Source organism: Roseateles sp. P1_C1_2, assembly GCF_056406535.1.
This window is the reverse complement of sequence record NZ_JBFUAB010000017.1, coordinates 1-57,671: the sequence shown is the minus strand read 5'-3', so window position 1 is coordinate 57,671 and position 57,671 is coordinate 1. Positions and strand designations below refer to the sequence as shown.

The 57,671-nt window shown below is 66.9% G+C and carries 42 protein-coding genes and 1 pseudogene (1 of these 43 running past the window's edge); 12 read left to right on the top strand and 31 right to left on the bottom strand.

Annotated features, from left to right (window positions below; all coding sequences use genetic code 11):
* From AC1D2H_RS17740 to AC1D2H_RS17725, 4 genes are all read left to right on the top strand, one after another.
* On the top strand, window positions 1-268 hold the 3' portion of the coding sequence (locus tag AC1D2H_RS17740) for a tryptophan halogenase family protein (protein ID WP_478011886.1). The gene continues 1,262 nt to the left of window position 1, outside the view; the window shows 268 of its 1,530 coding nt (coding positions 1,263-1,530); its start codon lies off the left edge, out of view; the stop codon is at window positions 266-268.
* A gap of 262 nt (window positions 269-530) precedes the next feature.
* Entirely contained in the window at window positions 531-1,250 is a 720-nt protein-coding gene (locus AC1D2H_RS17735; protein ID WP_477936903.1) for a SapC family protein, read from the top strand.
* Window positions 1,251-1,255: 5 nt separating this feature from the next.
* Window positions 1,256-2,263 (top strand): cupin-like domain-containing protein, encoded by a 1,008-nt coding sequence (locus AC1D2H_RS17730; RefSeq protein ID WP_477936905.1) that lies wholly within the window; start codon window positions 1,256-1,258, stop codon window positions 2,261-2,263.
* Complete coding sequence (locus AC1D2H_RS17725; protein WP_478011885.1) at window positions 2,260-3,804, top strand: tryptophan halogenase family protein; 1,545 nt, start codon at window positions 2,260-2,262, stop codon at window positions 3,802-3,804. Before AC1D2H_RS17730 ends, AC1D2H_RS17725 begins: the two co-directional genes overlap by 4 nt.
* A 693-nt stretch (window positions 3,805-4,497) precedes the next feature.
* Here the strand turns inward: AC1D2H_RS17725 and AC1D2H_RS17720 are convergent.
* Window positions 4,498-5,078, bottom strand: a pseudogene (locus AC1D2H_RS17720) (IS66 family transposase); the annotation flags it as partial.
* Here AC1D2H_RS17720 and AC1D2H_RS17715 point away from each other — a divergent pair.
* Window positions 5,056-5,298, top strand: coding sequence for an IS66 family transposase (locus AC1D2H_RS17715; protein ID WP_477936909.1), 243 nt, complete (start codon window positions 5,056-5,058; stop codon window positions 5,296-5,298). The pseudogene AC1D2H_RS17720 and the gene AC1D2H_RS17715 overlap by 23 nt on opposite strands.
* Window positions 5,299-5,745: 447 nt before the next feature.
* Here the strand turns inward: AC1D2H_RS17715 and AC1D2H_RS17710 are convergent, their stop codons facing one another.
* Window positions 5,746-9,945 (bottom strand): RHS repeat-associated core domain-containing protein, encoded by a 4,200-nt coding sequence (locus AC1D2H_RS17710; protein ID WP_478011884.1) that lies wholly within the window; start codon window positions 9,943-9,945, stop codon window positions 5,746-5,748.
* Between the two features lie 914 nt (window positions 9,946-10,859).
* Here AC1D2H_RS17710 and fusA point away from each other — a divergent pair.
* On the top strand, window positions 10,860-12,872 hold the full coding sequence (fusA, locus tag AC1D2H_RS17705; RefSeq protein ID WP_478011883.1) for an elongation factor G: 2,013 nt from the start codon (window positions 10,860-10,862) through the stop codon (window positions 12,870-12,872).
* Between the two features lie 55 nt (window positions 12,873-12,927).
* On the opposite strand, the gene rsgA is transcribed toward fusA, so the two are convergent.
* From rsgA to AC1D2H_RS17665, 8 genes are all read right to left on the bottom strand, one after another.
* A complete protein-coding gene (gene rsgA, locus AC1D2H_RS17700) occupies window positions 12,928-13,992 on the bottom strand; it encodes a ribosome small subunit-dependent GTPase A (RefSeq protein WP_478011882.1) in 1,065 nt (354 codons plus the stop codon).
* Window positions 13,993-14,276: 284 nt separating this feature from the next.
* The gene (locus tag AC1D2H_RS17695) at window positions 14,277-15,143 is read right to left on the bottom strand and encodes a spherulation-specific family 4 protein (protein WP_477936917.1); all 867 of its coding nucleotides are present in this window, start codon (window positions 15,141-15,143) and stop codon (window positions 14,277-14,279) included.
* A 14-nt stretch (window positions 15,144-15,157) separates the two neighbouring features.
* Window positions 15,158-16,030, bottom strand: coding sequence for a spherulation-specific family 4 protein (locus AC1D2H_RS17690; RefSeq protein ID WP_478011881.1), 873 nt, complete (start codon window positions 16,028-16,030; stop codon window positions 15,158-15,160).
* Window positions 16,031-16,053: 23 nt separating this feature from the next.
* Window positions 16,054-18,009 carry a DUF4832 domain-containing protein gene (locus tag AC1D2H_RS17685; protein WP_478011880.1) on the bottom strand — a complete coding sequence of 652 codons (1,956 nt, stop codon included), beginning with the start codon at window positions 18,007-18,009 and terminating at the stop codon, window positions 16,054-16,056.
* Window positions 18,010-18,133: 124 nt separating this feature from the next.
* Window positions 18,134-20,014 carry an NPCBM/NEW2 domain-containing protein gene (locus AC1D2H_RS17680; RefSeq protein ID WP_478011879.1) on the bottom strand — a complete coding sequence of 627 codons (1,881 nt, stop codon included), beginning with the start codon at window positions 20,012-20,014 and terminating at the stop codon, window positions 18,134-18,136.
* Window positions 20,011-22,683 (bottom strand): alpha-galactosidase, encoded by a 2,673-nt coding sequence (locus AC1D2H_RS17675; RefSeq protein ID WP_478011878.1) that lies wholly within the window; start codon window positions 22,681-22,683, stop codon window positions 20,011-20,013. Before AC1D2H_RS17675 ends, AC1D2H_RS17680 begins: the two co-directional genes overlap by 4 nt.
* On the bottom strand, window positions 22,680-23,774 hold the full coding sequence (locus tag AC1D2H_RS17670; RefSeq protein WP_477936979.1) for an amidohydrolase family protein: 1,095 nt from the start codon (window positions 23,772-23,774) through the stop codon (window positions 22,680-22,682). Before AC1D2H_RS17670 ends, AC1D2H_RS17675 begins: the two co-directional genes overlap by 4 nt.
* Window positions 23,774-26,596, bottom strand: coding sequence for a TonB-dependent receptor (locus AC1D2H_RS17665; RefSeq protein ID WP_478011877.1), 2,823 nt, complete (start codon window positions 26,594-26,596; stop codon window positions 23,774-23,776). Before AC1D2H_RS17665 ends, AC1D2H_RS17670 begins: the two co-directional genes overlap by 1 nt.
* A 379-nt stretch (window positions 26,597-26,975) precedes the next feature.
* Between AC1D2H_RS17665 and AC1D2H_RS17660 the strand changes: the two genes are divergently transcribed.
* From AC1D2H_RS17660 to AC1D2H_RS17635, 6 genes are read left to right on the top strand one after another with little or no spacing between them, the layout of a single operon-like run.
* Entirely contained in the window at window positions 26,976-27,890 is a 915-nt protein-coding gene (locus tag AC1D2H_RS17660; RefSeq protein ID WP_477936975.1) for an EamA family transporter, read from the top strand.
* Window positions 27,887-29,170 carry a D-tagatose-bisphosphate aldolase, class II, non-catalytic subunit gene (locus AC1D2H_RS17655; protein ID WP_478011876.1) on the top strand — a complete coding sequence of 428 codons (1,284 nt, stop codon included), beginning with the start codon at window positions 27,887-27,889 and terminating at the stop codon, window positions 29,168-29,170. Before AC1D2H_RS17660 ends, AC1D2H_RS17655 begins: the two co-directional genes overlap by 4 nt.
* A gap of 1 nt (window position 29,171) precedes the next feature.
* On the top strand, window positions 29,172-30,350 hold the full coding sequence (locus tag AC1D2H_RS17650; protein WP_477936972.1) for an SIS domain-containing protein: 1,179 nt from the start codon (window positions 29,172-29,174) through the stop codon (window positions 30,348-30,350).
* Window positions 30,347-31,303: an N-acetylglucosamine kinase gene (locus AC1D2H_RS17645; protein ID WP_478011875.1), complete on the top strand. Its 957-nt coding sequence runs from the start codon at window positions 30,347-30,349 to the stop codon at window positions 31,301-31,303. The genes AC1D2H_RS17650 and AC1D2H_RS17645 overlap by 4 nt, the downstream gene beginning before the upstream one ends.
* Before the next feature lie 44 nt (window positions 31,304-31,347).
* Window positions 31,348-32,154 carry a DeoR/GlpR family DNA-binding transcription regulator gene (locus tag AC1D2H_RS17640; protein ID WP_477936968.1) on the top strand — a complete coding sequence of 269 codons (807 nt, stop codon included), beginning with the start codon at window positions 31,348-31,350 and terminating at the stop codon, window positions 32,152-32,154.
* 41 nt (window positions 32,155-32,195) lie between these two features.
* A complete protein-coding gene (locus tag AC1D2H_RS17635; protein WP_477936966.1) occupies window positions 32,196-32,714 on the top strand; it encodes a hypothetical protein in 519 nt (172 codons plus the stop codon).
* Between the two features lie 34 nt (window positions 32,715-32,748).
* Here the strand turns inward: AC1D2H_RS17635 and AC1D2H_RS17630 are convergent, their stop codons facing one another.
* The 21 genes from AC1D2H_RS17630 to yicI all read right to left on the bottom strand — a co-directional run.
* Window positions 32,749-33,162 carry a RidA family protein gene (locus tag AC1D2H_RS17630; RefSeq protein ID WP_477936964.1) on the bottom strand — a complete coding sequence of 138 codons (414 nt, stop codon included), beginning with the start codon at window positions 33,160-33,162 and terminating at the stop codon, window positions 32,749-32,751.
* Window positions 33,159-33,596, bottom strand: a complete 438-nt coding sequence (locus AC1D2H_RS17625) for an acyl-CoA thioesterase (RefSeq protein ID WP_477936962.1) — start codon at window positions 33,594-33,596, stop codon at window positions 33,159-33,161. The genes AC1D2H_RS17630 and AC1D2H_RS17625 overlap by 4 nt, the downstream gene beginning before the upstream one ends.
* A gap of 2 nt (window positions 33,597-33,598) precedes the next feature.
* Window positions 33,599-34,300, bottom strand: coding sequence for an ABC transporter ATP-binding protein (locus AC1D2H_RS17620; protein WP_477936985.1), 702 nt, complete (start codon window positions 34,298-34,300; stop codon window positions 33,599-33,601).
* Window positions 34,301-34,305: 5 nt separating this feature from the next.
* On the bottom strand, window positions 34,306-35,091 hold the full coding sequence (locus tag AC1D2H_RS17615; protein ID WP_478011874.1) for an ABC transporter ATP-binding protein: 786 nt from the start codon (window positions 35,089-35,091) through the stop codon (window positions 34,306-34,308).
* The gene (locus tag AC1D2H_RS17610) at window positions 35,051-36,001 is read right to left on the bottom strand and encodes a branched-chain amino acid ABC transporter permease (protein ID WP_478011873.1); all 951 of its coding nucleotides are present in this window, start codon (window positions 35,999-36,001) and stop codon (window positions 35,051-35,053) included. The genes AC1D2H_RS17615 and AC1D2H_RS17610 overlap by 41 nt, the downstream gene beginning before the upstream one ends.
* Window positions 35,994-36,914, bottom strand: coding sequence for a branched-chain amino acid ABC transporter permease (locus AC1D2H_RS17605; protein WP_478011872.1), 921 nt, complete (start codon window positions 36,912-36,914; stop codon window positions 35,994-35,996). Before AC1D2H_RS17605 ends, AC1D2H_RS17610 begins: the two co-directional genes overlap by 8 nt.
* Before the next feature lie 17 nt (window positions 36,915-36,931).
* On the bottom strand, window positions 36,932-37,306 hold the full coding sequence (locus tag AC1D2H_RS17600; protein ID WP_477936954.1) for a hypothetical protein: 375 nt from the start codon (window positions 37,304-37,306) through the stop codon (window positions 36,932-36,934).
* Between the two features lie 218 nt (window positions 37,307-37,524).
* Window positions 37,525-38,691, bottom strand: coding sequence for an ABC transporter substrate-binding protein (locus tag AC1D2H_RS17595; RefSeq protein ID WP_477936952.1), 1,167 nt, complete (start codon window positions 38,689-38,691; stop codon window positions 37,525-37,527).
* A gap of 23 nt (window positions 38,692-38,714) precedes the next feature.
* The gene (locus AC1D2H_RS17590) at window positions 38,715-40,319 is read right to left on the bottom strand and encodes an AMP-binding protein (RefSeq protein WP_478011871.1); all 1,605 of its coding nucleotides are present in this window, start codon (window positions 40,317-40,319) and stop codon (window positions 38,715-38,717) included.
* A gap of 7 nt (window positions 40,320-40,326) precedes the next feature.
* Window positions 40,327-41,463, bottom strand: coding sequence for an acyl-CoA dehydrogenase family protein (locus AC1D2H_RS17585; protein WP_477936948.1), 1,137 nt, complete (start codon window positions 41,461-41,463; stop codon window positions 40,327-40,329).
* A gap of 1 nt (window position 41,464) precedes the next feature.
* On the bottom strand, window positions 41,465-42,304 hold the full coding sequence (locus tag AC1D2H_RS17580) for an enoyl-CoA hydratase family protein (RefSeq protein WP_477936946.1): 840 nt from the start codon (window positions 42,302-42,304) through the stop codon (window positions 41,465-41,467).
* On the bottom strand, window positions 42,301-42,753 hold the full coding sequence (locus AC1D2H_RS17575; protein WP_477936983.1) for a MarR family winged helix-turn-helix transcriptional regulator: 453 nt from the start codon (window positions 42,751-42,753) through the stop codon (window positions 42,301-42,303). The genes AC1D2H_RS17580 and AC1D2H_RS17575 overlap by 4 nt, the downstream gene beginning before the upstream one ends.
* A gap of 29 nt (window positions 42,754-42,782) precedes the next feature.
* Window positions 42,783-43,517 carry an SDR family NAD(P)-dependent oxidoreductase gene (locus AC1D2H_RS17570; RefSeq protein ID WP_477936944.1) on the bottom strand — a complete coding sequence of 245 codons (735 nt, stop codon included), beginning with the start codon at window positions 43,515-43,517 and terminating at the stop codon, window positions 42,783-42,785.
* Entirely contained in the window at window positions 43,514-45,847 is a 2,334-nt protein-coding gene (locus AC1D2H_RS17565) for a bifunctional salicylyl-CoA 5-hydroxylase/oxidoreductase (protein WP_478011870.1), read from the bottom strand. The genes AC1D2H_RS17570 and AC1D2H_RS17565 overlap by 4 nt, the downstream gene beginning before the upstream one ends.
* A gap of 126 nt (window positions 45,848-45,973) precedes the next feature.
* Complete coding sequence (locus tag AC1D2H_RS17560) at window positions 45,974-47,137, bottom strand: alpha/beta hydrolase family protein (protein WP_477936940.1); 1,164 nt, start codon at window positions 47,135-47,137, stop codon at window positions 45,974-45,976.
* 22 nt (window positions 47,138-47,159) lie between these two features.
* Window positions 47,160-47,900: a polysaccharide deacetylase family protein gene (locus AC1D2H_RS17555; RefSeq protein WP_477936938.1), complete on the bottom strand. Its 741-nt coding sequence runs from the start codon at window positions 47,898-47,900 to the stop codon at window positions 47,160-47,162.
* Entirely contained in the window at window positions 47,900-49,216 is a 1,317-nt protein-coding gene (locus tag AC1D2H_RS17550; RefSeq protein ID WP_477936936.1) for an MFS transporter, read from the bottom strand. Before AC1D2H_RS17550 ends, AC1D2H_RS17555 begins: the two co-directional genes overlap by 1 nt.
* Window positions 49,217-49,243: 27 nt before the next feature.
* Window positions 49,244-50,947 (bottom strand): glycoside hydrolase family 9 protein, encoded by a 1,704-nt coding sequence (locus tag AC1D2H_RS17545; RefSeq protein WP_478011869.1) that lies wholly within the window; start codon window positions 50,945-50,947, stop codon window positions 49,244-49,246.
* Entirely contained in the window at window positions 50,944-52,965 is a 2,022-nt protein-coding gene (locus tag AC1D2H_RS17540; protein WP_478011868.1) for a glycoside hydrolase family 2 protein, read from the bottom strand. The genes AC1D2H_RS17545 and AC1D2H_RS17540 overlap by 4 nt, the downstream gene beginning before the upstream one ends.
* On the bottom strand, window positions 52,962-55,748 hold the full coding sequence (gene galA / locus AC1D2H_RS17535) for a beta-galactosidase GalA (protein ID WP_478011867.1): 2,787 nt from the start codon (window positions 55,746-55,748) through the stop codon (window positions 52,962-52,964). The genes AC1D2H_RS17540 and galA overlap by 4 nt, the downstream gene beginning before the upstream one ends.
* A gap of 91 nt (window positions 55,749-55,839) precedes the next feature.
* On the bottom strand, window positions 55,840-57,671 hold a 1,832-nt coding region (yicI, locus tag AC1D2H_RS17530; protein ID WP_478011866.1), incomplete at its 5' end, for an alpha-xylosidase.

The following is a 57,671-nucleotide window of genomic DNA, read 5'->3' as shown; positions in this document are numbered from 1 at the left end:
CGAGCGCCTGCGCGAACTGCTGCCGCAATGGCGGCTGCGCGCGCCGGCCCGCCACGATTTCGGCCGCAACGAGGAGGTCTTCCCCTCGGCCAGTTACCAATACGTGCTCTACGGCATGGGTTTCCGCCCTGACGTGCAAGCCCCCTCCGCCACCAAACTACAGGCTGCCCAGGCCGCCTTCGACGAAGCCGCCCGCCAAGCCCGCCGCCTCGTGCCCGGCCTGCCTGGCCACCGCAGCCTGATCGACCACATCCACAGGGGCCTATGAAGACTACAAGGATCGGATGCGTTGCCACGCAAAAGCCCGCGAGCAAGGCGCGAAGTCGAAGCTGGGGAGATCCCCAGCGAGGCTTCGCAACGCCGCGCGCGGGTTTTTGCGTGACAACCCTTCGGGAGAGGGTCTGCGCGGGCGCATGGCGTCGTTGCGCGCCTGGCCCGGGCAACCAACCCGGGCTTCAGCGCGTCGCCTAGCCCTGCACCCGCGCAGACCCTCTCGCACCGATTCTTGCAGTCTTCACAGGCCCCACGCCATGACCCGCCCCACCCTGCTCGACAACGTCAACCACCGCCATCTGCGCATCCACACCCAGCGCTCCGCCGCCCTGGGCGACGCCCGCCAGTCGGCCCTGGCCCTGCCGGCCGAGTTCCGCCATCTGCAGGCCCACTACCCCATCGTCTTCCAGCTGGTGGAGGGTGATGCCGCCAATGCCGGTTTTCAGCCTGTGGTCCTGCTCGGCCTCGAGGAAGACCAGAACCTCTACCTGACCGCCACCGGCTGGGATGCGCCCATCCTGCCCATGGCCCTGCAGCGCGATCCCTTCATGATCGGCCGCGCTCCTGACGACACGCTGCAGCTGCACATCGACATGGACAGCCCGCGCATCGTGCGTCCCGAAGAGGGCGAGGTCGGCACCGCCCTCTTCATGCCCCATGGCGGCTTCAGCGACCACCTCGACCATGTCGTTCAGCTGATGGAGCATCTGCACGCCCAGGCCCAGCACCTGCCGGCCTTCATCGAGGCGCTGACCCGCCACCAGCTGCTGGAGCCCTTCGTCATCGACATCGAGAGGCCGGGCGACGAACCGGGTCGACTGACGGGCCTCTTCACCATCCACGAGGAGCGCCTGGCCGCCCTGCCCGGCGCCGCTCTGGAGGCCCTGGCGCGCGAAGGCCATCTGCTGCCCATCCATATGCAGATCGCCTCGTTGCAGCAGCTGCAAGGCCTCGTCGAGCGACAAAGCAAACTCTAGATCCCATGCGAGCAGTACCCGCCTGGACCGGGCCGTTCGACCCGGACAACCTGCCCGCCGAGCTGCTGGCCGGCGACCGGCCCTATGTCGTGCGCGGCGGCTTCGCGCACTGGCCGGTGGTGCAGGCGGCACGCCAGTCCGACGAGGCCCTGGCCCGCTATCTGATGGGCCTGTACAACGGCGTGCGCATCGGCCTCTTCCAGTTGGCGCCCGAAGCCCGCGGCCGGGTCTTCTATGCCGACGAGACGCTGACCGGCTTCAATTTCAGCCGCTACGCCGCCACGCTGGACCAGGTGCTGACCGGCCTGCTCGGCGTGCGCGCCACGCCCGAGCCGCCAGCCCTCTACGTCGGCTCCACGACGGTGGACGCCGTGCTGCCCGGCTTCCTGGACGCCAACGTCATGGGCCTGGGCGCGCGTGACGCCCTGGTCAGCCTGTGGCTGGGCAACCGCACCCGCATCGCCGCCCACTACGACCTGCCGGACAACTTCGCCGTCGTCGCCGCGGGCCGGCGCCGCTTCACCGTCTTCCCGCCCGAGCAGATCGCCAACCTCTACATGGGCCCGCTGGACCCGACGCCCGCCGGCCAGCCCGTCAGCCTGGTCGACTTCGAGAAGCCCGACCTCGAGCGCTTCCCGCGTTTCGCCCGCGCGCTGGACGCCGGCGAGACGGCCGAGCTCGAACCCGGCGACGCCATCTTCATCCCCAGCATGTGGTTCCACCACATCGAGGGGCTGGCGCCGGTCAACCTCCTCATCAACGCCTGGTGGCGCCAGACGCCCGACTACGTCGACTCGCCGCTGTCCACCCTGCACCTGGCGCTGATGACGCTGCGCGACCTGCCCGAGAAGGAGCGTCGCATCTGGCAGCGCCACTTCCAGCATTTCGTCTTCGACGCCGACGCCAACACCTGGGCCCACATCCCCGAGGCCGCCCGCGGCCTGCTCGGCCCCATCGACGACACCGTCTCGCGCAAGGCCCGCGCGCAACTCCTGACCCAACTCAAACGATGAACACTTCCAACAAGCCTCCGCGCCGCGTCGTCATCGCCGGTGGCGGCACTGCCGGCTGGATGATGGGCGCCCTGATGGGCAAGCTGCTCGGCAAGCAGCTCGACATCAAGCTCGTCGAGTCCGAGGAGATCGGCACCGTCGGCGTCGGCGAAGCCACCATTCCCGCGCTGCACACGTATCACAACCTGCTCGGCATCAACGAGGCCGAGTTCATGGCCGCGACCAACGCGACCTTCAAGCTCGGCATCAAGTTCGAGGGCTGGAAGGACATCGGCCAGGACTACTTCCACTCCTTCGGCACCACCGGCAACGACCACTGGAGCGCCGGCTTCCAGCACTTCTGGCTCAAGGGCCAGGCCGCCGGCATCGCCAGGGAGTACACGGACTACAACCCCGAGACGGTCGCCGCCTACGCCGACCGCTTCGCCCATGTACCGCGCAACGGCCTGAACTACGCCTACCACCTGGACGCCGGCCGCTATGCCAAATACCTCCGCGTGATCAGCGAGGCCAACGGCGTCAAGCGCATCGAAGGCAAGATCGCCGCGGTGCTGATGGACGGCCCCGAGGGCCGCGATGGCGACATCACCGCCTTGCAGATGCAGGACGGCACGCGCATCGACGGCGATCTCTTCATCGACTGCACGGGCTTCCGCGCCATGCTGATCGGCGAGGCCCTGGGCGTCGGCTACGAAGACTGGTCCTACTGGCTGCCCTGCGACCGCGCAGTCGCCGCGCAGACCGCCTCGGTCCGCGAGGCCTGGCCCTACACCCGCTCCATCTGCCACCCCTTCGGCTGGCAGTGGCGCATCCCGCTGCAGCACCGTGTTGGCAACGGCCTCGTCTACAGCAGCAAGGAGATGAGCGACGCGGATGCGCCCGAGGTGCTGAAGAAGAACGTCGAGGGCGAGCTGCTGATCCAGCCGCGCGTGCTGAAGTTCCTGCCCGGCCAGCGCCACAAGGTCTGGGAGCGCAACTGCATCGCCGTCGGCCTGGCCAGCGGCTTCATCGAGCCGCTGGAATCCACCAGCATCCACCTCATCCAGCGCTCGGCCATCCGGCTGATGCAGCTCTTCCCGACCCAGGGCATCAACCCGGCCGACGTGGCCGAGTTCAACCTGCAGTGCGAGCGCGAGCTGGCCCACATCCGCGACTTCATCATCCTGCACTACACCGTGACCAACCGGACCGACTCCGCGCTGTGGAACCACGTGCGCACCATGGACCTGCCCGCCACGCTCAAGCACCGCATCGAGCTCTTCACCGAAAGCGCCCGCGTCTTCCGCGCCAGCGATGAGCTGTTCGCCGAGAACTCCTGGATCCAGGTCATGATGGGCCAGGGCATCACGCCGCAGAGCTACCACCCGGTCGCCGACCTGATGGGCCCGGCCGAGCTGAACCAGTTCCTCGGTGACATCCAGCTCAAGGTCTCGCGCATCGTGGCCGGCCTGCCCAGCCACCAAGCCTATATCGAACAGTTGTGCGCGCCCTACCGCAACGCCTCGACGGCGCAACTGGCGGCCACGCCGCTGCGGGCTTGAGGGCTGGTGCGGCTTGGGGGGCAGGCTGGCTTTTGCCGCAACGCTTGCGCTCGTCGAGCTTTGGGCATGTCGATTTCGATGGGCACAAGCGCTGTGTCCGCGTACATGAGTGCTGCAGAAGGTGGCGCTCGACCGCGGATGTTTCGCGTGCGCACTGGGAGGCGCAGACATACGCACCTTGTGCATGATGGTGACCGAATGGAACGGTCCTGCCCGCATGGCACGCCGGCATCGAATGTCGCGCGAAGGAGGAAGTGGCCCCGCCGATGAAGCGAGAACGTGAAGTGCCGAGGACCATCATCGGCAACCAGAAGCTGTTGTCGGGTGAACGAACTTAGGCGCCAGGCCTCGGAAATCAGGCGCGGTGCAGCTGCGAGTAACGCAAAAAATGTGTAGTCAGTGAGCAGGCCAACCCACCAATACGGTCGTGTTGAGTCGGCCAGTGCAAGACCGAGCGTGGTGAGCAGTGACGGAGCCGGAAACACGGGCGACACAAAGCGCCGGCGACGGAGCGAACTCAGCAAGCAGAGCCAGTTGCAGACGGAGAAAAAGGCTCCGACACCAATGAGGACCGCGGCGACGAAATTCATGCGCTAAGCAAGCAAGGACTGCCGTGGACGTAGATGGATTGGCAACGATTCTTGCCCAAAGTATGAGCAACCCACAACGCGGCATCTCGGCGAGAACTACTCCTTACCGGTATGGAACCCCCTCTCTCCGAGAAGGTCGCAAGGCAGAGGCCGATGCCCGCCGGTGAGGCGGCAACTCGTCGATACCGCTGGCCCGTTGCGTCGGAAACCGCTGCAGGATGTCCTTCAAGTAGGCATGCGGGTCATGCCCGTTCAACTTGGCCGACTGGATCAGGCTCATGATGGCCGCGGCGCGCTGTCCCGCCAATAGCGTCCCAGCGAATAGCCAGTTCTTGCGGCCCGTGGCCCACGGACGGATTTGCTGCTCGTCATGGTTGTTGTCGATCGGGAGCGCCGGGTCATCCAGGTAGTGCGTGAGCGCCGCCCAGCGATTGAGGCTGCATTCGACGGCCTTGGCCGTAGCGGTGCCGTCCATGATCTCGCCGCGCTGCGCAAGGAGCCAGTCATGCAGCGCCTGGGCGATTGGCGCTGCGCGTGTTCGTCGTTCGTGCAGCGGCTGCGGTGGGCTGAGCAACTTCACCTCTCGCTCGATCCCGTAGAACTGGCCGATGAGGTCGATGGCCGCCGCGGCGACGGTGCTCTTGTGGCCTTGTGCAGCTCGATGAACTTGCGCCGGGCATGGGCCTTATACCGAGCACCACATAAGGCGCACGCCCGGCGCAAGTTCCATGAGCTCTCGGCCAACCATGGCAGTCAGGTCGGCGAGCAGGTGTCGAAGTTCTTCAGCCAGCTTTACGAGGTGGAGCGAGCAGCGGTCAACGCCGACAGCCAAGCCAGGCTTGAAGCCCGCCGAGCAGGCCGGCCGCTGGCCGATGCACTGAGCCTGAGCCGGCCAAGCGGCTGATTGGGTTTGTGCATCACCAGAAGACGCTGGACCTGACCACGGCGGCAGCAGCGAAGAGGGCCTCGTTAGAGGCTCGAACTGAAGCCGGCCAAAGCGCTGGGCTTGGTGAACTCAGCCCAGCCTACCGGGCTGTTCGAGGACATGGAGCGCGGCACCAATGAACCGATGCCTCAACCTCATAAAGAAGTAGCAGTCAACGATCACGGTCATTATTTCTGACGGCCAGAGAAAGGGTAAACCCCTTTCAGAGAGATGTATGTAAACACGAAACTTCCTACCGGTAGTAGAAATGCTATTACAAGAGCAGATTCCAAGGTGGGAAACCGTTGTTCGCTGACTAGTGCACCGAGCCAGATTAGTAATGTAAGCCAGCCAAGAGCGCCAAACACTCCACACGTTACTCGTTGCCAATCGGGAACCGGTGCGGGCTGAGTCATGCGATTCTCCTTACTGTTGTCGCATACCAGTTTTTCCTGCGCATGTGATGGCACATCCGGTACTCGTTCCAAGACCCCAAGCTGCCGATACGCCGCCGACCGCTCCACATGCCGCTGCCGTTGCCGTTCCTTGTGCGGCTGCGGCTCCGGCAACCCCAACAGCACCAAATAGCGGCGTGGTGTACCATGGATTTAACTCGCTGACGCAACTATCCATGCACGCGGAAAAAGATGGTGCATCTGGATACATTGGGACTAAGGGGGCAGAGGAAACTGATTCAGCCTTGCTTAAGGGCAACAGTGTTTGAGGATCCACTTTGGCAAAGTCGGTCTGGGGTGCACGAGTAGGTCCTGTCCAGACCGGCTGCCCCGTGACAGGGTTTATTCTTGCAAGACCTAGTGGGTCAATACGTCGAATGGGATTTCCGCCGACATACGCATAGGTATTAATGCCCCCAGCCAATCCTATCGGGTCACTTTGAAGATACCTCCCAATCTGAGCATCGTAGTACCTATTCCAGTTGTACCAAAGTCCACTCTCCACATCCTTATACTGGCCGGGAAAGCCGACATTCATTCCTCCGACACTGTCGACGACGACAGCGCGATCAAACGCTGAATTGTTTGCGCGCCAGACCACTGCCGCGCTGCCGTTGGTGAGCACTTCCGGCCGCCCCAGATGATCGTTGTGGCTGGCATAGAACTGTCCTCCTCTGACCATCCCCAGCAGTTGCCCTTGCACCCACACGTAGCTCGTGGTCTGCGGCCCGAGCTCTGCCAGCAATTCCCCACTGGGGCCGTAGACATAGCGCGTGGTGCCCAGGGCCGTGATTTTCTGCACGCGCTGGTTCAGCGCGTTGTTCAGATATTGCCCAACGGTGCTGCCGTTTACAGTGACGCTGCTCACCCGGTTGAAAGCGTCATAGCCGTACACCCGGCTGCCATCCCAGCGCGTTTCGCTGGAGAGGTTGCCCAGTGGGTCGTAGACGAGGTTACGCCAGTAGGTGCCCGAGACGTTTGCAAGCTGATTGCTCGTGGAGGCGAGCGTATAGCTCGCGCTGCTGCCAGCACGCAGATGGCTGGTGCGGTTGTCTGCGGCATCGACGCCAAAGCTTTGGTCGTCACCGGACTTGGTGACGTTTTTCAGTCGCTGGTCGGCGTCATACAAAAAACCGCTGCTTTGACTGCCGTAGGCGTTATCGAGGAGGGTGGTCAGGTTGCTCGCGCCATCGTAGCTTTGACTTAAATTGTGGACACCAGGGCTTTGCAATTGCTGCACGCGGCCCTCAGTGTCCAGCGTGACCATGCGCGGCAGGCCATTTCCAAATTGCCATGCGTATAGAGCGTCAGTCGCCGGCTGGTAAAGGAAATTGCTGGCGACGGTGCTCAACGTACCAGTGTGGTTGCTGCTCACCGTTGCGAGCCGACCGTATGCGTCATAGCCATAGCTCAAGCTCAACCCGCTGGGATAGGTCATCCCGGTCAGCCGGCCGGCGCCGTCGTAGCTGTAGCTGGTGCTGTAGGTCTGACCCGCGATCACGGTCGTCTGGCTCGCCAATCGGCCGTCAGGCTTGTAGGCAAGGGTGGTTTGGCCTGAGGCGTCGGTGAAGCGGGTCAGGTGGCCTTTGCCATTCGTGCCTTCGTCATAGAAGCGGGCTTCCGTCACCCCGCCCGCGCTGCGGCCGGTCGGGCGGTTGGCGGCATCCCAGCTGTAGGTGATGACTTGACCGTTGTTTCGGGTTTCCGTCGCGAGTCGGCCGGCAGAATCGTAGGCGTATGTCGTCGAGCCCGTGTCAGGGCTTGAGCGCGTGAGCGTCTGACCAAGGCCGTTGTATGTGTACTGGGTTGCAAGACCGCGCGGATCGGTCACGGTCTGGAGCTGACCCGCCGGGTTGTAGCCGTAACCGATGGCGCCGCTGTCGCGGCGTGTGATCTGAGTCACCCGATTCGCAGCATCGTAGTTATAACTGGTCGTATATCCCAGACCGTCGACTACGGTCTTGACGTTGCTGTTCTTGTCGTAGCTGTAACTTGCTCGAATGCTGATGCCGTCACTGTAGAGGTCTGTCAGGGGACGCCCCAAGGAATCGACCTTCTGGGTCGAGGCGAACTGGCCGGCAGAATTGGCAACCGGAGCGCCACCACTCGAGGAGGGCGTCTCCCGACTGGACGTTGAAGCCTGACTGTTGCCTGGCACGTCAACGGCTATATGGACGAACTGGTTCTGCGTGTTACCCACGTCCGAAAGCCGCATTGAATCGGTGTAACGCAGCCGGCTGACAGCGCCATCGGGATAGGTGATGTCGGTGACAAGGCGGTCGGCGTTATAAGCGAACGTGGTCGTGCGAGCCACGCCATCGATCGTTGACGTACTACTGATCAAATTGCTTTTGGCGTCATAGACAAGAGTCGTCGCAACGCCATTGGCGTCCACAACACGACCAGGGAATCCGCGGCCGTTGTAATTCGAGAAGGTCGTTTGGTTGCCAACGGCGTCGGTGAGGGATGAAAGATTTCCCGCGGCATCAAAAGCATAGGTTGTCACCGCTGAGCCGCTTGGCAGTGTTCGGGTGACGGTCATGGTGGCCGGGATGCCTGAGCCATTGAAGGTGTACCCATAGGCCAGGCTACGAGTACCTCCGCTGATCAAGTCCGTATAAGTCTCAGTTTGGACCATGTTGGTGGCATAGCCCGTCGTGAAATATGCGTATACGACCTTGTTCGTAGCCGTCCCGTTGGCATCCTTAACGACGGTGTTATCCAATAAATCGCCGTTCCACGTATTGACCGTCGTCCGTGCAGAAGATGTGCCCGCCGCAGTGGTTAATTGCAAAAGCTTGCCCGCTGCGTCAAAGCTATAGTCATTTTTGTTGCCGTTCCAGTCCAGGGTGTAGTCGGTCCAGCCATTGGCGTCGTATACCGTACTTGCTGCCGCCGCCGGACAGCTGGCTGTTGGAGTGCGGGAGACCGACGAAAGTTTCAACGCGCCCTGCAAAGACACAAAGTTGTACGTGGTGGTCTGCCCTTTGGCGTCGGTCAATGTCGTGGTATTCGTGCCATACGTGAACTTGTCGTCAACCTCGCCACCCGTCAGTTTGCTTTCTTGAACCTTCTTATTGGCGTAATAGCTATAGGTGCTATAGCGCACTCCATTAATCGCAATGCCGGTCAGTAAAGTCGGATCAATCCCCGTCGCCTCGTAGAAATATGTCCTAACATCAGAAACTCCACCGACGCTTGGCGCGGTCACGGAGCTCAGCATATTCTGAGCGTTGTAGCCGTAGGTCCACGTATTACTGTCTTGGTCCTTCGCCTGAGAAACCAAGCCAAGAGCGTTATAGGTAAAGTCGACAAAATGACCAGCCGAGTTCGATACTCTACTAGGCAAGGTCGGATCGGGGCCGGCGTAGGTGTACGATACCAGTTGAGAGGAGCCGCGCGTCAAAATGGTTTTGATCGTGCGATTGGTCGCGTACGTATACGTTACGTCATCCAATACGATTTTGTACGTCGAATTGCTTGGAATGACATAAAGGGTGCCGGTCGACGAGGCGCCGCTGACCTGATATTGCAAGAACGTCGAAGTAGGGACAAAGGTGTAGGTGCTGCCGTCAGGCTTCGTAAATACGATTGTCGATGGAAAGCACTTGCCCGGATAGTCAGTATTGGTGAGACAGCCTGCAATGCTCAGTGGACGATAATCGTATGATGAAAGCCACTTTGATCCGAATGCACCGTAACCGGCATAGAAACTTTTGTACGTGCGCTCAAGCCCAAGTCCAAAATCCCCCGCGGCAATGATGTCTTGCTCAACCTTGAATTTTTCCCCGGTCGCGATGATTACAGGGTTTTTCGTGGTGGTCTTTGGGCACGGGTCGTCCTTCTTGGTGTCCGAGTTTTGATTGGCTTCTGGAACTTCCTTGTTGGTCTTAGTGGGCGCGCCCGCACTGGCGCCACCTTGAAGGAAGGTTCCGTTCGAATTGCGAAAAAACTGCGAGGCCACGCTGCTGTATTTGATATCGCCAATCGAATGGCCGGTGATCTCGACGCAGTTGGGCCAAACACATCTCGGCAGCGTGTAAGTTCCTAGGAGGTCTTCTCTGGTGGCAGCTGCGTTGATCGAAGCGGTGGCAAATCCAACCGCCAGTACAAACCGCGCGACTGGGCGCAAGTCAACATGCCGGCATTTGAAAACGACTTCGGCTTTCATAGAATTACCTCCCGAAATTGGAATTGCTCAAATTGAGATGAACAGCTGCATAGGCTTGATGCGGAAATGCCGTAACAATACTTGTTGATGCGCTTAGGCTCGGTTCACAAGCCTTGCGGGGACGGCGAAATGTTGGTCATCATGCTCAGGTGCTGCGTTTTACCAAAAGCGAATCGCCATTCCCACCCAGCAAACTTGCTAGGTCGGGTTTCTGCTAGCCGAGCCAATATGCGTCGCCCAGGTGCAATCTGCGCGTCGCGCGGGGCGACGCGTCATAAATCACCCTTCATATTGCCAACGACGCCCTCAATATGCTTATGTCCTGATGCAGAGCCTACGAAGCGCGAGGGCGCGGCATGCGCGATCCACCTCACAAGGCATTGGTATAGACGGACAGTAGCCTGCGTGCATCGAGTTGCATCAATAATGCTGAGCGTCTTCGGACGGCTGGGCGCGCGAGACCGTGTTAGCGTTGGTTTGTCCGACACCTGCGCGTCGCGCCGCGGCTGAGCCACGAAGTGCAAACACGGGCCGGTGTGAATTCCACTGCCGCGCCGCCACATCTCCCCACAAGCACCAAGGCCTCGCGGCCCGCACGACAATCCCGCACACCATGAAGCTCAACCACACGATCCAAGCCCGCCTCAACACCTGAGCGCCCTTCGACCGTGTTCGGAAGGCGCCGCGCCTTCCGGTTCAAGCAAACCCCGGCAGGCAGTCCCTCCCGGGGTTTCGTTTTTTCCAGAGTTCAAATCATGCGCATGCGCACCTTCGACAAGCTGATCGCCACGATTCCCGAGCGCCGGAGCGCGGCCGAGTCCTGCTCGTCGCTCGTGCGCTTCGGCGTCCTGCCTCTGCGCTAGCCCCGTGGTTCCCCCATCGGGCTGGCAAACCCACCCGAATCAGGAACCACCATGAACTCGAACAATTTCCGCAAGCTGCGCAACATCGGCGTCATCGCCCACGTCGACGCCGGCAAGACCACGACCACCGAACGCATCCTGTTCTACACGGGCGAAAACCATCGCATCGGCGACGTCAACGACGGCAACACCGCGATGGACTTCGACCCCCAGGAACGCGCACGCGGCATCACCATCCACAGCGCGGCCACGACCGTGCACTGGCAGGGCACGCAGATCAACCTGATCGACACGCCCGGGCACATCGACTTCAACATCGAGGTCAAGCGCTCGCTGCGCGTGCTCGACGGTGCCGTCGTCGTCTTCGACGGCGTGGCCGGCGTCGAACCGCAGACCGAGACCAACTGGCGCCTCGCGGACGAGTACCGCGTGCCCCGCATCGCCTTCGTCAACAAGCTGGACCGCACCGGTGCGGATTTCTCTCGCGTCGTCGCCATGATGCGAGAGCGCCTCGGTGCGCGCGTGCTGCCGCTGCAGCTGCCCATTGGCGCCGAAGCCGAGTTCCGTGGCGTGGTGGACCTGCTCGACATGCAAGCCCTGGTCTGGGACCGCGACGATGCGTCGGCGCCGCCGCGCGTGACCGAGATTCCCCCTGAGCTGCTCGCTGCCGCCCAGGCCGCTCGTGCACGCCTGGTCGAAGCCGTCGTCGAACGCGACGATGCGCTGCTGGACGCCTGGCTGCGCGGCGAGAGCCCGTCCGTCGACGCCCTGCGTGCCGGCCTGCGTGCCGCGACCAGCGCCAACGAACTCGTGCCCGTGCTGGCCGGCTCGGCCTTCCGCAACCGCGGCGTCGAGCCGTTGTTGGATGCCGTCGTCTCGTATCTGCCGCGCCCCGGTGAAGCCCCCGGCGCGGCGGACACGGGCGGCCCGCTGTCGGCCCTCGCCTTCAAGCTGACCGCCGACGACCACGGCGCGATGGTGTTCGTGCGCGTCTACAGCGGCTCGCTCAAGCGTGGCGACACGGTCTTCAACGCCAGCACCGGCAAGGCCGAACGCGTGTCACGCCTGTACGAGATCCACGCGGACCGCCGCGTCGAACGCGACGAGCTCGTCGCGGGCGACATCGCGGGCGTCGTCGGCCTGAGGGACGTGCTGACCGGCCACACGCTGGCGTCGGCCAAGGACGCGCCGGTGCTGGAAAGCATCGCCGTGCCCGAAGCCGTCATCGACGTCGCCATCGAAGCGCGCAGCCAGGAAGGCACTGCAGCCCTCGCCAAGGGCCTGGGCGTGCTCGTCCGCGGGGACCCGTCCTTGCGCCTGCGCCAGGACGCCGACTCGGGCCAGACGCTGCTGTCCGGCATGGGCGAGCTGCAGCTGGAAGTGGCGGTGGAGAAGCTACGCTCGCGCTTCGGCGTGGAGGTGCAGGTGGGCCAGCCCCAGGTCGCCTACCGCGAGACCATCGCGGCAGCGGCCGAGGTGCACCATCTGCACCGCAAGCAAAGCGGCGGCCCCGGCCAGTTCGCTGAGCTGACGCTGCGTGTGGCGCCCTTGCCGCGCGGCACGGGCATCCGCTTCGAGAACACGGTGGTGGGCGGCGCGATCCCGCGCGAGTTCATCCCGGCGGTCGAGGCGGGCATCCGTCGTGCGGCCACGGCCGGCCCGTTCGCGGGCCATCCGCTGGTGGACTTCGAAGCCACGCTGGTCGACGGCAGCTTCCACGTGCGCGATTCGTCGGCGCTGGCCTTCGAGCTGGCAGCGGCGACGGCGCTGCGCGAAGCGGTGATGAAGGCGGCGCCCGTGGTGCTGGAGCCGCTGATGGCCGTCGAGGTCATCACGCCGGCCGACTACCTGGGCGACGTCATCGGCGACCTGCTGCGCCGGCGTGGCCATGTGCAGGGACAGGACGCGCGCGGCAACGCGGTGGTCGTGACGGCGCATGTGCCGCTGGAGCGGATGTTTGGCTATATCGGGCATCTGCGGGCGATCAGTTCCGGTCGCGCGCACTTCACGATGCAGTTGAGCCACTACGCCGAAGTGCCGGCTCGCGCTGCAATGGCAGCTTGAGCCAAGAGGGAGGTTGCCCAGTTCCGGGCAACCTCCCTCTCTTTTGCGCGCCTGCTCAGGCGCGCTTTTCGCGCGCGCGCTGGCTGCCCGCCTTGCCGATGGCCTTCCACTTGTTGCGCTGCTCGATGCGCTCCAGCGGGCTCAACTCGCCGCGCTCGGCGTCGCGCAACAGCTTCTTGTAGTTGTCGAGTCGGTCCGCATCGACGTGGCTGCGCACGACGCATCCAGGCTCGCTCTCGTGACGGCAATCGCGGAAGCGGCATTGCTGGGCGAGCGCCTGCACGTCATCGAAGGTCGCGGCCAGCGTCCCGGCATCCGCATCGGGCCGGAAGGTGCGCAGGCCGGGTGTGTCGATGATGCAGCCGCCATGCGGGCAGCAATGCATGGAGCGCGCCGTCGTCGTGTGGCGGCCGCGGCCATCGCTGCTGCGTACCGAGCCCGTCAACTGCCCCGCACCGGCCAAGGTGTTGATGAGCGTCGACTTGCCGGCGCCCGAAGAACCGAGCAGCACCAGCGTCTGGCCCGCATGCAGCCAGGGGCCGATGTCGGTGCAGGCCTGGCGGGACAGCGCGTTGACCGGCAGCACGGGCACCGTTGCGGGCAGGCGGGCATACATCTCGGCGATGCGCTCCTTCGCGTTCGGCGCGATGTCGAGCTTGGTCAGCACGACCACCGGCGCCACCTCGCAGGCCCGCACCATCGCGATATAGCGCTCCATGCGGCGCGCGTTGAAGTCCGCGTCCATCCCCATCACCAACAGTGCCGCATCCACGTTGCTCGCGAGCGGCTGGCGACGTCCGTCATTGGCGCGGCGGGCGATCTGGGTGATGGGCTCGACCCGGTCGACGATCCAGGCTTGGTCGTGTGTGTCGAGTTGCAGGCTGACCCAGTCGCCGACGGTCAGTTGCTGGCCTTGGGCCTGCAGCAGCTGCACCAGCCTCGGCCGCACACGCGCCAGCTGCTCGGCGCGGCCGTCATGCAGCGTGAAGCAGTCGCGCTGCGCCTCGGTCACGCGCGCCAGCCGCGTGCCCGGTTCAGATCCGGCGAGTTGCAGTGCGCGGCTGGCGACGGCGTGCGTAAGCCCGAGAGCGCGCAGCGTCTCAAATTCGATTTCGATCATGGGAATCCATTGAAACTTGGCTTCGTCCGCGCGTACGCGGACCCATCCCTCGCGCGGTGACGCGCGAGGGTCTAGCAGGGGGGAAAGCCGGCCGCGGCTGACGCGGCGATCAATGGACCCGCGGGGAACGCAGGGTCTAGCGCAAGTTCAGTGGTGCTTGGCGCTCAGGCAGCCGACACGAAGGGGGCGACACGATCTGCTTGTTCCATGGCCATCTCCTTTGGGGCTGTGTTGATGAGGCGCGAAGTCTGCCAGCGGCCTGCCATGCGCGTCAATCTGGAACTTCACGCCGATCTCCGGCGCCGTGACAAGGCCAGCAGCCCCAGCCCTGCGACCAGCAGGCCGGCCTGGGCGGGCTCCGGCACAGCGGCAGTGGCCGCCGCCACCTCCGCCGTCCAGTAGCTCGGCAGATGCAGATAGGGATTGCCGCTCGCCATCGTGCCGTCGGTGACGTAGATGGCGCCCAGACCGTACTGCCTGGCCAGACCCATCACCTGCTGCATCTGCGCCACGGTGCCCACGCTGTGGACGATGGCGCCGGTCGACGCCGCATTCGTCAGCCCGCTCAGGAAGGAGCCGTTGATGAAGTCGTTGTACGAGCCCTCGAAGCTCATCAGCGTGTTCGCCAGCGGCAGATACCCTGCGGTGGGCGTCACGCCCGGGTTGCCGACGATCTCCCAGCCCGGATGTGCGGCCTTCAGACCATTGCTGACCGCCTGATAGAAGGGCAGCGCCCCCGGCTGCGTGGCCATCTCGTCGAGGAAGACGCCGTCCACGCCGTACCAGTTCGCGTACTTCTGCGCGTCCGCCAGCACCTCGGTTGTCGAGCGCGTCGGCGGCACTTCGGGCGTGCAATGGTTGACGCCATAGCAGGTGTAGACATAGCCGATCACCTTGCCGCCAGCCGCGCGGAACTCGTTGACCGAGGACACATAGTCGCTGTTGGAGGCCAGGCCCGGTCCATTGCCCGGGTTCATGATGGCCGTGACCTGGGCGCCCTGTTGGGACGCCCAGGTGAGCTGATGCCACTCGTTCTGCGACGGCATCCAGGACGGGTAGAAATAGGCCGGCACGACGATCTCGATGGCCGACGCGAAGGGCGCGGCTGTCGCGAGGGCCAGCGTGGCCAGCAGGGTCTTCAAGTGCTTCATGTTCGTTCCTCGCCTCAGCAGCTGCCGCCGGTCTTCAGGCTCTTCAGGCACCAGCGCTCGGAGCCGCTGAGCGTCTCGTTGCCCCAGTAGGTCGGCGTGTAGTTCCAGATCGGGCCACCCCAGGGCAGGCTGGGGTTGTAGGTCATGCTGGTCGCGTAGACGTAGTTGGCCGCGCTGCCCTTGAGCGTCAAGCGCATCTCGGCCTGGGTGGCCGAGTGCACCAGCAGCCAGGTCTTCACGCCGAGGGACGCGGCCAAGCTCTGCACGCCGCCGTTGAGCCAGCTCGCCGCCGCCACATAGTCGCTGTACTTGGCCTCGTAGATGACGAGGTGCTCGCCATAGCTGGCCGCATTGACGAAGCAGCTGCTGGCGCCCGGCCAGCCGGCGTTCCACACCACCGTGCCGCCGGTGCCGGTGGCCGCCATCTTGGCGCGCACGGCGCTGAATTTGGACGGCGTGCCGCTGCACTTCTGCGCGTCGGTCAGCGCCGCGTCGTCGAAGGCGGCCTCGTCGAAGAAGAAGCCATCCACGCCGCCCAGCGTCGTCTTGTAGGCGGTCAGGTTGGCGTTGATGGCGTTGTAGCGCGCCAGCTCGTCGGCGGTGTTGTAGTTGTAGCCGGTGGCGACATAGCCCAGCACCTTGCCGCCCTGGGCACGGATGCTGGCGATGACGGCTTTCCAGTTGGTGATCTGGCTGGCGCTCAGGCCGGTGGCGCCACTGTTGGGGTTGATGACGACCTGGGTCCCGCTCGGGATCTGGCCGCCATAGGTGCTGGGCGTCTCGCCCCAGTAGGCCACCATGCCGAAGCCGGTCGGAGCGGCGCAGGCCAGCGTGGCGCCGAGGGTCAGCAGGCTCGCGGCGGCGAGCTTGAATGGGAAATTGGACATTCGTTTCTCCTGGAGAAGGTTGTTCAACGGACGGTCAGCGTCGTGCCCGCACGGAAGGCGCCCAGCGCCGCGTCCCAGGCCTGGGCCTTGGCGGTGTTGTCCGCATTGGCGGGGCGCACGCTGTAGCGCACGTCGGCACTCAGCGATGCGGCGCCGTCGGGCAGGGCGAGCAGCACGTCATAGGCGCCCGTGGGCGTTCCCGCCGGCACGGTGAAGCCCGCCGACACGGTGCTGGTGCTGTTGGGCAGCCAGCCTCTCGGGTCGACGGCCGTCAGCGCGATGCGCACGACGGCGTTCGTCGTCTTGTGCTTGAGCAGCAGCTGCAGCGCGCGCGGGTTGAAGGCGCGCGCCCAACCGCTGTTCTTCACGGTGAGGAGAAGGTCGCCCGACTGCCCGGCCGTCACAGCCGCGCTGTGCCTCAAGGTGCTCAGCTCGAAGCGGTAGCCCATGCTGCGCTTGACCTCGGCCATGCAGCCTTGCTGCTCCCAACGGACATGGAAGATGTCGCGGTAGTAGTCGTTGTTCAGATAGGTCAGGCCGAACTGCTTGCCCTCGGCCAGGATGTCCGTGCAGCTGGTGCGCGGCACCGCGCCCTCCTCGTCGGCCGGGTTGCAGGTCTCTGCGCCGAACGGCGCCACGCGTGACAGCGAGGCGGTGTAGTTGCGCTCGGTCTGGCGCGTCGCGGCGTCCTCGCTGTAGGTGCCGACGTCCGTCGCCGAGGCCATGAAGCAGTCGTTGTGCACGCCGATGCGCGAGGCCGCCGACCCGTCGCGCCAGCTCGGCACCTGAGGCGCCCACTGCATCAGATAGGGCGGATAGCGCAGCTGCAGGAAGCGGTCGGTCGGCAGCGCGTTCAGCAGCGCGTCGCGGATCTGCGTGCGCGGGCTGACCGCGGTGAGGTTGTTGGACGAGGTGTGCCATTCACCCCAGGCGCCGATGAAGCCGGCCTGCAGATAGGCGATGACGTCGGCATTGGCCGTCAGCACCGGCTTGAGCTGGTCGATGTGGCCGAGCACACGGGTCAGCGGTGCGTCCTTGACGTTCAGGTACTCGGTCTCATTGGCCGGGTAGTTGTAGAGGAAGCGCGGCACCAGCTTCAGGCCTGCACGGCGCGCGATCGCGAATCCGTTGGTGAGCTGCGTCAGCAGGCTGGCCGGCAACGCGGCGTTGGCATAAGCGTCCAGGCGCACGGGCGCGTAGACGACGCGATAGCCGGCCTGGAACTGAGCATCGGCATCGGCCTGCGTCCACAGCAGCAGGTTGTCGGCCGCCCAGGTGTACATGCCGCGCTCGGGGTTGGCGATCTCGGCGGTGCTGACGGTGAAACTGGTCTCGACAGGTGCGGGGGCAGGCGTGGGAGCCGGCGTCGGCGCGGGAGTCGGTGCAGGGGTGGGTGCCGGCGTCGGCGCGGGCGTGGGCGCCGGTGTGGGAGCAGGCGTCGGGGCGGGCGTGGGCGCTGGGGTAGGCGCGGGCGTCGGGGCGTTCAGGCGCCAGGCCTGGTTGGCATTGCCGGTGTTGCAGGTCGCGACCGAAAAGCCCACCTGGGCCAACTGGGTCGGCGCGGTCAGGCAGAGGTTGTTGGCCGCCAGCTTGAGCTGGGACGTCGAACCGCCCGCCAGCGCCACCACCGAGAAGCGCTGGCCCGTCTGGCTGGGCTGGCAGGTGTTCAGCTCCACAAAGGACCCGGAGCTGGTGCCGGTGGCGGAGACGCACAGATTGGCTTGCGCGTTCTTGAGGGTGTAGATGGTGCTGCCGGTGCTGACCGGCGTGAGGCTGAAGTCCTGAGCCGCGCTGGTGTTGCAGGTCGCCAGGCGGATATCCCAGGTGTCGACCTTGGTTTCCAGGCAGGCGCCGAGAGGGTTGGACACCAGGGACGCCGCGGTCGCGGCGACGGGCCAGGCGGCGATCAGGGCGAGCGGGAAGGCGAACTTCAGCCCGGCACGAGAGCGGGGCAAGGGACAGGGACGCATGGAGTGCATCGGGTTCTCCTCATGAACGACGGGGCGCTGAACGGGAGGGGCCAGGCCGCGTCAGCGCGAACGCGGCCGGGGCACCGGCGCGACCGGTGCCATTGGCGATGAGAGAGAAGAGCGTGGCGGGCGGCTACTCGATGCGAGCCTCGCCCCAGGTCACGATGAGGGGGCCGGTGGTGTCGGCCCCGTGCTGGCGCGCGATCAGCTCGATCAGCTTCACGCCGCGCAGGTCGGCGCTGAGTTCGCGCGCCGGTTGGTTGAACTTGAGGGGTGCGGTGCTTGCGAGGCGGCGGCCATCGCCCCAGACCTCGAAGCTGACGGCGGCGGCCTTGCCGCGTGTGGAGTCGTCCACGCCGACGCGCGCAACGAAGCGCTGGGAGCCGGTGGGCACCTGGACTTGCAGCCGTGAATCGGCCATTGCGCCGACGCCATGACGGAAGGCCTGGCGCTGCACGCTCAGGGCCTGGTCATAGGGCGTCGAGTCGGCGCGCGGGCCGCCCCAGCCGGCATAGGCGGGTCGCGTGCCGCCGTTGTCGGTGGTGGACCACGACGCCAGCGCGCGATAGCCGATGGGGTCCTGCTCCAGCGCACGGATGCCGTCGCGCGCGACATAGACGTTGCCTGGGCGCTCGGAGACGTAGTAACCGCGTGGCAGCAGATGCTTGCCGGTGGCAGTGAACAGCAGCGCCTCGCGCGGCTTCAGTTCGAACTCGCGCTGGCCGGTGAACGTGCCGGCGTCGGCGCGCGCCCAGGCGTCTCGCAGCGCGATGGGCGCCGTCGCATCCATCTTCAGATGCTCGGCCGTCAGTGTGAACTTGGCGGGCGCGCCGGTGCGGTTGAACAGCAGCACCGCCTTGCCACCATTGGCCAAGGTTTTCACGAGGATCTGCCGGTCGCTGTCTGCGTAGGCGAGCACGCCCTGGTGGCCGGCCGCGTCCTGGTTGATGGCCACCACCTCGGGCGCCTTCAGGATGTCGATGACGGCGGGCGAGGCCTTCGACAGGTCGGTGCCGATCATCAGCGGCGCCGCCGCGATGGCCCACAGGCCCATGTGGGTGCGGGCTTCGTTCAGGTGGTTGCCGTCGAACTCGCCATTGCCGATCTCCAGCATGTCGGGATCGTTCCAGCGGCCTGGGCCGGCATAGAACTCGCGCGTGGCCACGGTGTCGAAGTTGTGCACCATCTGCGAAAAGCTGTTGGCGATGTCGCGGCTGGTGCGCCACATGGTGCCGGTGTCCTGCCCCCAGGAGCGGACATTGACCGTACCCCACAGGCAGACCGACAGCACATAGTCGCCGCGCGGCCTCACCTCGTGCAGCGCCTGCTTCAGGCCGGTGTAGAGCTTCTTCGTGCCCTCGACATCGGATTGGTTGATATTGCCTTCGACGATGGTCGGCTTGTACTCGCGGTACTGGCCCGAGGCCACGTGCGGCCGGTCGCGGCCATAGGACGACAGCCCGCAGCCATCCACCTTCAGGTAGTCGAAATTCCACTCGCCGAAGAACAGCGCCACATCCTGGCGCACGAAGCCCATCAGTCCCACCTCGCGCTCGGCGTGCGTGCCCTCGGGCAGGTTGGGACTGTCGGCGTCGTAGGCCTGCGAGCAGGCGTTGCGGCCGATGTCGGTGTACAGGCCCGCCTTCAGGCCCATGGCGTGGATCTTGTCGGTGAAGGGCCGCAGCGATGAGTCCTTGCCCGTGGCCGCGCTCGGGAACAGGCCCGTGCGCACCTGCAGCCGACCGTCACTCGTGCGGCGCTTCAGCCACCAGCCATCATCGATATTGATGCTGCGGTAGCCCGCGCTGGCCAGGCCCGAGTCGACGATGACCTGGGCCGAGCCCAGCACCTTCTGCTCGGTGATGTCGACGCGGAAGGCGTTCCAGCTCGACCAGCCCATGGGCGGCGTGGGCGCGCTGCCGACCGGCTGGTGCTGCCAGCGGCCGGTGGCGGCCAGCGGCTGCTGGGCTTGCGCGGAGAACGCGACGAGCAGGGAGAGGGCGATCAGCTTCATGCGGCGGGCAGCAGGCGGCCGAACGCGGCCGGGACATGAAAGTCGGGCGTGGCGGTCCGGGTCGGACTCCACGCGGAATAGACACGGCCGGCACCCTGGCCTTCGACGCGGAACAGGTTCAGGCGCCAGCCGTCCTCCGCCCCACGCATCGGCACAGCGAGTTCCGCCGTCCAGACCTTGCCCTCGGTATCGATGTGCGCCCTGGCGCGGCTCTCGCCGACGATGCGCTTCTTGCCCGAGGCCTCGACGGCGATCTCCAGCAGCAAGCCGTTGGGCGACACCTCCACCTCGCGGTAGCTCTTCAGCCCTGCGCGGTCCGGCGCCTGCAGGAAGACCTCGACGACATCGCGCTCCCAAAGCGGCCAGATGTCGGTGGCCGAGCCGGCGCGCTCGAAGGTGCTCAGCGCCTCGAACTTGCAGATGAAGCGCAGATAGAGCTGGCTCGCACCGCGCAGCAGCTGCACACGGGTGGACTGCGGGCCGGTGAGCGCCTGGCCTTGCCAATCGTGGCGGAAGAAGGTGGTGGGCGCTTCGGCCCACTGCGACGCGAGCGGGAAGCCGTCGGTGCCGACCTGGGCAACCTTGCCGGCGAAGGCGACGGACAGCGTGTCGGGTACGTCGGGGCGCGCTTCGATGAGCAGGCTGTGCGTGAAGCGAACCGGCAGCGTCGGCTTGTCGGCGCTGACCTTGCCGATCTCCTTGCCCGTCAATGCATCGCGCAAGGTCCAGCTTCCTGCGCTCAAGCCACGCAACGTGACGGGGCCTTCCCAGCGCTCCGCGTAAAACGCGTAGTGCAGCGCCCCGCCCTGCTCGATGACATGGGTCTCGGGCTTGTCAAAACCCAGGTCATACAGCTCGCCGCGGTAGCGGCCCTCGGCCAGGCGCTGGCGGTTGTAGAGGTCCACCCACTGGCGCCAATGCTGCTCGCGCTCGGGCGTCAGCAGGAAAGAGTCCTTGGGCTTGGGATCCACCGGCCAGGTGAACTTGCTGGCCACGACGGCGCCGATGCCGACGCTGGACGCGAAGTCCTGGCCGCCGCTGCTCAGCTCCACGTGGTCACCCGCGTAGGCGGCCCAGGGCCCCATCAGCGCCTTCAGCGTCTTGCCCTTGTGGCGTACCTGCCAGCTGGATAGCGGATCGGACGCCGGCGCCTGGTCCATGAATGGCATGTTGTGGAAGGCATAGCCCGTGCCGCAGGGGCAGACCTCGACGACCGCCTCCGGGTTGGCCGCGTGGGCCGAAGCGTGCATGACCTTGTAGAAGTCGGCGAGCTTCTCGACCGCGTCTTCCGGCCGCGCATGCTTGTGTGCCGGGTTGAAGCAGGGCGCCACGCCGTTGAGGTGCTGGCCGTCGACCTTGAGGCCGTCGAAGCCCCAGTCGCCGATGATCTTCTTCACCGTGGCAGCCAGGCGGGCCTGCGTCTTCTCGTAGGCTGGGCAGAGGTAGAAGCTGTTCCACCACGTCACGTTCTGCACCGCGCCGTCCTTGTCCAGCAGCAGCAGATCGGTGTGGTCGTGCAGCTCGTCGCTGCCGGGCGCGACGGCCAGCGGTGCGATCCACAGCCGCGCCTTCATGCCGCGGGCATGGATGTCGGCGACAAGCGCCTTCATGTCGGCCTCGCCCTTGGGGAACTTGGCCAGGTCGGGCGTCCAGTCGCCGGTCTTGACCTGCCAGCCGTCGTCCAGCACGGCCCACTTGAAGCCGAGCGCCTGCACCTTGGGCAGGGTGGCGCGCACATAGTCCAGCGAGAAGTCGCGTTCATAGCCCCAGGCGCACCATTGCGCCTCGTAGGCGCTCTGCGGCGGCTGGGGTGCCGCCAGGCCCTGCGCGGCCATCAGGCGGCGGTAGCGGTCCAGCGGCACGAAGAAGTCGCCGCGATGCACGGCGATGAAGCTGGGCGGCGTGGTGAGCACCTGGCCCGGCTCCAGGATCCGCGGCGCATCGCCGCGCAGCGAGATCTCGACGGCATCACCCACTGCCTTCACGGGCAGCGCGACCAGCTGCGGTTGAAGGGCCAGGTGGCCGACGGCCAGGCCGACATCCTTTCGCCAGACATCGACGACCGGCGTGCCGCCGCCGTAGTCCGACGCATTCATGCCCATGAAATTGCGCTGCTCGAAGCCTCGCTTCACAGGCTGCACCCAGTCGCGCCGGTCGGCGTGGCTGGCGCCGGAATACGTCCACGAACCGCCCGCATGGCGGGGCGCGGCGGCCAGGCGGTGAGCGGCGTTGACCCAGGCGTCGATGGTCAGCGGCTTGTCGCTGGTGTTGACGTAGGCCACGTTCAGCAGCGCAACGCCGGGGTGTTCGTCCAACAGCGTGACGGTGGCGCGCTTCTCGATGCCGTCAACCGAACGACCGACGAGACGCAGCGTCTGGCCAGCGCCGAACGGCGTGGCGGCCTTGCCGGGCTCAGCCTGCTGCAGCGTGAACCGGCTCAGCGTCTTGCCTTTCACGACCAGATGCTCGCTGGCATCAAAGCCCGTCAACTCGACCGGCTGCTTGCCAGCCAAGCTGACGACGCGGCAGCGCATCTGGTCGTCGAACTGCAGCGACAGCGCGCCGTCCTGCACGCGCACATGGCCCTTGCCCTCAGCGCGGGCAAGCGGCAACTGCGCGGCCAGCGGTGCGGCGCCCAGCCACTGCAGGAAGGCCCGGCGTGCCGTCATCGCTTGCCGCCCCAGGCGCCGGGGAAGGTCCGCTCGGCGTTCAGGTGGTAGAGCTTGTCGACCACCGCACGCGGAAGCGCAAGCCCCTTCACCGGCTTGTCGAGGTCGGCCACCTTGAAGCTGTTCGCCGTGTTGAAGTAGCGCCAGTGCATGCGCCACACACCCTCGGCTTCCTTGGCCAGCGCGGCGCCGTCCTGGTCGGGCGCCTGCGACATGTCGCTGCCGTAGAGGATGCGGTCCTGGTATTTGATGAAGAAGCGGCGCACGCGCTCGCGGTCCTTCTGGCTCTGGTACTGCAGCTGGCCGATGCGCGCGGCCACGTCGACCTTGGCGTTGGGGAAACGGTCCAGGAAGGCGGCCAACTCGTCCACGCTACGCTCCAGCGACGCGAGGTGCACGCCGATGAAGTTCAGCCCTGGATGGGCGGCCACCATGCGGTCGCGCGCCGCCATCTGCGCTTCCCAGCTGGGCATCTCGGGGTGCAGGGCCATGTGGTACTGGGGGTGGGCCTTGAAGTATTCGCGGTCATTGTTGACCGTCATCTGCTCCAGTGGCAGCCAGCAGTTGTGGGGCTCGCCCTGGTGGCCGAGCAGCGGGATGCCTTGTTTGGCGAAGTCGTCGAACAGCGGCGCGAAGCGAGCGTCGTCGATCATGACGAGCTTGTCGTCGGCGCCCTTGAGGCTCATGCCGATGTTCTTCCAAACCTTCACGCCGACGGCGCCGGCCTTCATGGCAGCCGCAATGCGCTGGCGTGTGGCGGGCAGCCACGCAGCCTGGCCAGAGCCGTCCACCGAGAAGCTGGCCGCCCAGGCCACGTCCTGGGGGAACTGCTTCTGCAGCTCGATGGCAACGCGCTGCTGGTCGTCCAGCGGCGGGAAGTCCGGGTAGTCGACGTTGATCGTCAACACCTTGAAGTTCTGCCGCTTCGCCGCCGCCATGAAGACCGGCGCGGGGTTGTGCAGATGCAGGTGGACGTCGATCTTCGAAACCCGGCCGTAGTCGGCCATCGTGTAGCTCGGCGCGTCCGCTGCGCTGGCGGAGAAAAAGGCCGCCCCGGCAAGCAGGGCGGCAACACGGAGGAGAACTCTCATCAGAACTTGATAGACGCGCCGACGGTGAACGAGCGGCCATAACGGTAGTAGCCCTGGGGCAGCTTCACGCTGTCGTTGCCCAGCGTGTACTCCTGCGTCGCATCGGTCAGGTTGTTGCCTTCCAGGCTGATGCGCAGCCACTTGTTGACCTCGTAGGCGATCTGGGCCGTCGCCCAGGTCACGGCCTTGGCGCGCTCGTTGAAACCGGCACCCAACACATTGGTGGCGGTGACGAAGGCGTCGGTGTGGTCGGCCGTGGCGCTCATGCTCCAGGGGCCCCTCTCGTACAGCACACCGAACGACGACGTGGCCGGTGCGATGCCTTCCAGCGCACGCTCCTCGCCGCCCACCCAGCTGCGCGACTTGTTGCGGGTGTACTGCGCCCGCACGCCGAAGCCGTTGTCGAACAGATGCTGCAGGCCGATCTCGAAGCCACGCGCCAGGGCCTTGTCGCCGTTGATGGGCTTGCTGATGTTGAACAGCCGCCCGCCCGGCGCGCCGATGTCCTGGCCCGTCAGCCAGATGCTGGTGATCTGGTTCTTGATGTTCTTCTGGTAGACGGCGAAGGTCAGCGCCGAGTCCTTGGCGTAGTACCACTCCAGCGACGCATCGACCTGGCGGGCGCTGTAGGGCTTGAGCTCGGCATTGCCGCCGAAGACCTGCGTGAAGTCGCCCCAGGAGATGCTGGCTGTCGTGCTCGTGGGCGCCAGCTTGTCCACCGACGGACGCGCCATGGTCTTGGCTGCACCCAGGCGCAGCTGCAGGGCGTCCGTAAACAGCCAGGTGAAGTTGACCGACGGCAGCGCGAAGCTGTAGCTGGTCTCCTGCTGCACGACGGACGGCGCCGCGTAGATGGCCGTGTAGTTGAACGCGCCGTTCTCGATGATGTTGGTGATCTTGGCGTCCCAGGCCTGAGCGGTCGTCTTGGTCTTCACGAAGCGCACGCCGGCATCCGCGTTCCAGCCGTCGCCCGACAGATCGGCCTGCACGAAGGCGGTGGTCGTCTTCTCCGTCACGCGGTAGCTTTCCAGCGGGTTCCACGCCGGCGCGGAGGCCGCCGAGCTGTAGACGCCGCCACCCGGGCGGGGCTTGCCGTCGTAGGCCTTCAGCGCCTCGGCGTAGTTGTTGACATCGAAGCCCAGGAAGCTGCGCGGGAAGTTGCCGCTGACGCCGTCCAGGAAGCCATTGGGGCTCAGCGACTGGTTGATGACGTTGCCGCCCAGCGCGCCGACGTTGATGGCACTGGCACCCGAGTAATGGCCGTCGCCCGCATTGAAGGCGTTGTTGATCAGGTCGCGCGACTTCTTGCGGTTGGTCTGGCTGAGGCCGAACTTCAACTGATCGATGTAGAAGCGGTCCAGCTTCCACTCCAGGTTGCCACTCGCGCCATCGATCTTGTCGTCGATGTTGTCGCCGGCCCGGCTGTAGTAGTGGGTGTTGAAGTCGCTGGCCTTGAACAGGCCTTGCGCCAGGCCGGTCTGCAGGTCGCGGCCGTCGGCGAAGGTGGTCTTCACATCGGGCACGGCTGAGCCGGTCAACTGGATGCGCGTGACGTTGGGCTGGTTCATGCGCAACACGACATAACTGTCGTTGCCGCCGGAGTGGCGCCTGGAGGTGGACTCGTAGATGTCACCGGTCGCCTTCAGCGTCGGCGAGATCTTCCATTCCGCATTGGCGCCGTACAGCGCGGTGTCCACCACGCGGTACTCGGTCTTGTTCAGCAGCTCCGGGTTGAGCGCCATCTCCGGGTTGGGATTGGCCAGCGTGAAGTCGGTCACCACGCCGTTGCTGATCTTCATGTTGGACCAGCGGCCCGGCGCGTACAGCGGATAGAACGACAGCTGATAGCCGACCTGCGGCGAGTCCAGCCGCGTCTTGAAGCCGTCGACGACGACCTTCACGTCGCTGCTGGGCCGCCATTCCACCTTGCCCGACAGCGCCAGGCGCTCCTTCTTCTCCATGATGGTGCCGAAGCGGAACTGGCCCGGGGCGATCAGCCCTTCCTCGTCCAGGTCCAGCTGGCCATTGCCATTGGGGTCGATGTTGCCGCCCCAGGTGTTGCCCCAGGGCCAGAACAGCTCCGGCTTGTTCGGCGCCGGGTTGCGGCTCCAGCCGCCGTCATTGCCGGCCGTGTCGGTGCGCACGTCGCGCTTCGCATACACCACGCCCAGCAGCACGCCCACCTGGTCGCCGAAGGTGTTGCTGTAGGTGCCCGACACCTTGGTGCCATTGAGGCTGCTCATCTGGTTGCGGTCGGCCTCCACGCGCAGCAGGCCGCGCTGGCCCTTCTGGTCGAAGGGGCTGGCAGAGCGCAGGTTCACCAGGCCGCCGATGGCGCCTTCGATGAGGGAGGCCTGGGTGGACTTGACGACGTCGGCGCCGCTGATGACATCGGCCGGCAGCACGTCGTAGGCGAAGTAGCGACCAGCGCTGTCGGTGCCCAGCAGGCGGCCGTTGAAGGTGGTGATCGTGTACTCCGGGCCGAGGCCGCGGATGCTGACCTTCTGGCCTTCGCCGCCGGCCGTGCGCGAGATGGACACGCCGGTGATGTGGCTCAGCGAGTCGGCCACGTTGTTGTCGGGGAAGCGGCCCAGCTCGGTCGCGCTGATGCTGTCCTGCACGCCGGCGGCATTGCGCTTCAGCGCGAGGGACTTCTGCAGGCTGGCGCGGGTACCGGTCACTTCCACGCGGTCCAGCGTGTTGTCGGCATCGGTCTTCGCGGTCTCCTGGGCGAAGGCCGGGGCGCTGAATGCCGCCAGGGCCAGCAGGCCGGCCGCGGTCAGCGGATGCAGGGCAAAGCGGGGTTGCAGGCGAGGACTCATCGAACGGTTCCTTTTATGTGTCGTGGCTGCCGTCAGGGCAGCGAGAAGCAATCTGCGGATGGGTGCCGGGGCAGCTTCCCCCGGTGCGTTGTGCCGGCCCCGGAAGGTGCCCCGAACCGGCTTGACGCAAGTCTACGAATTCTTTCGTTTGATTTCGTATAGAGTTTTCACTGATGCCGAATGCTTTCGATGAATCATGCCACGAAAGCCTTCCGCGGAGCTGACATAGAGGGAACACCCAGAGCTATACGGCGTTTCATCCCTCACCCGCGGGATTTGATATACGAAAGTGTTTCCGCCGTTGTGTTTTCGTTTTTGTTCGTTTATGCTTTCGCTCGAAAGTCGCAAACGCGCTACCGGACCCCACGAAAGACTTCCCATGCAGAGCAACTGGCTCATCTACACGCTGATCACGACCCTGCTCTGGGGCGTGTGGGGCGCCTTCACCGGCCTGCCCTCCGAGCACGGCTTTCCAGACACGCTGATTTACGTCGTCTGGGCGCTGACGATGGTGGTGCCCGCCGTCATCGTGCTGGCCCGCGCCGGCTGGCGCATCGACCGTGACCGCCGCTCCGTCGTGCTCGGCCTGGCCGTGGGCCTGCTGGGCGCCGGCGGCCAGATGCTGCTGTTCCGCGCCGTGCAGTCCGGCCCGGCCTATCTGATCTTCCCCATCGTGTCGCTGTCGCCGGCGCTGACCATCGCGCTGTCCTTCGGCCTGCTGGGCGAGCGCACCGGCAAGCTGGGCATGGCAGGCATCGTGCTCGCGCTGTGCTCTCTGCCGCTGTTCGACCTGCAGCTCGGCGGGGGCGGCCAAGCGAATCAGACCGTAGGTTTGTGGTTCGTGCTGGCCCTGTTCGTGCTGGTGGCCTGGGGCCTGCAGGCCTACTTCATCAAGCTGGCCAACGCGGGCAGCAGCGCCGAAAGCATCTTCTTCTACATGGCCGTCGGCGCGGTGGCCTGCGCGCCGGTGGCGTTGGCCATGACGGACTTCTCCCAGCCCATCAACTGGGGCTGGCAAGGCCCCGGCCTCTCCGCCGTCATCCAGGTGCTGAACGCCATCGGCGCGCTGACGCTGGTCTATGCCTTCCGCTACGGCAAGGCCCTCGTCGTGTCGCCCCTCGTCAATGCCGGTGCACCGCTGCTGACGGCCGTGCTCTCCATGGCCCTCAGCGGTGCCGCGCCCAGCGGCTCCAAGCTGGCCGGCGTCGCCCTCGCCCTGCTCGCGGCCCTGCTGCTCGCGCTGCAACCCGAAACCCCGCCCTCTTCCACACCCGTTCAAGGAGACGCCGCATGAAGCTCATGCTCAACCTCGTGCGCCGCCACAAGCAAGCGGCCAACGGCAACCTCGCCGTCGGCATTCCGTCGGTCTGCTCCGCCCATCCCGTCGTCATCGCCGCCACGCTGCGCGAATGCGCCGCCCAGGGCCGGCCGGCCCTCATCGAAGCCACCTCCAACCAGGTCAACCAGGACGGCGGCTACACCGGCATGACGCCGCTGGACTTCCGCCGCTACGTGCAGGGCCTGGCCGAAGCCGAAGGCCTGGCGCCCGAACTGCTGCTGCTGGGCGGCGACCACCTCGGCCCCAACGCCTGGCGCAAGCTGCCGGCCGATGCGGCCATGGCCAAGGCCGAAGTGATGGTGGCCCAGTACGTGAGTGCGGGCTTTCGCAAGATCCACCTGGATTGCTCGATGTCCTGCGCCGGTGACCTCGTGCCCCTGCCCGAACCCGAAATCGCCGCCCGCGCCGTGCGCCTGTGCCGCGCGGCCGAGATGGCCTGGCTGCAGTCGCCCGAGCGTGGCGACCCGCCGGTCTACGTCATCGGCACCGAGGTGCCCGTGCCGGGCGGCGCACACGAAGACCTGGGCGAGCTGGAAGTGACCTCGCCCGACGCTGCCGCGTCCACGCTGGAACTGCATCGCATCGCCTTTCAGCGCGCCGGTCTGGAGGCCGCGTGGGAGCGCGTCATCGCCATGGTCGTGCAGCCCGGCGTCGAGTTCGACCACCACAAGGTCATCGACTACCGGCCCGAGAAAGCGCAGGCCTTGAGCGCCTTCATCGCCAGCCAGCCCGGCCTCGTCTTCGAAGCCCACTCGACCGACTACCAGACCCCCGAGCGCTTGGCCCAGCTGGCCCGCGACCACTTCGCCATCCTCAAGGTCGGCCCCGGCGTGACCTTTGCGCTGCGCGAGACGCTGTGGGCGCTGGCCGCCGTCGAGCGCGAGTGGGTGGGCAAGGGCGAAGGCCTGGTCGACACCGTGCTGGGCGTCATGCGCGCCGAGCCCGAGCATTGGCGCGGCTACTACCAGGACCCGGCGCGGCTGAATGTTGACCTGGCCTACAGCTTGAGCGACCGCATCCGCTACTACTGGGCCCACCCCGCCGTGCGCGAAGCCTGCCGGACCATGCTGGCCCGCCTGGACGCCACGCCGCCACCGCTGACGCTGCTGAGCCAGTACCTACCCCGCCAGTACGAGGCCGTGCGCGACGGCCGCATCACCACCCACACCGACGCGCTGCTGCGCGACGGCACCGTCCAGGCCCTGCGGCCTTATCTCCATGCCTGTGCAGCTTGACATGACCCTGCTTCACCTCGACCCCACCGACCTCGATCACCGCGGCGCCGCGCACACGGCCCGTGAGATTGCTCATCAGCCCGCTGTCTGGCAAACGGTCTACGCCCAACTGCAGGCCGAGCGCCCCGCCCTCGACGCCTTCCTGGCGCCCCTGCTCGCCCTGCCCCAGCTGCGCATCGTGCTGACCGGCGCCGGCAGCTCGTCCTTCATCGGCCAATGCATCGCGCCGGCCCTGCTGCGCCACCTCGGCCAACGCCCCGGCATCCGCGTCGAAGCCGTGGCAACGACCGACATCGTCTCCAGCCCCGAGCAGTGTTTGCAGCCCGAGGTGCCGACGCTGCTGGTGTCCTTCGCCCGCTCCGGCAACAGCCCCGAAAGCCTGGCCGCCGTGGAGCTGGCCGACCGCTTCATCAAGACCTGCCACCACCTCGTCATCACCTGCGCGGCGGACGGCACGTTGAACCGCCGCATGGCCGGCCAGGCCGGCGCCCAGGTGCTGCTGCTGCCCGACGAGACCAACGACCGCGCCTTTGCGATGACGTCCAGCTTCAGCGGCATGCTGCTGGCCGCCGCCTGGGCGTTTGACCTGCCCCTGGCGCCGGTGGCCGAGCTGGCTCGCGCGGCGCAGGTCCTGACTGAGGGCGAAGGCGACCGCCTCTACGCACTGGCCGAGCAGTCCTTCGAGCGCATCGTCTTCCTCGGCAGCAACACGCTGCTGGGCCTGGCCCGCGAGGCCGCGCTGAAGATGCTGGAGCTGACCGACGGCAAGCTCGTCGCCATGGCCGACTCGACGCTGGGCTTCCGCCATGGCCCCAAGACCATCCTCAACGACAAGACGCTGGTCGTCATCATCCTGTCCAACGATCCCTACACGCGCCAGTACGACCTCGACCTGCTGCGCGAGCTGCGCAAGCAAGGCCCCGCCCGCGTGCTGGCCCTGCGCACGTCCGCGCTGAACGGTGCCGAGGCGCCTCATGCGGACGACGTGACCCTGGCCCTGCCCGCCAGCGCACCCGACCTGGCGCTGGCGCCAGTGGCCCTCGTCTTTGCGCAATGCCTGGCCCTGCTCGCCTCGCTGCAGCTTGGCATCACGCCCGACAACCCCAGCGCGTCCGGCACCGTGACTCGCGTCGTCAGCGGTGTCACCATCCATCCCGTGAACCAACAGCCTCAAGGATGAGCTCCATGTTCCTCGGCATCGACGGCGGCGGCACCAAGACCGCCTTCGTCCTCGTGGACGAGATTGGCCGCCTGCTCGCGCGCCATGAGTCGACGACGAGCTACTACATCGAGATCGGCTTTGACGCGCTGCGCGCCCTGCTGCGCGACGGCGTGCAGGCCGCGCTGCGCCAGGCGGGCGTGACGGCCAGCGACATCAGCTACACCTTCGCCGGCCTGCCCGCGCATGGCGAAGACAGCGAGTTGCTCACCACCTTCGATGAGCTGCTGGCCGGCGTGGTGCCGCACAGCCGCGTCGGCAACGACATGATCTGCAGCTGGGCCGGCTCACTCGCGGGCGCCGATGGCATCAGCCTCGTCGCCGGCACCGGCTCCATCGCCTATGGCGAATGGATGGGCCGCGGCGCGCGCTGCGGCGGCTGGGGCGAGGTCTTTGGCGACGAAGGCTCGGCCCATTGGCTGGCCCGCGAGGTGCTGGCGCTGTTCTCGCGCATGGCCGACTGCCGCGCCGAACCCGGCCCGCTGCTGGGCCTGGTGCGCGATCACTTCGAGCTGAAGCACGACCTCGACCTCTGCGGCGAGATCAACGGCAGCGCCGCGCGCAGCGAGCTGGCCCAGGTCGCCCGCCTGGCCACGGCCGCCGCCAACGCGGGCGACGTGCAGGCCCGCCAGCTGCTCGTGCGCGCCGGGGATGAGTTGGCCGCCCTCGCCGCCGGCGTCGCGCGCAACCTGGGCGTCAGCGGCATCCAGGCCGTGCCCGTTTCCTACTCCGGCGGCGTGTTCGCGGCCGGCGAGCTGGTGCTGGGGCCGCTGCAAGCCGCCCTCGCTCGTCGCCTGCCGGGTTCGGTGTTGAAGACGCCGCGCTTTGGTCCCGAGCTTGGCGCTGCGCTCTATGCCGCCCGCCTGGCTGGCAGGCCGTTGTCGCCAGCAGCGCTTGCCAGGCTCGACGGCTGAGCGGTCGATATCATTCGAAAGTCGGCCCCGCCTTCTGTCCCCGCATGCCAACCTCCCTGTCACTGCCCGCGAAAACCGAAAGCCCGCTGCTCATCGACGAGCGGCGCCGGCTGATCCGCGAGCTGGTGCAGAGCCAGGGCCGCGTCACGGTGGACGAACTGGCCGAGCGCTTCGGCACCTCCGTCGTCACCATACGCAGCGACCTCAACTCGCTGGCCTCCACCGGCGCCGTGCTGCGTACCCACGGCGGCGCGCTCGCCCAGCGCGACACCGAGGAAGTGCCTATCGGCGTCAAGCAGAAGCTGCGCCACGAGCAGAAGGTGCGCATCGCCACCGAAGCGGCCAAGATGATCCGCGACGGCGAGACCATCCTGCTCGACTCCGGCTCGACGACCGAAGAGATCGCCAAGCAGATCCGCGGCCTGCGGCTGAATTCGCTGAACGTCATCACCAACGCGCTGAACATTGCCGCGCTGCTGGCGACCGTGCCGCACATCAACCTCATCATGCCGGGCGGCCAGTTGCGGCCCAACTCCTATTCGCTGTCCGGCCCCCAGGCCGTGGCCGCGCTGCAGGGCCTCTACGCCGACCGCCTCTTCCTCGGCGTCGACAGCCTCGACCCCGACATCGGCCTGATGACGCCGCATCTGCTGGAAGCACAGCTCAACGCCCAGATGATGAAGATCAGCCGCCAGGTCGTGGCCGTGGCGGACGCCTCCAAGCTGATGAAGCGCAACCTGTCGGTCATTGCGCCGGTGGAGCAACTGGACATGCTGATCACCGACAGCGGCGCGGACCAGGCCATCGTGGATCAGTTGCGGGGGCGGGGGATTGAGGTGGTGTTGGCTTGAGGTAGCTCGCGCGAGCGATCAAGGCACTGTGCACTGGACTTATGAAGCGCTACGCCTCTTTCTTCGAATGGCCGGACAAAGCTCGGAAAGAGCTCGGCGTCGTTGAGGAGCTCGTCAAGGCGCTGAATCGCGATAAATCTTTCGTCCTCGGTGCACCTGAGTCGTTTAGTCCAGATCCGCCTGACTGCATTTGTACGAATTCGGCCGGTGGAAAAGTCGCGTTCGAAGTCGTGGAAGTTGTGTGTCAAGACGCGGCGCGTTTGAACGCGCAAGGAGTAGACGTTTTTCGAAACTGGGCGCCAGGTGAGTTAACAACGCACATCGCTAGATTGCTTGCCGAGAAGGATTCAAAGACCTTTCATGGCGGACCGTTTGCAAGCATCGCGGTTTGCATGTTCACCGATGAGCCACTGCTGACTATCGACCGTCTGGAGGTCGAATTAGCTACCAAGTTGTTCGGTCCTTACAAGCAGCTAGACCGCGCCTATCTCGTCGTGTCGTATGACCCGGCAAGCAAGACCTATCCGGTCATCGAACTGGATATTCGGAAGCAAGCTTGACGGGCTTTGCAGACAGAGAAGGCCTATAGCCGTCTCATTCAGATCCCGGCACCACCGCCGTCACCTCGATCTCCACCTTCGCCCGGTCCTCCATCAGCGCCGACACCTGCACGGCGCTCATCGCGATGCCGTAGTCGCGGCCCAGCACGTCGCGGTAGGCCTGGCCCACCTCGCGGCCGCGGGCGATGTATTCGCGCTTGTCGATGAGATACCAGGTCATGCGCACGATGTGCTCGGGCGCCGCGCCGGCTTCGGCCAGCACGGCGCGGATATTGAGCAGGGTCTGGCGCACCTGGGCGATGAAGTCGTCGCTGTCGAACTCGCAGCGCTCGTTCCAGCCGATCTGGCCAGCGACGAAAACCTGGCGGCCGCTGGCCGCCACGCCATTCGCATAGCCACGCGGCTGGGTCCAGCCGGCGGGCTGCAGGATCTGCTTGTTGGTGCTCATGTGTTTGTCTCCTGTTGTGCGGCGAGCGAGCGCTCCAGCGCGGCACGCAGATCGGCCGGAAAGGCCTGGGGTTTGTGGGTGGCGAGCGAGGTGCAGACCAGCACCTGGGTGAACTCGACGCGCGTGCCGTCGTCGCCAATGAAAGTGATGTTCAGCTTCAGCGAGCCCCCGCCCAGGCGTTCGATACGGATGGTTTGCACGAGACGGTCGCCATGGCGGCTGACGCGCAGGAAGCGCGTGTCGAGCTGAGCCGTGGGCATGCCGACGCTGCGCTGGCCGATCAGCACGTCGAATGGCAGGCCGAGGTCGTGGGCAAACCAGTCCTCGATCAGCTCGTTGAGCATCTCGAAATAGCGCGGGTAGAAGACGATGCCGGCCGGGTCGCAATGGCCGAAGCGCACGAGTTGCTCACGTTGAAAGGCGAAAGAGCTCACCGTCACACCCCCACGTGCTTCTGCCACAGCGAAGGGTCGGCCGCCAACGCCGCCGACGATCCCGCCCAGGCCACGCGGCCGCGCTCGACGACCGTGTGGTGGTCGGCCAGGCGGATCAGCCGCTGCACATATTTGTCGACGACGAGGATGGTCTGGCCGGCGGCGCGCAGCAGGTCCAGGCAGCGCCAGATCTCCTCGCGCACCAGGGGTGCCAGGCCTTCGGTCGCTTCGTCCAGCACCAGCAAGCGCGGATTGGTGACCAGAGCACGGCCGATGGCCAGCATCTGCTGCTCGCCGCCCGACAGCTGCTGGCCCATGTGGCCGGCGCGCTCGGCCAGGCGCGGGAAAAGGCCGTAGACCCGCTCCACCGTCCACGGCTCGGCCGCGCCGCTGCGGTTGGCCGCGAAGGCGCGCAGATGCTCGTGCACGCTGAGGTTGGGGAAGACCTGCCGCCCCTCGGGCACCAGGGCCAGGCCCAGCCGCGCGATGCGGTCGGCCGGCCAGCCGGTGATGTCCTGGCCGCAGAACGTGATGCGGCCGCTGCTGGGTGCCATCCAGCCGCACAGGCAGCGCAGCAGCGTGCTCTTGCCCATGCCGTTGCGGCCCAGCAGCGTCGCCACTTCGCCAGCCTTCATGCTCAGGTCGAGGCCAAACAGCACCTGGCTGGCGCCGTAGCCGGCTTGCAGGTTCTTGATTTCGAGCAAGGCAGTCATGCGGCCGCCTCCAGCTCATCACCGAGATAAGCCCGCTTGACCTCGGCATGCTCGCGGATCTCGGCCGGCGTGCCGCTGGCGATGACGCGCCCTGCCACCAGCGTCGAAATGCGGTCGGCGAGGCGGAAGACGGCGTCCATGTCGTGCTCGACGAGCAGCAGCGTCAAGCCTTCAGCTTTCAGCGCCTGCAGCAGTTCGACCATGCGGGCGGATTCATCCGGCCCCATGCCGGCCAGCGGCTCGTCCAGCAGCAGCAGGCGCGGCTTGGCTGCGAGCGCGAGACCGACTTCCAGCTGGCGTTGCTCGCCATGCGCAAGCTCGCCGGCGATGCGGTCGGCTTGAGCCGTCAGCCCAACGCGCGCGAGCAGCGCATCGGCTTCTGCATGCGCGGCCACGTCGGCTCGCGCACTGCGCCACCACGACGGTGCACCCTCGCGCCGAGCCAGCACAGCCAACACCAGGTTGTCACGCACGGAGCAGGGTTTGAAGAGGCTGGTGATCTGGAAGCTGCGCACCAGGCCGGCCTGCACGCGGCGAGCCATACCTTGCCGAGTGACGTCCTGGCCGTCGAAGACGATGGCACCTGAGTCGGGCGCGAGCGCGCCGGAGATCTGGTGGATGAGCGTCGTCTTGCCGGCGCCGTTGGGGCCGATCAGGGCATGCAGTTCACCCGCCTTCACTTCGAAGCTGGCGCCATCGGTCGCGGCCAACGCGCCGAAGCGCTTCACAAGCTGTTTGACCTCAAGCACGGCGCCACACTCCGGCCAGACCACGCGGCGCATACAGCACGACCAACAGCAGCAGCGCGCCCAGGCCCAGCTGCCAATGCAGCGTGTAGCCTGACAGCAGCTCCTCCAGCAACAGCAGCGCCGCCGCGCCCAGAGGCCCGCCCCACAGCGCGCCCGCGCCACCAATGATGACCATGACCATCAGCTGGCCGGACTGCGACCAGTGCATCAGGTGCGGCGACACCAGGCCGTTCAGGTTCGCAAGCATCGCGCCGGCCAGACCCGCGATGGCGCCCGCGAGCACGAAGGCCTGCCAGCGCAGCGCGAACACGCGGCCGCCCGCCGCGGCGACGCGCACCTCGTTCTCACGCGCGCCCTGCAGCAGCCAACCGAAGGGAGAGTTCACGAGGCGCTGCAGGCCGGCCATGACGATGGCGCAGAGCAGCAGCGCGACCCAGTAGAAGCTGGCGTCGTCCTTCAGATCAAGACCGAAGCCCAGGGCCGAGCGCTGCACCAACGGCAGCCCGTCGTCGCCGCCATAGGCCTTCAGCGACACGGCCAGGAAATAGAACATCTGGGCAAAGGCCAGCGTGATCATGATGAAGTAGACGCCGCGGGTGCGCAGGCTGATGGCGCCGATGAGGGCCGCAGCGATTGCGCTGACCCCCATCGCCGCCGGCCAGGCGACCCAGGCGGACGTGATGCCCGCGTCCATCAACACGCCAACCGTGTAGCCGCCCAGGCCGATGTAGGCCGCGTGGCCGAAGCTGACGAGCCCGCCGAAGCCGAGGATGAGGTTGAGGCTGGACGCTGCGATGGCGAAGATGAGGATGCGTGTGCCGACGACCGTGTAGAACTCCAGGCCCATGCTCTGCAACAGCGGCGGCAGGGCAGCGAGCACGGCCAGAAGCGGCCAGATCCAACGGCCGAGGCCGCGGTGGTGGAGGCTGCGCGCTTCAGCCATGGGCGGGGAAGAGGCCACGCGGCTTCCAGAACAGGATGGCGGCCATCAGCACATAGATGAGGATGGACGCCAGCGCCGGGCCGAGGTTGGACGCGACCTCGGGCGAAGCGAGCTGACGCAGCGCGGCGGGCAGCAGCGTGCGGCTGGCGGTGTCGACGACGCCGACCAGCAGCGAGCCCACCAGCGCGCCGCGCACCGAGCCGATGCCGCCCACGACGATGACGACAAAGGCGAGGATGAGGATGCTTTCGCCCATGCCGACCTGCACGGCCAGCAGCGGGCCGAGCAGCGCGCCGGCCAGCGCGCACAGCGCCGCACCGAGGCCGAACACGGCAGTTAACAGCTTGCGGATGTCGATGCCCATGGCGGTGGCCATCTGGCGGTTGGACGCGCCGGCCCTGACCCACATGCCGGCGCGGGTACGGGTGACCAGCAACCACATCAGCAGCGCCACCGCAAGGCCGACGCCGATGATGAGCAGGCGGTAGGCCGGGTAGAACAGGCCGGGCAGCAGCTCGACGGGGCCGGACAGCGCGGCGGGCGTGTTCAGCATCAACGGCTGGTCGCCCCAGAGGATGCGCACGCCTTCGTTGAGCATCAGGATCAGCGCGAAGGTGGCGAGGACCTGGCTGAGGTGGTCTCTTGCATACAGGCGTCGTAGCAGCGTGACTTCGAGGGTCATGCCGAGGATGGCGGTGCCTACGAGTGCGGCGAGGACGGCGAGCAGGAAGGAGCCGGTTGCGGCTGCGACCGCCGCGGCCAGGTAGGCGCCGACCATGTAGAGCGAGCCGTGCGCCAGGTTGATCATGTCCATGATGCCGAACACGAGGGTGAGGCCGGCAGCAAGCAGGAAGAGCATCAGGCCGAATTGGAGGCCGTTGAGGGATTGCTCGGTAATGAGGATCCAGTCCATGGTGGGCGTGGCGCTCGCTACTTCTGGTTGCTGGCCAGTGCGGTGCCGGGAGTCCCGCCCGGCGGCGGGGTAACTTTCTTCTGCGGCGCCAGAAGAAAGTCACCAAAGAAGAGGCCCTGAACCGCACGCGATCGCGGCGCCGCGATGAGCGGCGCGCGAAAACAGCCAGCAGCATCTCGGCAAGAAGCGAACCGCTGCGCTCTCGCGTCTGACTTGTCACGAGCAACATCCATCGCACCAGCAGCCCGTTCGACGCGCGGCTGCACGCCGTGCTCATCAAAACAGCCCAATACAGCGTCGCTCGGGCGACGCGGCTGGTTGGTATTTCCTGATGAGCCCGGCGTGCAGCCGGCGTTAACCGGCGTGAAGGGGCGATGGATGGCGCTCGTCACAGGGACAGCAGCGAGAGCGCAGCGGGTCGCGTGGTGGCGCGCTCCGGTCCGAGCATCGCGAGCGCATGCCGCCACTCGAGTGCGGATTGCATTGAGCGCTCCTCTTTTGGTGACTTTTCTCTGGCGCGTCAGAGAAAAGTTACCCGCCCTGCCGGGGCGGACTCCCGGCTCACTGCGACGAGTCATAAAAGCCTCTGGCACAAGCAACCAAACGCGATTCAGCTCATCTTGCAAGAAGCCGCATAAGCATCCTCATGCTGCGTAAAGATCTTCCCCAGCGTCCGGTTCGTCACCCGCCCCTGCCCATCCTTCGTGATCACCCGCAGGTAGTAATCCTGAATCGGGTACTGATTCCGATTGAACTTGAACGCCCCCCGCACCGACTCGAACTTCGCCGCCTTGATCGCCTTCAACAGCGCCGGCTTGTCCTCGACCTTCCCCTTCACATCCCTCACCGCCGCATTCATCAACAACGCCGCGTCATACCCCTGACTCGCATACAGGGACGGCAGCCTTCCGTAGTCCTTCAGGAAATCAGCCACGAACTTCTTGTTCGCCGCGTTGTCCATGTCATGCGCCCAGTGTGAGCTGTTGAACATGCCCAGCATCGGCTCACCGACCGCCTTGATGACGTCCTCGTCGGCCGAGAAGCCCGGGCCGAATAGCGTCACGTCCTTGGACAACCCCGCGCCGACGAACTGCTTGATGAAGTTGATGCCCATGCCGCCGGGCAGGAAGATGTACATCGCATCCGGCTTGGCCGCCCGCGCCTGCGCCAGCTCGGCTGCGTAGTCCAGCTGGCCGAGCTTGGTGTAGATCTCCTCGACGACGGCGCCCTTGTAGTAGCGCTTGAAGCCCGTCATCGCGTCCTTGCCCGCCGGGTAGTTGGGCGCCAGCAGCACCAGCTTCTTGAAACCCTTCTCGGTCACCGTCTTGCCCACGGCCTCGTGCAGGTTGTCGTTCTGCCAGGCGACGTTGAAGAAGTAAGGGTTGCACTGCTCGCCGGCGTACTGCGACGGGCCGGCGTTGGCGCTGATGTAGGGGATCTTGGCGTCGAACACCGAGGGGCCAACGGCCAGCATGATGTTGGAAAACACGATGCCGGTCATGAAGTCGACCTTGTCGCGCTTGATGAGGCGCTCGGCGCTCTGCTTGGCGACCTCGGGGTTCTGCTGATCGTCTGCGGTGACCATCTCGACGGGCATGCCGCCGAGCTTGCCGCCGCTGTGCTTGAGCCCCAGCGCGAAGCCGTCGCGGATGTCCACGCCCAGGCCGGCGCCGGGGCCGGACAGCGTGCTCAGGAAGCCGATCTTGAGCTTGTCGGCGGCCTGGGCCGCGGGGAGCAGGGACGTGGCAAAGGCCAGGGCAACCAGGGTCTTCTTCATGTGCGAGATCTCCACGGAAAAGGTCAGGCAGTGTCTCTGAGACGGAAGCGCTGCAGCTTGCCCGTTTCGGTACGCGGCAGGCTGGTACGGAACTCGATGGCGCGCGGGTATTTGTAGGGCGCGATGGTGGCCTTCACATGCTCCTGCAGCGCCTTGACGTCACCCGCATGGCCGGCACGCAGCACGACGAAGGCCTTGACCAACTGGCCGCGCTCTTCGTCAGCCACGCCGATGACGGCGCACTCGGCGACGGCCGGGTGGCTCAGCAGCGCCGCCTCGACCTCGGGGCCGGCGATGTTGTAGCCGCCCGAGATGATCATGTCGTCGGTGCGGGCCTGGTAGACGAAGTAGCCCTCGTCGTCGATGAGGTAGGAGTCGCCCGTCAGGTTCCAGCCGTCCTGCACATACTGGTGCTGACGCTCGTCGGCGAGATAGCGGCAGCCGGTCGGGCCCTTCACGGCGAGGTGGCCGACCTGGCCCGCGCGCAGCGGCTGGCCGGCGTCGTCGAGGATGCAGGCCTGGTAGCCGGGCACGGGCTTGCCCGTGGCGCCGCCCTTGGCGTCCGCCTCGGTGTGCGAGATGAAGATGTGCAGCAGTTCGGTCGCGCCGATGCCGTCGATGAGCTCAAGGCCGGTTGTCTGCTTCCACAGCGCCCTCGTGGCCGCCGGCAGCGCCTCGCCGGCGCTGACGCATTTGCGCAGGGACGACAGGTCATGCTGAGCAGCGACCTGCGCCATCGCGCGGTAGGACGTCGGCGCCGTGAAGCACACCGTCGCGTGGTGCTCGGCAATCGCGGCCAGCAGCAACTCGGGTGCCGCCTTCTCCAGCAGCACCGCCGACGCGCCCACGCTCATCGGGAACAGCAGCAGGCCGCCCAGGCCGAAGGTGAAGGCCAGCGGCGGGCTGCCGATGAAGACGTCACTCGCCTGTGCGCGCAAGCAGTGCACCGGCCAGCAACGGCAGATGGCGATGACGTCGCGATGGAAATGCATCGTGCCCTTGGGCTGGCCCGTCGTGCCGGACGTGAAGGCGATCAGTGCGCAGTCGTCGCTGGCCGTGTCGACATTCGCGAAGCTGGCGGGCTGGCGGGCCGCACGCGCTTCCAGGCCGTCGGGCTGGTCGCTGCGGAAATGACAGATGCCGCGCAGCACCGGGTTCTGCAACTGCGCCGCCGCCAGCTCGTCGGCCAGCGCCGCGTCGCAGAGCGCATGCGTGACCTCGGCCTTGGCGATGACCTTGCCCAGCTCGACCGCACGCAGCAGCGGCATGGTCGCGACCGCGATCGCGCCGACCTTGATGACGGCGAACCAGCAGGCGGCCATCTGCGGCGTGTTGCTGCCGCGCAGCAGCACACGGTTGCCGGGCACGACGCCCAATTCGTTGACCAGCACGTTGGCGATGCGATTGGCCTCGGCCTGCAGCTCGGCATAGGTCCAGCGCAGGCCGGCACCCTGCACGCAGGGCCGGCCGCCCTGCCCTTGCTCGACCCAACGGTCCAGCAGCTCGGTCGCCGCGTTCAGCCTGGGCCCGAACTGCAGCTCCGGCAGGTCGAACACCAGCTCGGGCCATTGGTCCTGCGGCGGCAGGTGATCTCTTGCGAAGCTGTCCAGATGCGCCGATGGATGCATGGTTCTCTCACGCCCTTTTGAGGAGTTCGCGACCAATGATGAGTTGCTGCACTTCGCTGGCGCCCTCGTAGATGCGCAGCGCGCGGATTTCCCGGTAGAGGGACTCGACGATCTCGCCGCGGCGCACGCCGCGGCCGCCGAAGAGCTGCACCGCGGCGTCGATGACCTGCTGGGCGCCTTCGGTCGCCATCAGCTTGGCCATGGCGGCTTCCTGGGTGATGGTCTTGCCCTGGTCGCGCAGCCAGGCGGCGCGGTAGACCATCAGCGCGGACGAGTCCACCGTGCAGGCCATGTCGGCCAGCTTGACCTGGGTCAACGGCAGGTCGGCCAGGCGCCCGCCGAACATCGGCCGCGCCTTGGCCTGGGCCAGGCCTTCCTGCAGCGCGCGGCGCGCAAATCCCAGGGCAGCGGCGGCGACGGAGGTGCGGAAGACGTCCAGCGTGCGCATCGCGAGCTTGAAGCCTTCGCCGGGTGCGCCGAGCATCTGGCTCTTGGGCACGCGGCAATTCGTGAAGCGCAGGCGGGCCAGCGGATGCGGCGCGATGACGTCGATGCGCTCGGCAATCTCGAAGCCCGGGATGCCGGCATCGACGATGAAGGCCGAGAGGCCACGCGAGCCGGGCGCTTCACCGGTTCGAGCGAACAGCACATAGAAGTCGGCGATGCCGCCGTTGGAGATCCAGGTCTTCTCGCCGTTCAGCAAATAGGCGTCGCCATCCTCGGTGGCGCTGCACTGCATGGCGGCCACGTCCGACCCGGCCTCGGGTTCGGACAGCGCGAAGGCCGCCAACGCCTCGCCACGCGCGACGCGCGGCAGATAGTGTTCGCGCTGGGCCGGCGTGCCCTGCAGCGAGATGGCGCCCGAGCCCAGGCCCTGCATCGCGAAGGCGAAATCGGCCAGGCCGTCGTGCCTGGCCAGCGTCTCGCGGATCAGGCAGATGGCACGGGTGTCGATGGCCTGGCCTTCGCCAGCCACCGCATGGTTGAGCCAGCCGGCCTTGCCGAGCTGGGCGACCAGCGCGCGACATTGCGCGTCGACGTCGGCGTCATGGTCGACATGCAGGTCCGCGGCGCACCAGGCGTCCAGCGAAGTCGCCAGCTCGCGGTGCTTGGCGTCGAAGAAGGGCCAATCCAGGTGTTGCATGTCAGTCCCCCTGAAAGACCGGCCGCTGCTTGGCGACGAAGGCCTCGTAGGCCCGATGGAAGTCCTTGGTCATCATGCAGATGGCTTGGGCCTGCGCCTCGGACTCGATGGCTTCGTCCACGCCCATGGACCATTCCTGATGCAGCATGCGCTTGGTCATTGCATGGCCGAAGCTGGGGCCGCTGGCGATCTCGCCGGCCCACTTCAGCGTCTCGTTCAACAGCTGCTCGGGCTCGACGAGGCGGTTCAGGAAGCCCCAGGACAGCGCCTCTTCGCCGCCCAGGCTGCGGCCGCTGTAGAGCAGGTCCGACGCGCGACCCTGACCGACGATGCGCGGCAGCATGGCGCAGGCGCCCATGTCGCAGCCGGCCAGGCCCACGCGGCTGAACAGGAAGGCCGTCTTGCTGCGGGCCGTGCCGACGCGCAGGTCGGAGGCCATGGCCATGATGGCGCCGGCGCCGGCGCAGACGCCGTCGATGGCCGAGAGAATAGGCTGCGGGCAGGCGCGCATGGCCTTGACGAGGTCGCCCGTCATGCGCGTGAAAGCCAGCAGGTCGGGCATGCTCATGCCGGTCAGCGGGCCGATGATCTCGTGCACATCACCGCCCGAGCAGAAATTGCCGCCGGCCCCTTCGATGACGATGCCCTTGACCTCGTCCACATAGGCCAGCGCGCGGAACAGGTCGCGCAGCTCGGCATAGGACTCGAAAGTCAGCGGGTTCTTGCGCTCGGGCCGGTTCAGCGTGATGACACCGACCGAACCCTGCTGCTGCCAGAGGAAGTGCTGGGCTTCGTGGCCGACCAGGCTCAGGTGGTTGCCGGAGGTCAGATGGGGCGTCATGGGGCGTTGTCCTTGGCCAGATGCGTTTTCAGTTGGGCGAGCAGGTCGTGGACCTGGGTCTTCTGCGCCGGCGTCCAGCCCGCGAAGAGCTCGACGATCCAGCCCTCGTGCGTGGCCGCCATGCGCTTGAACTGGCGGCGGCCCTGGGGCGTCAGCTTGACGATGAAGCTGCGGCGGTCGTCGGCGCGCGTCTCGCGCAGCACCAGGCCCTCGGCTTCGAGCTGGTCGGTGATGCCGGTGACATTGCCACCCGTCACCATCAGGCGCTTGGACAGCTCGCGCATGGTCAGGCCGTCGGGGTGGCGCTCCAGCTGGGCGAGCAGGTCGAAGCGCGGCAGCGTGGTGCCGAAGTCGGCGCGCAGGCGCTGGCGGATCTGGTCTTCGACGCGCGTGGTGCAGGACAGCAGGCGCAGCCAGAGCTTGAGCGCCTGGTGGTCGTCATCCGACATGCGCGTTTCGAGATCGATGTCGATGTCGTTCACATCGTCTCCCCGCCGCAGACGGCAATGGCCTGGCCGTTGACGCCCGGGCTAGCAGCGAGCCAGGCGACCGTGTCGGCCACCTCCTCGGGCTGGATCAAGCGGCCTTGCGGGTTGGCCTTGGCGAGTTCGGCGCGTGCCTGCTCGGCCGTGCGGCCGGTCTTGGCGACGATGGTGTCGACGGCATTGGCGACGATGTCGGTCTCGGTGTAGCCGGGGCAGACGGCGTTGACCGTCACGCCCTTGGCGGCCACCTCCAGCGCCATCGCACGGGTCAGGCCGAGCACGCCATGCTTGGCGGCGCAGTAGGCCGCCACATAGGCATAGCCCTTGAGCGCCGCCGTGCTGGCCACGTTGACGATGCGGCCGTCTTTGCGCGCCAGCATGCCGGGCAGCACGGCGCGGCTGCACAAAAAGGTACCGGTCAGGTTGACATTGAGCAGGCGCTGCCAGAGCTCCAGCGAGGTCTTGTGCAGTGGCGCCGTCTCAACCTGGCCGGCGTTGTTGACGAGGAGGTCCACATCGCCCACGGCCGCGAAAGCCGCGCTGACGCTGGCTTCGTCGGCGACGTCGCAGACCTGGATGGCGACATCGCCCAGTGCGGCTTGTTGGGCCTGCAGGCGTTCCAGGCTGCGGCCCATCAAGGTGACGCGCCAGCCGTCGGCCAGCAAGCGCTTTGCCACTGCGGCGCCAATGCCGCTCCCGCCACCGGTCACCACTGCGTGTTTTTTCATACGCCCAATGCCTTGTTGGCCTGTTCCGCCGCGGCCACATTGCCGGCGCGCTGGCGCTCGAACTCGCGTTCGAGCTGGCTCTTGCCGGACAGGTATTGCCTGGGCCATTCGAGGCCGACGGGGCCGCGGTAGCCGATGCGCGCCGCTTCGGTCAGCGTCCAGGCCGGGTTGGCCAGGTGCGGCCGCGCAATGGCGCAGAGGTCGGCACGGCCCGAGGCGATGATGCTGTTGACATGGTCGGCCTCGGAGATGGAGCCAACGGCCATGGTCGCGATGCCGACTCGGTTGCGGATGCTCTCGGCGAAAGGCGTCTGGAACATGCGGCCGTAGACGGGCTTTTGCGCCTTGCTGACCTGGCCGGAGGACACGTCGATGAGGTCGGCGCCCGCTTCCTTGAACGCGTTGGCGATGGCGACGGCATCCTCGGGCGTCGTGCCGCCGGGCACCCAGTCATGAGCCGAGATGCGCACGGACAGGGGACGGTCCAGCGGCCAGACCTCGCGCAGCGCCGTGAAGACTTCCAGCGGGTAGCGCAGCCGGTTCTCCAGCGAGCCGCCGTAATCGTCGTCGCGGCGGTTGGTCAGCGGCGAAATGAAGGCGGACAGCAGATAGCCGTGGGCGCAGTGCAGTTCCAGCCAGTCGAAGCCGGCGTCGGCAGCGCGGTGGGCGGCAGCGACAAAGTCTTCCAGCACGCGGTCCATGTCGGCGCGGGTCATGGCGCGCGCGACCTGGCTGATGCCGTCGAGATATTGCTGCGGCGAAGCCGAGACCAACGGCCAGTTGCCATCGGGCAGCGGCAGGTCTTCGCCGTCCCAGGGCACGCGGGTGGAACCCTTGGGACCCGCATGGCCGAGCTGCATCGCGATGCGGGCGCTGCTGTGGGTATGCACGTATTCGACGATGCGCTGCCAGGCCGCGCCCTGGGCGTCGTTCCACAGGCCCGGGCAGGCGGGTGTGATGCGCGCGTCGGGCGACACGCAGGTCATCTCCGCAAAAACGAGGCCGGCACCACCCAGGGCCCGAGCGCCGAGGTGGGCCAGGTGGTAGTCGCCGGGCATGCCGTCCTCGCAGCTGTACTGAGCCATGGGTGAGACGACGACGCGGTTCTTCAGCGTGAGGCCGCGCAGCTTGAAGGGCGTGAACATCGGCGGCACTTGTGCATCCACGCCAGATTGGCCCGCCAGCCAGCGCTCAAACTCGCCGACGTAGTTCGCATCACGCAGGCGCAGGTTCTCGTGCGAGATGCGCTGTGAACGGGTCAGCAGTGAATAGGCGAACTGCTCGGGCGCCAGGCGGGCATGGCGCTCGACGTTCTCGAACCACTCGGTGGAATTGCGCGCTGCGTTCTGGATGCGCAGCACCTCGATGCTGCGCGTGGCCTCGTACGCCTGCAGCGCCGCCGACAGATCCGTGTTCGCCTGGATGTCGCGCGCGAGATCGATGGCATCTTCCAGCGCGAGCTTGGTGCCCGAGCCGATGGAGAAGTGGGCCGTGTGGGCCGCGTCGCCCATCAGCACGACAGGCGTGCCGCGGTCATTGCGATGCACCCAGGTCTTGCAGACGACGCGCGGGAAGCGTATCCACGACGCCGAGCCGCGCAGGTGGCTGGCGTTGGAGATCAGCGGGTGTCCGTCCAGCACCTTGGCAAAGAGCTTCTCGCAGAAGGCGATGCCCTCCTCCTTGCTCATGTCCTCGATACCGGCGGCGCGCCAGACGCTTTCCGGCGCCTCGACGATGAAGGTCGAGTGCGTGGCGTCGAAGCGGTAGGCGTGGGCCTGGAACCAGCCCCACTCGGTCTGCTGGAAGTCGAAGGTGAAGGCGTCGAAGAGCTTGGTCGTGCCCAACCACACGAAGCGGCAGGCGCGCAGGTCGACGTCGGGCTGGTAGGTAGCGGCGTATTTCTGGCGGATGCGGCTGTTCAGGCCGTCGGCGGCAATGATGAGGTCGGCGTCGATGTCCGCATCGTCGGCGACGTCGGTCTCGTAAACCAGTTCCACACCCAGCGCCTCACAGCGCGCCTGCAGCAGGTTGAGCAGCTTCTTGCGGCCGATGCCGCAGAAGCCATGGCCGCTGGAGACCATGCTGCGGCCGCGGAAGTGGACGGCGATGTCGTCCCAGTGGTTGAAGGCCTCGCTGATCTGCTCGGCGGTCTCGGGGTCGGCCTCGCGCAGCGCATCCACCGTCTGGTCGGACAGCACCACGCCCCAGCCAAAGGTGTCACCGGGGCGGTTGCGCTCCAGCACACGCACTTCGTGTGCCGGGTCGGCCTTCTTCATCAACAGGGCGAAGTAGAGGCCGGCGGGTCCGCCGCCGATACAGGTGATGCGCATCGCACCACTTTAGAAATCAATAGTTCAAACGTCAAGCAATTGGATGCGGCACCGGGCGCAGGACAAACCCTGGGGTTCGAGGTGGTATCCGGCGGGCGGCCCGGCGCCGCCTGCCGCTCGACAGGATCAGCGCGTGCTGCCGGCGAAGTTCATCTGGCCGCGGCCGTTGGCCAGCGGCTTGGCGGCAGCCAGTTGGGCTCGCGCGGCCACGTTGCCGCGCAGGAAGGCGTCGAAGAAGAGCAGCTCCCAGGCCGTGGCCTCGCGCTCGGCGGGGGCACTGAGCAGATGACCCTCCCCCGGCATCTCGACGGCCCAGGCGGGACCGCCGAGGCGGCGCACGCCAGCCTTCACGGCATCGGGCGAAACGGAGGAGTCCTTGTCGGCGTAGACGGCGAAGAAGGGCTGCTTGACCTGCGCCAGGCCGCTGAAGTCGCGGCCGAAGTGCCAGGCATTCACCTGGAAGGGCCAGATGCCGAAGCTCGCGCCCATGAAGGGGACGAGGCCGAAGCCGGCCTTGAGGCGGGCATCGCGAAAGGATCGCCCGGGCTTCTCCGGGTCGACGCCGCCAAGCATGGCGAGCACCGTCTGCCCGCCGGCGCTGGCGCCCGACGCGCCGATGCGGGCCGTGTCGACGGCGCCTGCGAAGTCCGGGTGGGCCAGCACATGGTCGAGGGCCGCCGTGAAGGCCAGGCGCCGCAAGGCCACCGATTCGTCATAGCCGCGGGCGCGACCGTCGCCATGAAAGATGTCGACCACGATGTAGCCGTGCGAGGCCAGCTGCTTGAGGTGGGCGAGATGCCAGAGGCCGTGGGTGTTGTAACCGCCGGAGTAGATGATGAGCGGGTATCGGGTGGCGGCGTCCGCGAAGACGGGCCGTTCGCCGGGCGCCTGCATGTGCGGGAAAACGTTGTCGCCGGTGTCCTTGTAGGGGAAGACGTAGTTCGGCCGGACGTTGTCGGCCCGGGTCGGGTAGAGGACGTAGAGCAACAGCGGCAGTTGCTGGCCGGCCAGCGCGCCCGCGCCCGGGTAGTCGGCCGGCACGGTCAGCTTCAGCAGCAGGGCCGCATCGCGCTGGCTGATGAGTTCATCGACATACAGGCTGCGCGCGCCGTCGGTCTTGCCGTTGAGATAGTCCACCAGCGGCCGATCGCCGGCGGCGCCGGCCGACACCTGCATATGGGTGCTGCCAACGGCGTAGGGGCCGGGCACGGCGGCGAAGTCAGCAGCACGGGCCGACACAGGGGCCGCAATGGCGAGCGCAAGCAGCAGTCGGGCCAGCAGATATCGCACGGGCATTCCTTTGTCGGGCAGTTCAGCGCGCTGCATCGCTCCAGCGCAGGTGCACGACGCGGTAACCCTGAGCCTTCAATGCCTGCAGCAGGAATGGCAAGGCCCGCGCCGTCTGGTCCTGGGCGTCGTGCAGCAGCACGATGCCGCCGCCGCTCTTGCTGAGCTGGCCCAGCAGCTTGTCGGCCAGCATCTGCGGCGTCTGGTCGGGCAGCCAGTCCTCGGCGCCGGCATCGATGGACATGACGGTGATGCGGCGCTCGCCCAGGGCCGTCATCAGCGTGGGCGTTTCTTCCAGGAAGGGGAAGCGCCAGGCAGCGGGCTCGGCGCCCAGCGCGGCGCGGTAGGTGGCCACCATCGCATCGAGGTCGGCCGTCTGCGCTGCCGGCGGCAGTTGCGAGAAGTGCTCGTGCCGGTAGCCATGCATGCCCACCGTGTGGCCGGCGTCGCGCACCTGGCGGGCCAGGGCGGCATGCTGTTGCAAGGGCTCGCCGTTCATGAAGAAGCTGGCCTTCACGCACTGGTCGGCCAGCGCCTTCAGCACCAGGGGCGTGGACTCGGCCCGCGGGCCGTCGTCGAAGCTCAGCACCACCTCGCGCGGCGCCAGCGTCGGCAGCGCCGCATGCTGCGCCTTGCCCCAGGCGGCCGCCTCGCGTTTGAGCGTCAGCGTGCGGGCGGTGCCCAGCACGTCGGCGGCGCAGACGGGGTCAGCGGCGGTGGCCGCGGTCGTGGCCGTCGCCAACACCATGCCCAGCAGCCAGCGCATCAGTGACCGCCCGCCGGAGCGGCCTGACCGCTGAACTCGGCGGCTTCCTCATGGTCATGCGGGAAGGGCGCCAGCCACGCCAGGATCACCGGCGGGATGGAGAAGACCAGCACCCAGCCGAAGAAGCCCACATAGTGATGGTCCACCGCGCTCCACAGCAGCGCGCTGACGCTGCCGGTGCCCCATTTGGTGAGCGCCATGACGCCCGTGGCCATCGCGTAGTGGGCCATGCGGAAGGGCCCCGGGGCGATCTGCTGCATCATGTAGAGCATGTGGCCGACCGAGCCCATGCCGAAGCCGAACTTCTCGATGGCGACGATGACGGCGATGGTCGTCGTGTCGGTCGGCATCGTCTGCGCGAGGTAGAAATAGGTCAGGTGCGGGATGTTGAGCACCAGGGCCAGCGTGAAGAAGCTGCGCGGCAAGGTGCGCTTGGCCACCAGGAAGCCGCCCAGGAAGGCGCCGGCGATGAAGGTCAGCGTGCCGACCGTGCCGTTGATGTGGCCCAGCGACTCGTTGTCCAGGCCCAGGCCACCCGCGCTCACCGCGTCGAGCAGGAAGAGCGGGCCGAACTTCTCGATGAAGCCCTCGCCGAAGCGGTAGAAGAAGATGACGGCCAGCATCATCCAGATCTGCGGCTTCTGGAACAGCGTGACCCAGGCGTCGCGCGTGGCGCGCAGGCCGCCGCCCAGGCCCTGGCCGTGCAGCGTCGACGGCGCACCCGGCGGCAGCACGCGCACATGCCACAGACCGAACAGCGCCATCGACGCAGCGGCCAGCGACACGACCACCATCCAGCACTGCACCCAGCCCATGCCGACGTGGTTGTGCAGATAGCCGGTCAGCGACACGAACAAGCCGGAGGCGACGACGGCGCCCATGTTCCAGCACATGCCCTGCAGGCCGGCGTAGCGCGCCTGGTCGGTCTTGGAGACGGTGGTCATGAAGACGCCGTCGGCGCAGGTGTCCTGCGTGGCCGAGGCGAAACCGACGATCCAGAAGAAGGCCAGCGAGAGCTTGAAGAAGCTCTCCATCGGCAGGCACAGCGCGACCAGGCCCAGCGCGGCCGCCATCGTGAACTCCATGCTGATGACCCAGAAGCGCTTGCTGCGGTAGGTTTCCAGCAGCGGCGCCCACAGCGGCTTGAGCACCCAGGGCAGGTACATCTGCGAGGTGTAGAGCGCGATGTCCTCGTTGGACACGCCCAGGTTCTTGTAGATGATGGCCGCGACGACACCGACCATGACGTTGGGCAGGCCCATGGCGAGGTAGAGCGAGGGCACCCAGACGAGCGGGTGGCGGGAGGTCGAGGACATGGGGTCTCCGGTTTTCTTTTCTTGGAATTAGTGAGGCTTGGGCGTCAATGCCTGCAACGCCGCCGACACATAGACCAGCGGCGCGTTCCAGTTGATGGCGACCTCGTTGCTGGCATAGCTGCAGAAGTGGTCGAGATAGGCCATGGCCGGCAGCGCCGAGGGGTAGGCGGGACAGCTTTTCTGGTCCTGCCGGCCCGGGTTGGGGCCGCCGACGAGGAAACCCGGCACCGGCGGCTCGACGCCGTCGGCCTCGGACGGCCGGTGGTGGGGGTGCAGCGGCGGCTTGCTGCCGAAGCCCGTCACCATGGACTGGCCCAGCGGGTTGCGGCCGAGCAYATGGTCGAACAGCGCCTGGGCCGCGGCCAGCGTGTCGGCCCTGGGCTGCAGCCGGTAGGCCTGGATCAGCATCAGCGCCTGGTTCAGCACCACGGCGTTGCTGCCCCAGACATAGTCCTTGGCGCCCATGCCCACGCGGTAGGCCGAGCCGCGCCACTGGGCGACGAGTTCATCAGCAAGTTCCATCAGACGGGCCCGAACGACAACGCTGTCATTTTGACTCAGATGCCCGCGGTTCTGGCCTAGGGTTACCCATGCCAGGCCCTTCACATCGCCCCAGCCCGGTACGCCGATGGCGAGCTTTTCAAGGTCGGGCCGGTAGCGCCTGTCGCCCGTCGTGACCCAGAGTTCGGCGCCTGCCCAGGCGAACTCGTCGGCCAGGGCCTCATCGCCATAGCCGCCGGTGCGGATGTCGGGCGGCTGCTTGTAGATGTCCTTGGGGTGCGCCTGCGCCCAGGCCCAGGCGCGCTGTGACGCTGCCAGCATGCGGGCCGACAAGCCCGGCCGCTGCGGCTCGAAAGCGGCGAACACGCGGCTGGCCTGCGCCATCACGGCGGCGAAGTCCAGCGCCGCGGCGGTGCTCTTCTGCACGACATAGCGCTCGCCCCTCGCATCGACCGGCATGACGACGCCGTCGAAGCCCTTGTTGGTGAGCTTGTGATAGACCCCGCCGTCGGCCGGGTCCTGCATGTCCAGCATCCACTCGAGGTTCCACAGCGCCTCGTTCAGCACATCCGGTAGACCGTCGCCACTCTCGGGAATGTTGAGCTTCTGCGCCTTGAAGAAGGCCGGGTAATGCTCCCACGCAGCCAGCAGCGTGTAGACGGTGATGCCGGAATTGACGATGTACTTGTTGTAGTCACCAGCGTCGTACCAGCCCTTGGGCGCGCTGATGACGGTGCCTTCCGGCCGGCCGGGGCCGGCGGCGGAGGCGTGCACCAGCACATGGTCGTCCGCATGGCCGGCGGGGCGTGCCCAGCGGCCGGCGTTGACGCCCCACAGCGGCGTGCTGGCGCGGTTGAAGTAATAGGCCTTGAGAGCTGCGGCGCTCAGCTCGGCATAGGCATCGGCCGCGATGTGGATGCGCGGCGAGCGCGGCAGGCCGTCGACGACGAGTTCGTAGTCGCCCGGCGCCTTCAGCGCCGAGAAGTCGGCCAGGCGCACGACGCGGTCGGCCGGCGCCCAGCGCGCGCCAGCACCCAGCGCCCCTTGCAGCACGACCTCGTCGGTGCCGGCACGCACGAGCCTGAAGCCACGCGCTGCCGTGTCGGGGATGGCGGCCCACTTGGCCGCGCCGGGTGTGAAGCCGACCTGGTTGACCTCGATGCCATCGGCGCGCGCCAGGCCGGCGGCCAGCAGGCAGGCCGCGCCGAGGCGGTGGAAATGTCGGTTCATGGCGTCGCGATCCAGGTGAGGGTGTCGGTGGCGCCGTTGTCGGCGCGGGCCTGCAGGCGGTTGCGGCCCGGCTGCAGCATGACGCCGGGCCAGGTCGCGATGCCGCCGCGCACGGCTTGCGCGGGCAGGTCGGCACCGTTGAGATGGAGCGTGACGCGTGTGCCGTTGGCGTAGACCTTGACGTCGACACGGCCGGCGGCGCGCGGCGTGGCACGGCGGCTGGCGATGTGGGCGACCGGTTGGCGGCTCCACTGCGCCTGGTAGTAGAGGAAGGCGTCCTTGCGGGTCTGGCGGTCGTAGCTCACCAGACCCTTGTCGTTGATGCCGGGGCGGTCGCCCTCGTTGCGGCCGGCGGAGGCGAGGTCGAAGCCGACCCAGACAAAGCTGCCCCACAGCCAGGGCCGCGCGGCGATCTGCGGCCAGTAGGCCTCATGGAACAGCGCCTGGTATTGCTCGGGATGCCAGCGGTCGGTGGGCTTGGGGCGCTGCGGTGGGTCCTGCTGGTGCAGCACGCTGGCGCCGGCGCCGTACTCGGCCAGCGCCAGCGCGCGGTCGGGCTGGCCGGCATGCACGCGATCGGCCCAGGGGCCGATGTCGCTGAACTGGCCGTCGTACCAGCCGTAGTAGCGGTTGAAGCCGATGACGTCGGTCTGCCGCGCCATCGCATGGTCGTCGGCGGCGCAGCAGTGGGCATAGCTGCTGGGCCGCGTCGGGTCCAGTTCGTGCGCCAGCCGRCTCATGTCGGCCAGCAGCTTCACCACCGCGTCGTCCGAGCGATAGACCTCGTTGCCCACGCCCCAGATGAAGACCGACGGATGGTGCTGGTTCTGCTTGACCAGCTCGCGCAGTTGCTGCGCGAGGTTGGCGCGGAAGGCTTCGTCCTCCCCCATCGCCGCGTTCAGCGGAATCTCGGTCCACACCAGCAGGCCGGCGCGGTCGGCGTTGTCGTAGGCGCGCTGCGGGTGCTGGAAGTGCACGAAGCGCAGGCCGGTCACGCCCAAGTCGCCGAGGACGCGGAAGTCCTCGTCGATCTGCGTGTCGCCGACGGCCAGGCCGTGGCCCGGGCGGCCGCTGTGGAAGAGGTTGACGCCATGCACGGCATGGGGCTTGCCGTTCAGCAGCAGGCCACGCTGCGGGTCGACCTGCACATTGCGCAGACCGAGCGGCAGCGTGATCGTGTCGAGCAGGTCGGCGCCGTCGCGCAGTTCGGCCGTCAGCGTGTAGAGGTGCGGGTCGGCTGGGCCTTGCCAGAGGTGGGGCCTGGGCAGGGTCCAGGGCTGCTCGACCACGACGGTGTTGTCGGGCGCGGCTTGCACTGCCTGCTGGCCTTGCGCCACGACGCGGCCGGTGGCGTCGCGCAGGCCGAGGTTCAGCACCAACCGTCGGGCCTCGCCGCCGTCGTTGCGCACGCGGGCGCGCAGCGCCAGTTGCGCACGCTCTGTGCTGACATCGGTGGCCGACACATAGACACCCGGCCCGCCGTCATCGAGCAGGTCGAAATGCGCGGCCGGCACGGCCAGCAGCTTCACGCCGCGGTAGAGGCCGCCGAAGACGGTGAAGTCGCCGCCCAGCGGCGCCACATGCGGGGCCGTCGCGTTGTCCACGCGCACGGCAACCCGGTTGCGGCCGGCCGCGAGCCAGCGGCTGATGTCGATGCGAAAGGCCGCGTAGCCGCCGTCGTGCCGGCCGGCCAGCTGGCCGTTTACCCAGACCTCGGCCCGCAGCGCCGCGCCGTCGAATTGCAGGAAGAAGCGCTGCCCCGCGGGCAATGCCGGCAGCTCGCGCCGGTACCAGCCGGGGCCGCGGTAGTAGGCGCCACCGGCCTCGCCGTCGATGCCATTCCAGGTGTGCGGCAGGCGTACTGCGGTCCAGGCGGTGTCGTCGAAATCGACGGCGCTCGCACCCGCCACGTCGCCACGCGCAAAGCGCCAGCCCTCGTCCAGCGCGGTGACCTGCCGTGCCGACGCGTGGCCGCAAAGAAGCAGCAGCGCAAACAGCAGCGACCTGAAGACACTCATGGCTTCTGCACGACGACCTTGCCGCGCAGGCCCGAGGGCTGCGCGGGGTCGGACTCGATCATCACCGTCAGCTGCCGCTGCGCAGCGCCCTTGGGCAGCGGCACAGAGAACTCGGCCGGTGCGGCGCTCGTCTTCTCGCCCAGCTTCGCACCCGCCAGCCAGATTTGCGCCTTGCCGGCCAGCTCGCGGAATACCAGCCGGGCGCGGCCGTCGTTCAGGTCGGCGCGCAGGCGCAGCTCGGTGCGGTAGAGGCGCCATGCCGGCGACTCGGCGGCCTGCTTGATCGGCACCTCGCCCCAGCCCCAGGTGTTCATGTCGTTGTCTGCAAGCTGGACGTTGGGGTCGGGTCGCTGGGCCTGTGCGGGCGAGATGCGCCAGTACAGCAACTGCGTCACAGGCTCGGCTGCAGCCACCGCTGGCGGCGCAGGCGCGGCCTGCACGGTCAGCGTGATCTCGGCGGGCTGCAGGCCATCGGCCAGCGCGCGCAGCTTCACCTCGCCATTGCCGCCGCGGCGGCTTTGCAGGATGACCTGGGCCAGCCCGTTGTAGAGGCTGCGCTCGCTGGCCTTCTCAGGCTCGTGCGAGTTCGCGTCGCCATTGCCCACGCCGATGACGCTGGCCGGCCCGAGCAGCTCGAAGCGCACCTGCTGYTGCGCCGTCGGCACCGGCCGCCCCTGAGCATCGAGGGCGCTGACGGTCACGGGCATGGCGTCAAGCCCATCGCCGGCCAGCGCCGTGCGGTCGGGCGTCAGCAGCAGGCGCACGGGTGCTCCGCTGGTCTCGACGACGTCGCGCGCGATCTCGGCGCCGCCTTTCAGCGCGACCGCTTCCAGCTTGCCGGGCGCATAAGCCACGTCGAAGCTGACCATCTCGAAGGGATCGACATCGCGCTCACCGACCGTCTGACCGTTGAGCAGCAGGCGCACGCGCGGCGCATTGCTCAGCACCATGACACGCTGCTGCTGCCCCTCCCGCCCCGGCCAGTTCCAGTGCGGCGCGATCTTGACGACCGGCTGCTCCTCCAGCTTCACCCACTGGGCGCGATGCAGCCAGAACGCCGTCTTGGCGAAGCCGCACAAGTCCATCGCGCCGAACACCGAACCCGCGCTGGGCCACTCGAAGGGCGTGGGTTCGCCGCGGTAGTCGAAGCCGGTCCAGACAAAGCCGCCGGCGATGAAAGGCCGCTCGGCGATGGCTTTCCAGGCTTGGCGGTGCGTGTTGCCCCAGTAGGCGGCCTCGCTGTCATCCGACGCCATCAGATGCTTGGCTTGATCCGTCTTGAACTCGCCGCGCGACATGAAGGCGGAGGTGTCCTCCGAGCTGGTCAGTGGCAGTTTGGGGTTGGCCTTGTGGAAGCGGTCGTACTCGCCGATCTGGTAATTGAAGCCCACCACGTCAACGGCCTGCGATACGTTGATGTCGGCGAACAGGCCGCCATTCATCGCCGCCGTCACGGGGCGGGTGGCGTCCAGCGCCTTCACGGTAGACACCATGCGACGCACCATCTCGTAACCCACCTCGGTGCCCTGCATGGGCTCCTCGTTGAACACCGACCACAGCACGACGCTGGGGTGGTTGCGGTCGCGTTTCACCAGCCAGCTGAGCTGCTGCAGATAGTCGGGCGAAGGGTTGAAGTTGCGGTTCTCGTCCATGACGAGAAAGCCCATGCGGTCGGCCAGGTCCAGCACCTCGGCGGCCGGCGCGTTGTGGGCGAAGCGGATGGCGTTGACGCCCATGTCCTTCAGGCGGCGCAGCCGGAATTCCCAGAGGGCCTCAGGCACGGCGACGCCGACGCCGGCGTGATCCTGGTGGATGCAGACGCCTTGCAGCTTGACGTGCTGGCCGTTCAGGAAGAAGCCCTGGTCGGCGTCGAAGCGGAGGGTGCGGAAGCCGGTCTGGATCTCGGCCTCGTCCAAGGCCTGGCCCGCGGTCAGGCGGGCGCGCACGCGGTACAGCCGCGGATCCTTCAGCGTCCACAGCTGCGGCTGCTGTATGGCGAGCTGCAGCTTTGCCGTGCTCATGCCCAGCGGCTGCACGCGCATCTTGCTGCGAGAGCGCGCAACCTCCTTGCCGGCGGGGTCGACGAGGCTCACTTCGACCTCGGCATCCTGCGCCGCGCGGCCGCTGCTCTGCACCTCGATCTCGACCGGCAGCGACCAGCGCTTGCCGTCAGCACTCACCGGGTTGGCATGGATGCCGTCGGTGGCGATGTGCACGGCGCTGCGCTTGACCAGCCAGCTGTGGCGGTAGATGCCGGCGCCTTCGTACCACCAGCCTTCCTGCGCGTCGGCGTCCACACGCACGGCGATGTTGTTCACGTCCTCGCCGTAGCGCAGATAGGGCGTGATGTCGATGTTGCGGCCGTTGTAGCCCGACCAGTTGCGGTTCACGACGACGCCGTTGACCCACACCGTGCTGTGCGTGGCAATGGCGTCGAACTGCAGCTCGATGTGGCGGCCACGATCGGATGCAGGCAGCTGGAAGTAGCGCCGGTACCAGGCGATGCCGCGCCTGCGGTAGCCCTGGGAGATGTTCTCGTTGGCGTCGAAACCGCCCTCCACCGCCCAGTCGTGCGGCAGGTCCAGGCGGCGCCAGCCGGAGTCGTCGAAGTCGGTCGCCGCCGCCCCCGTGGCGCCACCGGCCTTGGCGCTGTTGTAAGAGGCCCCATGGCCCTTGACGGGTGGCGTGACGACCTCGCCTGGGTGGAACAGCCAACCTTGATCGAGCGACAGGCGCTCGCGCGGGGCGGCCTGAGCGAAGCTGGCGACTGCCAGCAAGACCATCAACAGAACGCCACGCCAAGCCACAAGTTTCTCCATCAAGTAGTGCGCCGGTGGAAGGCCCGGGCAGGCACATCCACCAGCTTTGGCTGCATCATGCCGTCCAGCTGAGCGAGCCACCTTCGGATCGCGTCGGGCTGCGTTTGCCGTCAACGTCCAGGCACCAGTCGCGCAGTGCGCCCTCGGTCACCTGGGCCGTGTATTGCCCGCCCTGGCGACTGACCGTGCCACGCGCGGCAACGCTGCCGTCCGCTGCGACGACCGTGAAGGCCGCGCTCGCGCTGTCGTCCAGCTCGAACACGCGCAGCACGGTGCCGCGGGCGTAGTCGTAGTCCGGCTTCTCGGTCTCGGCGCCCCAGGCGATGACGCTGCCCGGCGCGGCATACAGCGGCATGGACAGGAAGCCATGCGTCTCGCGGTGCCAGCGGCCGCCCTGCTTCTTCTCGCCGGACAGCAGATGGGTCCACTGGCCCTCGGGCAAGTAGAAGTCCACCTCGCCGTTCTCGGTGAAGACGGGCGCCACGAGCAGCGACTCGCCGAGCTGGTACTGGCGGTCCAGTGTGGCGCAGGCCGGGTCCTGCGGGTGCTCCAGCAGCATCGCGCGCATCATCGGCACGCCGGTCTGCGTCGCCTCGTGAGCCTTGGCGTAGAGATAGGGCATGAGCTGGTGCTTGAGCCGCGTGAAAACGCGCAGCACGTCGCAGCTCTCCTCGTCGACGAGCCAGGGCACGCGATAGAAGCTGCTGCCGTGCAGGCGGCTGTGCGAGGACATCAGGCCGAACTGGATCCAGCGCTTGTAGACAGCCGGCGGCGGGTTGCCTTCGAAGCCGCCGATGTCGTGGCTCCAGAAGGCGAAGCCGCAGCTCGTCAGCGACAGGCCGCCGCGCAGGCTCTCGGCCATGGACTCGAAGGTGGACCAGCAGTCGCCGCCCCAGTGCACCGGGAAACGCTGGCCCGAGGCATAGGTCGAGCGGGCAAAGACGATGGCATCGCTGCCCTGCACTTCCTGCAGCAGCTCGAACACCGCCTGGTTGTATTGCAGCGCGTAGAGGTTGTGCATCTCGACGGGGTCAGAGCCGTCGAAATAGGTCACACCCTCGCTCGGGATGCGCTCGCCGAAGTCGGTCTTGAAGCAGTCAGCGCCGGTGGCCAGCAGGCGGCGCAGATGGCCCTGGTACCAGGCCTTGGCGGCCGGGTTCGTGAAGTCCACGATGGCCATGCCGGGCTGCCATTGGTCGGTCTGGAAGGTCAGGCCGTTGCTTCTCTTGATGAAGTAGCCGTGCTTCACGCCTTCGGCGAACAGCGGCGACTTCTGCGCAACGTAGGGGTTGATCCACAAGCTGATCTTCAGGCCCTTGGCGTGCAGGCGCTCCAGCATCGCCTCGGGCTCGGGGAAGCCGCGGCGGTCCCATTCGAAGTCGCACCACTGGAATTCGCGCATCCAGAAGCAGTCGAAGTGGAAGACCGCCAGCGGCAGCTCGCGCCGCTTCATCTCGTCGATGAAATGCGTGGCCGTCGCCTCGTCGTACTGGGTCGTGAACGAGGTCGTCAGCCACAGGCCGAAGCTCCAGGCCGGGGGCAGCGGGGCGCGGCCTGTCAGCGCTGTCAATCGGCCAAGAACCTGCTTGGGTGTGGGGCCGGCGATGACGCAGTAGTCCAGGCTCTCGCCCTCGCGGCTGAACTGCACGCGCGCGACCTTCTCCGAGCCGACCTCGAAGGACACCGGGCCGGCCTCGTTGACGAGCACGCCGTAGCCGCGGTTGGTCAGGTAGAAGGGCACGTTCTTGTAGGCCTGCTCACAGGCCGTGCCGCCGTCCTTGTTGGTGTTCTCGACGATCTGGCCGTTCTTGACCCAGGGCGTGAAGCGCTCGCCGAGACCGTAGACGTTCTCGCCCACCGCCAGCGACAGCTGATCGTGCTGATCGT

Bases quoted from the DNA above. Each gene is read 5' to 3' on its own strand.
- AC1D2H_RS17735 (WP_477936903.1), top strand. From the start codon at position 531: ATGACCCGCCCCACCCTGCTCGACAACGTCAACCACCGCCATCTGCGC.
- AC1D2H_RS17730 (WP_477936905.1), top strand. From the start codon at position 1,256: ATGCGAGCAGTACCCGCCTGGACCGGGCCGTTCGACCCGGACAACCTG.
- AC1D2H_RS17725 (WP_478011885.1), top strand. From the start codon at position 2,260: ATGAACACTTCCAACAAGCCTCCGCGCCGCGTCGTCATCGCCGGTGGC.
- AC1D2H_RS17715 (WP_477936909.1), top strand. From the start codon at position 5,056: ATGAACTTGCGCCGGGCATGGGCCTTATACCGAGCACCACATAAGGCG.
- AC1D2H_RS17710 (WP_478011884.1), bottom strand. From the start codon at position 9,945: ATGAAAGCCGAAGTCGTTTTCAAATGCCGGCATGTTGACTTGCGCCCA.
- fusA (WP_478011883.1), top strand. From the start codon at position 10,860: ATGAACTCGAACAATTTCCGCAAGCTGCGCAACATCGGCGTCATCGCC.
- rsgA (WP_478011882.1), bottom strand. From the start codon at position 13,992: ATGATCGAAATCGAATTTGAGACGCTGCGCGCTCTCGGGCTTACGCAC.
- AC1D2H_RS17695 (WP_477936917.1), bottom strand. From the start codon at position 15,143: ATGAAGCACTTGAAGACCCTGCTGGCCACGCTGGCCCTCGCGACAGCC.
- AC1D2H_RS17690 (WP_478011881.1), bottom strand. From the start codon at position 16,030: ATGTCCAATTTCCCATTCAAGCTCGCCGCCGCGAGCCTGCTGACCCTC.
- AC1D2H_RS17685 (WP_478011880.1), bottom strand. From the start codon at position 18,009: ATGCACTCCATGCGTCCCTGTCCCTTGCCCCGCTCTCGTGCCGGGCTG.
- AC1D2H_RS17680 (WP_478011879.1), bottom strand. From the start codon at position 20,014: ATGAAGCTGATCGCCCTCTCCCTGCTCGTCGCGTTCTCCGCGCAAGCC.
- AC1D2H_RS17675 (WP_478011878.1), bottom strand. From the start codon at position 22,683: ATGACGGCACGCCGGGCCTTCCTGCAGTGGCTGGGCGCCGCACCGCTG.
- AC1D2H_RS17670 (WP_477936979.1), bottom strand. From the start codon at position 23,774: ATGAGAGTTCTCCTCCGTGTTGCCGCCCTGCTTGCCGGGGCGGCCTTT.
- AC1D2H_RS17665 (WP_478011877.1), bottom strand. From the start codon at position 26,596: ATGAGTCCTCGCCTGCAACCCCGCTTTGCCCTGCATCCGCTGACCGCG.
- AC1D2H_RS17660 (WP_477936975.1), top strand. From the start codon at position 26,976: ATGCAGAGCAACTGGCTCATCTACACGCTGATCACGACCCTGCTCTGG.
- AC1D2H_RS17655 (WP_478011876.1), top strand. From the start codon at position 27,887: ATGAAGCTCATGCTCAACCTCGTGCGCCGCCACAAGCAAGCGGCCAAC.
- AC1D2H_RS17650 (WP_477936972.1), top strand. From the start codon at position 29,172: ATGACCCTGCTTCACCTCGACCCCACCGACCTCGATCACCGCGGCGCC.
- AC1D2H_RS17645 (WP_478011875.1), top strand. From the start codon at position 30,347: ATGAGCTCCATGTTCCTCGGCATCGACGGCGGCGGCACCAAGACCGCC.
- AC1D2H_RS17640 (WP_477936968.1), top strand. From the start codon at position 31,348: ATGCCAACCTCCCTGTCACTGCCCGCGAAAACCGAAAGCCCGCTGCTC.
- AC1D2H_RS17635 (WP_477936966.1), top strand. From the start codon at position 32,196: ATGAAGCGCTACGCCTCTTTCTTCGAATGGCCGGACAAAGCTCGGAAA.
- AC1D2H_RS17630 (WP_477936964.1), bottom strand. From the start codon at position 33,162: ATGAGCACCAACAAGCAGATCCTGCAGCCCGCCGGCTGGACCCAGCCG.
- AC1D2H_RS17615 (WP_478011874.1), bottom strand. From the start codon at position 35,091: ATGCGCCGCGTGGTCTGGCCGGAGTGTGGCGCCGTGCTTGAGGTCAAA.
- AC1D2H_RS17610 (WP_478011873.1), bottom strand. From the start codon at position 36,001: ATGGCTGAAGCGCGCAGCCTCCACCACCGCGGCCTCGGCCGTTGGATC.
- AC1D2H_RS17605 (WP_478011872.1), bottom strand. From the start codon at position 36,914: ATGGACTGGATCCTCATTACCGAGCAATCCCTCAACGGCCTCCAATTC.
- AC1D2H_RS17595 (WP_477936952.1), bottom strand. From the start codon at position 38,691: ATGAAGAAGACCCTGGTTGCCCTGGCCTTTGCCACGTCCCTGCTCCCC.
- AC1D2H_RS17590 (WP_478011871.1), bottom strand. From the start codon at position 40,319: ATGCATCCATCGGCGCATCTGGACAGCTTCGCAAGAGATCACCTGCCG.
- AC1D2H_RS17585 (WP_477936948.1), bottom strand. From the start codon at position 41,463: ATGCAACACCTGGATTGGCCCTTCTTCGACGCCAAGCACCGCGAGCTG.
- AC1D2H_RS17580 (WP_477936946.1), bottom strand. From the start codon at position 42,304: ATGACGCCCCATCTGACCTCCGGCAACCACCTGAGCCTGGTCGGCCAC.
- AC1D2H_RS17575 (WP_477936983.1), bottom strand. From the start codon at position 42,753: ATGTCGGATGACGACCACCAGGCGCTCAAGCTCTGGCTGCGCCTGCTG.
- AC1D2H_RS17570 (WP_477936944.1), bottom strand. From the start codon at position 43,517: ATGAAAAAACACGCAGTGGTGACCGGTGGCGGGAGCGGCATTGGCGCC.
- AC1D2H_RS17565 (WP_478011870.1), bottom strand. From the start codon at position 45,847: ATGCGCATCACCTGTATCGGCGGCGGACCCGCCGGCCTCTACTTCGCC.
- AC1D2H_RS17555 (WP_477936938.1), bottom strand. From the start codon at position 47,900: ATGCGCTGGCTGCTGGGCATGGTGTTGGCGACGGCCACGACCGCGGCC.
- AC1D2H_RS17550 (WP_477936936.1), bottom strand. From the start codon at position 49,216: ATGTCCTCGACCTCCCGCCACCCGCTCGTCTGGGTGCCCTCGCTCTAC.